Annotated in this window: 37 protein-coding genes and 1 tRNA gene (2 of these 38 cut by a window edge); 3 read left to right on the forward strand and 35 right to left on the reverse strand. The window is 40.2% G+C overall.

Annotated elements, in window-relative coordinates:
* The 6 genes in view from JNG87_RS07245 to JNG87_RS07270 are tightly spaced (at most 32 nt apart) and all read right to left on the reverse strand, a layout consistent with a single transcriptional unit that may run on beyond the window.
* Positions 1–1,833, reverse strand: partial view of an alpha-glucuronidase gene (locus JNG87_RS07245; RefSeq protein WP_202842868.1) — the 5' portion only. 201 nt of this gene lie to the left of the window's left edge; 1,833 of the gene's 2,034 nt are visible here — the first part of the coding sequence; the start codon lies at positions 1,831–1,833; its stop codon lies beyond the left edge, outside the window.
* Between the two features lie 27 nt (positions 1,834–1,860).
* Positions 1,861–2,835 carry a glycoside hydrolase family 43 protein gene (locus JNG87_RS07250; protein WP_202842870.1) on the reverse strand — a complete coding sequence of 325 codons (975 nt, stop codon included), beginning with the start codon at positions 2,833–2,835 and terminating at the stop codon, positions 1,861–1,863.
* Between the two features lie 21 nt (positions 2,836–2,856).
* On the reverse strand, positions 2,857–3,966 hold the full coding sequence (locus JNG87_RS07255) for an endo-1,4-beta-xylanase (protein ID WP_202842872.1): 1,110 nt from the start codon (positions 3,964–3,966) through the stop codon (positions 2,857–2,859).
* Positions 3,967–3,976: 10 nt separating this feature from the next.
* Positions 3,977–5,422, reverse strand: coding sequence for an MFS transporter (locus JNG87_RS07260; protein ID WP_202842874.1), 1,446 nt, complete (start codon positions 5,420–5,422; stop codon positions 3,977–3,979).
* A 27-nt stretch (positions 5,423–5,449) separates the two neighbouring features.
* Positions 5,450–7,354 (reverse strand): sialate O-acetylesterase, encoded by a 1,905-nt coding sequence (locus tag JNG87_RS07265; RefSeq protein ID WP_202842876.1) that lies wholly within the window; start codon positions 7,352–7,354, stop codon positions 5,450–5,452.
* Positions 7,355–7,386: 32 nt separating this feature from the next.
* Positions 7,387–9,762, reverse strand: a complete 2,376-nt coding sequence (locus JNG87_RS07270) for a glycoside hydrolase family 127 protein (RefSeq protein ID WP_202842879.1) — start codon at positions 9,760–9,762, stop codon at positions 7,387–7,389.
* Between the two features lie 514 nt (positions 9,763–10,276).
* Between JNG87_RS07270 and JNG87_RS07275 the strand changes: the two genes are divergently transcribed.
* Positions 10,277–10,963: an NUDIX hydrolase gene (locus tag JNG87_RS07275; protein ID WP_202842881.1), complete on the forward strand. Its 687-nt coding sequence runs from the start codon at positions 10,277–10,279 to the stop codon at positions 10,961–10,963.
* Positions 10,964–11,613: 650 nt separating this feature from the next.
* Entirely contained in the window at positions 11,614–13,335 is a 1,722-nt protein-coding gene (locus tag JNG87_RS07280; protein WP_202842884.1) for an RICIN domain-containing protein, read from the forward strand.
* A gap of 151 nt (positions 13,336–13,486) precedes the next feature.
* Here JNG87_RS07280 and JNG87_RS07285 read toward each other — a convergent pair whose 3' ends face one another.
* The 26 genes from JNG87_RS07285 to JNG87_RS07410 all read right to left on the reverse strand — a co-directional run bounded on the left by JNG87_RS07285 (position 13,487) and on the right by JNG87_RS07410 (position 55,675).
* Positions 13,487–15,214 carry a sodium:solute symporter family transporter gene (locus tag JNG87_RS07285; RefSeq protein WP_202842886.1) on the reverse strand — a complete coding sequence of 576 codons (1,728 nt, stop codon included), beginning with the start codon at positions 15,212–15,214 and terminating at the stop codon, positions 13,487–13,489.
* 3 nt (positions 15,215–15,217) lie between these two features.
* Entirely contained in the window at positions 15,218–16,375 is a 1,158-nt protein-coding gene (locus JNG87_RS07290; protein WP_202842888.1) for an aldose epimerase family protein, read from the reverse strand.
* A 27-nt stretch (positions 16,376–16,402) separates the two neighbouring features.
* On the reverse strand, positions 16,403–17,899 hold the full coding sequence (gene araA / locus JNG87_RS07295) for an L-arabinose isomerase (RefSeq protein WP_202842891.1): 1,497 nt from the start codon (positions 17,897–17,899) through the stop codon (positions 16,403–16,405).
* A 39-nt stretch (positions 17,900–17,938) separates the two neighbouring features.
* Positions 17,939–18,649 carry an L-ribulose-5-phosphate 4-epimerase gene (locus tag JNG87_RS07300; protein ID WP_202842893.1) on the reverse strand — a complete coding sequence of 237 codons (711 nt, stop codon included), beginning with the start codon at positions 18,647–18,649 and terminating at the stop codon, positions 17,939–17,941.
* A 33-nt stretch (positions 18,650–18,682) separates the two neighbouring features.
* Positions 18,683–20,383 carry a ribulokinase gene (locus JNG87_RS07305; protein WP_202842895.1) on the reverse strand — a complete coding sequence of 567 codons (1,701 nt, stop codon included), beginning with the start codon at positions 20,381–20,383 and terminating at the stop codon, positions 18,683–18,685.
* 128 nt (positions 20,384–20,511) lie between these two features.
* Positions 20,512–22,500 carry an alpha-L-arabinofuranosidase C-terminal domain-containing protein gene (locus JNG87_RS07310; RefSeq protein ID WP_202842897.1) on the reverse strand — a complete coding sequence of 663 codons (1,989 nt, stop codon included), beginning with the start codon at positions 22,498–22,500 and terminating at the stop codon, positions 20,512–20,514.
* 52 nt (positions 22,501–22,552) lie between these two features.
* Positions 22,553–25,183 carry a beta-glucosidase gene (locus tag JNG87_RS07315; protein WP_202842899.1) on the reverse strand — a complete coding sequence of 877 codons (2,631 nt, stop codon included), beginning with the start codon at positions 25,181–25,183 and terminating at the stop codon, positions 22,553–22,555.
* A 510-nt stretch (positions 25,184–25,693) separates the two neighbouring features.
* Positions 25,694–28,432: a T9SS type A sorting domain-containing protein gene (locus JNG87_RS07320; RefSeq protein WP_202842906.1), complete on the reverse strand. Its 2,739-nt coding sequence runs from the start codon at positions 28,430–28,432 to the stop codon at positions 25,694–25,696.
* Positions 28,433–28,701: 269 nt separating this feature from the next.
* Entirely contained in the window at positions 28,702–31,224 is a 2,523-nt protein-coding gene (locus tag JNG87_RS07325; RefSeq protein WP_202842908.1) for a glycosyl hydrolase 115 family protein, read from the reverse strand.
* Between the two features lie 17 nt (positions 31,225–31,241).
* Positions 31,242–32,462, reverse strand: coding sequence for an SGNH/GDSL hydrolase family protein (locus JNG87_RS07330; protein WP_202842910.1), 1,221 nt, complete (start codon positions 32,460–32,462; stop codon positions 31,242–31,244).
* A 25-nt stretch (positions 32,463–32,487) separates the two neighbouring features.
* Positions 32,488–34,425, reverse strand: coding sequence for a glycoside hydrolase family 97 protein (locus tag JNG87_RS07335; protein WP_202842917.1), 1,938 nt, complete (start codon positions 34,423–34,425; stop codon positions 32,488–32,490).
* Between the two features lie 2 nt (positions 34,426–34,427).
* The gene (locus tag JNG87_RS07340) at positions 34,428–35,804 is read right to left on the reverse strand and encodes a glycoside hydrolase family 43 protein (RefSeq protein WP_202842924.1); all 1,377 of its coding nucleotides are present in this window, start codon (positions 35,802–35,804) and stop codon (positions 34,428–34,430) included.
* 32 nt (positions 35,805–35,836) lie between these two features.
* On the reverse strand, positions 35,837–36,709 hold the full coding sequence (locus JNG87_RS07345; protein ID WP_202842925.1) for an alpha/beta hydrolase: 873 nt from the start codon (positions 36,707–36,709) through the stop codon (positions 35,837–35,839).
* A gap of 100 nt (positions 36,710–36,809) precedes the next feature.
* The gene (locus JNG87_RS07350) at positions 36,810–38,414 is read right to left on the reverse strand and encodes a glycoside hydrolase 43 family protein (RefSeq protein ID WP_202842927.1); all 1,605 of its coding nucleotides are present in this window, start codon (positions 38,412–38,414) and stop codon (positions 36,810–36,812) included.
* Between the two features lie 86 nt (positions 38,415–38,500).
* Entirely contained in the window at positions 38,501–40,219 is a 1,719-nt protein-coding gene (locus JNG87_RS07355) for a glycoside hydrolase family 43 protein (protein WP_202842929.1), read from the reverse strand.
* A 179-nt stretch (positions 40,220–40,398) separates the two neighbouring features.
* Positions 40,399–41,673, reverse strand: coding sequence for an MFS transporter (locus JNG87_RS07360; RefSeq protein ID WP_202842931.1), 1,275 nt, complete (start codon positions 41,671–41,673; stop codon positions 40,399–40,401).
* 4 nt (positions 41,674–41,677) lie between these two features.
* Entirely contained in the window at positions 41,678–42,310 is a 633-nt protein-coding gene (locus JNG87_RS07365) for a bifunctional 4-hydroxy-2-oxoglutarate aldolase/2-dehydro-3-deoxy-phosphogluconate aldolase (RefSeq protein ID WP_202842933.1), read from the reverse strand.
* A complete protein-coding gene (locus JNG87_RS07370; protein WP_202842935.1) occupies positions 42,307–43,305 on the reverse strand; it encodes a sugar kinase in 999 nt (332 codons plus the stop codon). Before JNG87_RS07370 ends, JNG87_RS07365 begins: the two co-directional genes overlap by 4 nt.
* 4 nt (positions 43,306–43,309) lie before the next feature.
* Positions 43,310–44,728, reverse strand: a complete 1,419-nt coding sequence (gene uxaC / locus JNG87_RS07375; RefSeq protein ID WP_202842941.1) for a glucuronate isomerase — start codon at positions 44,726–44,728, stop codon at positions 43,310–43,312.
* Positions 44,729–44,952: 224 nt separating this feature from the next.
* Positions 44,953–45,768: an SDR family oxidoreductase gene (locus JNG87_RS07380; RefSeq protein WP_202842944.1), complete on the reverse strand. Its 816-nt coding sequence runs from the start codon at positions 45,766–45,768 to the stop codon at positions 44,953–44,955.
* Between the two features lie 31 nt (positions 45,769–45,799).
* Positions 45,800–46,975 (reverse strand): mannonate dehydratase, encoded by a 1,176-nt coding sequence (gene uxuA, locus JNG87_RS07385; protein WP_202842946.1) that lies wholly within the window; start codon positions 46,973–46,975, stop codon positions 45,800–45,802.
* Positions 46,976–47,054: 79 nt separating this feature from the next.
* Positions 47,055–49,013, reverse strand: coding sequence for a RagB/SusD family nutrient uptake outer membrane protein (locus JNG87_RS07390; RefSeq protein WP_202842949.1), 1,959 nt, complete (start codon positions 49,011–49,013; stop codon positions 47,055–47,057).
* A 12-nt stretch (positions 49,014–49,025) separates the two neighbouring features.
* Positions 49,026–51,920, reverse strand: a complete 2,895-nt coding sequence (locus tag JNG87_RS07395) for a SusC/RagA family TonB-linked outer membrane protein (protein ID WP_202842954.1) — start codon at positions 51,918–51,920, stop codon at positions 49,026–49,028.
* 93 nt (positions 51,921–52,013) lie between these two features.
* Positions 52,014–53,342, reverse strand: coding sequence for a xylose isomerase (gene xylA, locus JNG87_RS07400; protein WP_110009770.1), 1,329 nt, complete (start codon positions 53,340–53,342; stop codon positions 52,014–52,016).
* Between the two features lie 107 nt (positions 53,343–53,449).
* Complete coding sequence (locus JNG87_RS07405; protein WP_202842956.1) at positions 53,450–54,934, reverse strand: xylulokinase; 1,485 nt, start codon at positions 54,932–54,934, stop codon at positions 53,450–53,452.
* A gap of 15 nt (positions 54,935–54,949) precedes the next feature.
* Positions 54,950–55,675, reverse strand: coding sequence for an NUDIX hydrolase (locus tag JNG87_RS07410; protein ID WP_047430953.1), 726 nt, complete (start codon positions 55,673–55,675; stop codon positions 54,950–54,952).
* 644 nt (positions 55,676–56,319) lie between these two features.
* Between JNG87_RS07410 and JNG87_RS07415 the strand changes: the two genes are divergently transcribed.
* Positions 56,320–56,463, forward strand: a complete 144-nt coding sequence (locus JNG87_RS07415; RefSeq protein WP_238349688.1) for a helix-turn-helix domain-containing protein — start codon at positions 56,320–56,322, stop codon at positions 56,461–56,463.
* Positions 56,464–56,555: 92 nt separating this feature from the next.
* Here JNG87_RS07415 and JNG87_RS07420 read toward each other — a convergent pair.
* The 3 genes from JNG87_RS07420 to JNG87_RS07430 form a co-directional block, all read right to left on the reverse strand.
* Positions 56,556–56,640 (reverse strand) — tRNA-Ser (locus tag JNG87_RS07420).
* A 197-nt stretch (positions 56,641–56,837) separates the two neighbouring features.
* Positions 56,838–57,332 (reverse strand): hypothetical protein, encoded by a 495-nt coding sequence (locus JNG87_RS07425; RefSeq protein WP_110009767.1) that lies wholly within the window; start codon positions 57,330–57,332, stop codon positions 56,838–56,840.
* A 74-nt stretch (positions 57,333–57,406) separates the two neighbouring features.
* On the reverse strand, positions 57,407–57,671 hold the 3' portion of the coding sequence (locus tag JNG87_RS07430) for a hypothetical protein (RefSeq protein WP_202842960.1). 212 nt of this gene lie beyond the right edge of the window; only the last 265 of its 477 coding nucleotides appear in the window; its start codon lies beyond the right edge, outside the window — the gene reads right to left on this strand; the stop codon is at positions 57,407–57,409.

Raw genomic sequence — 57,671 nt, forward strand, 5'->3', positions numbered from 1 at the left:
TTCCATTCTATTCCAGACTTTCTGATAGTCCCTTACCTTCTTCACCCCGGAATCATAGGTATAACACAGCTCATCCCACAAAGATTTTCCGTCTTTCATTGTATAATCCCATGGAACATGATGAAACCACAGGATAAGATTTTCCGGGCAGGTTGAGATGTTTCCATATCTTTCATTAAGCGGTGGAAAATACTGTGAAACCGCATTGCTTCCTGTTTTTGTTCTGTTAAAACCTACCCCTTTAGCATCAGCCTGATGGTAATAGACAGGGGACCAGTCTGGTCTTCCGCCTTTATAATCTCCCCATGGTTCAGGGCCGTAGTGATGACCTCCCGCAAAGATATGGTGTAATCCTAATGGCATCATATAATCCACGGCAGTTTCTCTGGAAGAAAGCATGATCTCCTTTACCGGATTCAGAAAGTTTTGATCGTCTGTGAAGGTCATTTTAATCCATTCATCTGCAATCTGCTCTGAGGTCACCTGATGGTTCCATGCTAATCTCCCGAATGCATACCAGTTGGCCTGAGCAAAATGATGTCCCGTCCAGTTCGTATCTTCCCCGATATTGGCAACGGCTGAAATGGCTGTCAATTTTGCGGGTCTTAAAGTACCGTCTGTTATTTTAGCAATCGTAGAGCCTTGGCCGTCAGAATAAGTATCGCTGTCCAGAGTTTCCTTGAATAATGGAGCCAGGAAAACGAGATGGTTTGAAAAGCCCAGATATTCCTGGGTGATCTGAAATTCTACCATTTCAGAAGTTTTTCTTAAAGCTCCGAAGAGTGGATTGAACGCTTCGCGAGGCTGGAAATCAATCGGTCCGTTTTTGATCTGAATAATTACATTATCCCTGAATTTACCATCCAGAGGAACAAATTCAAGATAAGCCTGTTTGGCTCTGTCGTCTTTGCTTGGACTGTAAACAAAGGCTCTCCACATCACGATCCCGTTGTAAGGTTTCAGGGCATCAGCCATCATATTGGCTCCATCTGCATGGGTTCTTCCGTAATCCTGAGGGCCCGGCTGCCCTTCGGAATTGGCTTTCACCAAAAATCCGCCAAAATCGGGAATTAACTTGTAAATTTCAGCCGCTTTATCCTTCCACCATTTTTTTACGTCTTTATTCAACGGATCTGAATTTTGTAATCCGCCCAGCACTTTAGGTGAAGAAAAATTCACGGAAAGATATACCTTGATGCCGTAAGGTCTGAAAATATCAGCCAAAACCCTTACTTTTTTAAGATAATCTTCCCTAAGCATATTGGGCGATGCATTCACATTATTCAAAACAACGGAATTGATTCCTACAGAAGCATTGGCTCTTGCATATTCTTCATAACGCGGCGAAACTTTCCCGGGTAAATCTTCCCATTTCCAGAGTGATCTTCCGGCATAGCCTCTTTCAATACTTCCATCCAGATTATCCCAATGATCCAGAACCCTTACATCGTATGAGGGCTTTTCTATCGTATTTAAATGAGACAGGTCGGCTTTTGTCTGCTGTAATCTTAAAATATGATAGACTCCATACAACAGTCCTATTTCTTTACCCGCAGAAATAACAATTTTTTCAGGCGTGGAAACAATCCTGTAACCGTCTTTCAGGTTTTTCTCTTTGTTTTCGGTACGAAGTTCCACCGTCTGTCCCTGCCAGTGGCTGCCCAGCTCTTTTCTGGCAATATTCAGGGTTGGACTGCTGCCTTTGGAAATAATTTGATCTGCCGATATTCCGTTTTTTGCAGGAAACCGAAGCCAGAGCTGACTTCCGTCCTCCGCGAAAACCAGCAAAGGAAATATCAGAAAAAATAGAATGTTGAGTCTCAGATATCGCATTGAAAAATTTTAAATTATTAAAGATGGCTATGACTGATCTTCCAGACCTTCAATCGTTTTGATTTTGCCTTCGTTATCGTATTCCAGTTCAATCACTTTCATACTTCTCAGCCATGTTTTACCACCACTTGGTACAGAATCATGGAAAAACAGATACCATTTTCCTTTGAACTCCACGATGCTGTGATGGGTAGTCCATCCTACCACCGGAGTAAGAATTTCACCCTGAAAAGTAAACGGACCGTAAGGATTATCCCCGGTTGCATAGCAAATCAGGTGGGTGTCCCCTGTAGAATAAGAAAAATAATATTTGCCATTGTACTGATGCATCCATGAAGCTTCAAAAAAGCGGTGCTTATCTCCATGAAGCAGCGGTTTTCCGTTTTCATCGATGATGATAACATCTTTAGGTGCTTCGGCAAACTCAAGCATATTATCGCTCAGCAGAGCCACTTTTGAATGGATTGCGGGTTCATCATTTTCTGGAATTATAGCAGATTCAAGTGCCTTATTATCTCTGTAACGCTGTAATTGTCCGCCCCAGATCCCTCCGAAGTACATATAATATTTACCTTTATCTTCAAAAATGCAGGGATCGATGCTGTAACTTCCCATCATCGGATGTTTTTCAGGAATGAAAGGCCCGTAAGGTTTATCACTCACTGCAACACCGATTCTGAAGATATCATTCTGATCTTTAAGAGGAAAGTACATATAATATTTGCCGTCTTTAAAGGCCACATCGCAATCCCAAAGCTGTCTCCCCGCCCATGGGATATCTTTTACCGAAAGGACTACACCATGATCTTTAATTTCTCCGCTGTCCACATCATCCATTGAGAAAACATGGTAATCATTCATATCGAAGTGATCCCCGTTATCGTTTTCTTCAATTCCGCTTTCGCGGTCGTGAGAAGGATAGATATAGATTTTATCTTCAAAAACATGAACGGAAGGATCTGCCATATAATCTTCCGGGAATAAATATTTTGATTTTTTCATTAAGTAAAAATTCTATTGATTTTAATTTTTCTCTGCCAATTTTATTATTTTTTGTACCACAGGTTTCTCCTGGTCTTTCCTGTTAAACAGCAACGGGTAATCTGTTCTTCCTTTTACCGGAAAATCGTTTTTCCAGGACTGCTTATCGGTAACTCCCCATAAGGTCACCCTTCTTATTTTATCTTTATGTTGCAAGAACAAGCCAAAGAAATCAAGGTAACGTTTTTCCCATTTCATTTCTACTTCTTTGGGAAGTCCTTTGGTGTAGGGATTCATTTCTTTCTGATAGGCAACAGTGTCCGAAACATTGGCAGAGCTTCCCCATGGAGAAGGCAGTGCACTGATTTCAAGTTCTGTAATATTGACTTTAACTCCTGCATTGGAATAGGCCAGAATTGCTTTCCCGTATTCATCTATGGAAGGGTTATCCATCCCGACATGGGCCTGCATTCCTACTCCATCAATACGGATTCCTCTTGATTTAAGTTTCTCAACCATTGCAATGACTGTTTTTACCTTTTCAGGATACCATTCATTATAATCGTTGTAATATAATTCTGCATTGGGATCAGCTTCCTGTGCATACTGAAATGCCAAAGGAATAAAATCTTCACCCAGGATTTCGTAAAACTTACTTTTCCTGTAGGTTCCGTCTTCAAGAATGGCTTCATTCACCACATCCCATCCTTTTACTTTCCCTTTGTAACGGGAAACTACGGTTGTAATGTGGTTTTTCATGCGCTGTTTCAATACTTCAGGAGAAACATCCTTTGCATTTTTATCTGTAAAAAACCATTTTGGAAGCTGGGAATGCCAGATTAACGTATGCCCAATGATGAACATATTGTTTTTTATTCCGAAATCAACAAATTTATCGGCATCATCAAAGAAGAACTTTCCTTCCTGAGGCTGCAGGAACATCGATTTCATACAGTTTTCAGCAACAACAGAGCTGAATTGTTTTTTGATAATCGCTGCAGCTTTCTGATCTGCGCCGTCAATCTGGGGAAGGCTCATGGCAGTTCCGATATAGAATTTGTCCTGAAATGCTTTTTTTAAAGTACCATCGGATTTCTGCGCCGACAGCCCGGAAGCGGTAAGAGCCGCCAAACCAATTAAAATACGTTTCATAGTAATTTTTTTATTTTCTTCTTTCAGCCAGATCTTTTTCAATCTGAACTTCCATTTTTTTGTTGATTTTGTAAAATAAAAGCAGTCCGCAGGCAATGAAGAACGGAATGGACGGGAATATACTCACGAGCATCTTCGCTCCTGCTGCCACTGTTTCAGGCTGAATCACCTGTTCGGTCCCGTGTACTGAAATGTATCCGTATTTTCCAATGATCAAAGCTACCAGAGAGCTTCCGATGCTTAGACCTACTTTCAGTCCTACCATCATGGCAGAGAAAATAATAGCCGTTGCCCTGCGGTTGTTCTTCCATTCCGAATAATCGGCCACATCGGCAATCATCGCCCACAAAAGCGGCGTGCTGATTCCATAAAAGAATCCGTGTAAAATCTGTGACAGGAACATAATTCCAACTGCTTTCGGAGGATAAAATATAAAGAACAGGATAAACAATGTAGAAATGAATAATGAAGCGATAAAAGTATCTCTTTTTCCAAATCTGTCTGCCAGTTTTTTAGAGAAGGTAATGCCGACGATCATCATCACAATTCCTCCTGCATTAAATAGTCCGAACCCAGCAGACTTGGGATCTTCCCCAAAGAAATTCATTCCTGCAGAATTAAAGAATGCTGTAATGGGTGAGATAAAACTTTTGAGAGCATTTTCATCTACATAGTTGTTAAAATAATATACATAAGATCCACCTTTCATAGCCAGTGTGATAAATATAAATGCAGTCACAGTAAGCATAATAATCCAGGGTCTGTTCTGGAATAAATCTTTTAAATCCTCTTTCAGACTTGATTTCTGCTCCGGTTTGGGAATGATTCTTTCTTTGGTGGTAAAAAAGGTAATCAGTAACATGACGGATCCGATCACCGCCAGCCATGTCATAACGGTCTCGATCCCCTGTGCTTTATCTCCGTGTCCTACATATAGAATGATTGGCAACATAAATACCTGTACAAAGAACTGGGCAAACATCACCGCTACAAAACGGTACGAAGAAATACTGTTTCTTTCTCCCATATCCCCTGTAATCACACCGCTCAGAGCAGCATATGGTAAGTTATTGGAAGCATATAATAACAATAATAATGAATAGGTAACCGCAGCATAGATCATTTTACCCTGGTAGGAAAAGTGAGGCGTGCTGAAGGCCAAAAGTGCTGCAATACCAAGCGGTACAGCGGTAAATAAAATCCATGGACGGAATTTCCCCCATCGTGAGCTTGTACGGTCTGCCAGTGCTCCGATAAGCGGATTAAAGCCAAACCCGGCAATTAAACCTACAGTAAGGGTAATGACAGAAGCATCTTCTGCTTTGAGTCCGTAAATATCTGTATAAAAATAGGTCAGGTAGGTGACTAAGGTCTGAAAAACAAGGTTGGCTGCCAGATCTCCCAGGCTATACCCTACTTTTTCTATTACCGATATTTTTTGTGGTTGATGATCCATTGATTCTAATAAGGTTTCTATGTTAAATTAATTTTTTTCTGTTGTAAAAGGTGAAGCCGGAAGCCCGCTTTTATTTTTAAGATTGCCGTCTGGGTTGTCTGCCCAGTCGTAACGTACATTGACAGGACTGGTGACCTGATCATTCCAGACAACGACTTTATTACCTTTTGCTTCTGCTTTTGCCCATTGATAACGGCCGTCTTTCTGCTGTATGGCAAAACCTGTAAGGCTTCCCTGTACCAGATCATCTGTTCCGGTTTTAAAGGATAAAATAATGGTATTGCCTTCTGTTTTCATCGACTGATAAACAGGTCCGTCAGCTATGATTTTTTTGCCTTCCCCTACTTTCAGGGCCTGTAAAGCCAGCCTGTCACCCACTGTTTTTTTATTGAGCGGATGAATATCGTTCCATTCTCCCACATCAATCGTTACCGCAAGTCCTGAATAAGGAACATTCAGAGAAACCTGTCTCTGCTGTTCTCTCAGCTCAGCCCAGTTGCTTTCAATCGGTTCATCCTTTTTCTCCATAAAATTAGCCAGCTGTACAATGAAGAACGGCAAATCAGTCTTGTTCCATTTTGAACGCCAATCTAAAATCATTGTTGAAAGCAAATCTCCGTATTCTTTTGGTTTCCCGGTATTACTTTCACCCTGATACCAGATAAATCCTTTGATTTTATAATTGATCAGCGGATTAATCATGGCATTGTAAAGCCCTACCGGTTTCCAGCGGATAAATGTCTGTCCGGGAGCCATTTTTTCCATTTTTGTACCTATTTTATATTTCCACTCGCCTTTAAGGTCTGTTTTTTGACCGTCGATTTCCAGATAATATGGCTTATCAGCGATAAACTGTCCTTTTCCGCTGCCGTTGATGACTCTTACCGTGATGATGTTCTTTCCTTCTTTTAAAACACCTTTCGGAATGTCATACCATCTCGGCGGATATTCATAGGTTACATTTCCTACTTTGATCCCATTAATGTAAGTAATATCAGCATCTTTTATCCTTCCCAGATTGAGAAATGCTGTTTTCTGATCCACTCCTTTGGGCAGAATAATTTCTTTACGGAACCATACCGAACCGTCAAACGGAGCTTCCTGATCTTCCCATGATCCCGGTACCATCATGGTTTTCCACCCGGAATCATTCCCGTTATCTTTTTCCCAGTGTTGGTTGAAACCAATATCACTCTGATCCAGCTCTGCATACCAGGCTTTGCTTAATGATCTTTCCTGGGATTCTGTAGATTGTATCAGATCATCGTTTTTCCATTTTTCTGCTTCAGCCAGGTATTCCGGGTATTTTTTCAGTGATTTTTCATCCATCCAGGCCTGAACCGGAGAACCTCCCAGACTGGTATGAATGATTCCTACAGGAACTTTGTTTTTGTCATTCAGTTCTTTCGCAAAAAAATAAGCAACGCCTGAAAAATCAAGAATAGTCTGAGGATTGGTACTTTCCCACTTCCCTCCGTCAAGATCATTTTGCGGAGCTTTAAAATTATATTTCTGCGGAACCGTGAAGAATCTTATATTCTGATTATTGGCGTTTTTAATTTCATTTTCATACAAAGGTGTCAGCCTGCGCATCGGAAGTTCCATATTGGATTGTCCTGAGGCTACCCATACATCACCAATAAGAATATCTTTAAGGGTGATCTCATTAATCATCATGGTATATGGACCTCCGGCATTAAGCTTTGGAATCATAAGAGACCAGTTTCCCCTTTGGTCTGCTGTGGCATTATAGGTTTTATTGATAAACTTAATTGTAATTTTTTCTCCTGCATCTGCATATCCCCAGATTTTAAGATCCTGATTTCTCTGAAGGATCATTCCGTCTGAAACCAATGCGGGAAGCCTTACCTTTGCATGAAAACTGCAAATAGCTGCAAGAAAAAATAATAAATATAGAGTTCTGTTCTTCATGGAAAAAATCTGTTTTTAATGTTGGTTCAGCTTTATTTCTTTTCGTAATTTTCTGTCAGTAAACGGACTTCAATGACTTTAGCGGTCATGAGTTTTTCATCTGCAAGGAATTTTACACTAAGATTTTCTTTATTCTTTTCTGAATCCGGAATCGGAACAATCAGATATTGAGGTAAACTTCCGGACTTTCCTTCCAGATTTTGGGTAATGATTTTTTTATCGTTGATCTCAATATTCAGCGTACGGCTGGTATTCGCATCAAAGTACAGCAGGTAAAGGTATGAAGCATTTTTTCCGGTATTTTTAATCCGGTAACTGAACCAGCCTTTGGCATCACGGAAATGGCGGTCTTCCATATATCCTGTACCAGAGTCTTTGCTTTCTATAAAATGGTCTGATTCCGGCTGCTGTTCGCCCAATTGGATCTTATCTGCGGTGATCATATCCAGCTTTCTGGTTTCTGCTTCTTCTTTTGCCCTTTGCTTCAAAATATTTTCTATTCCGTTTTTATCAGCCTGAGGCCAGTATAAAATATATCTTTCTGCCTGAATACTGTAAAACGGCACAAGACTGAGCCCTTTCCCGAATTTTTCAGACGGATAAAGACCTGTAACGGTAAAGTTGAGCGGTTTATTGTTCGAAGGCTCAGCATGACTGACAACTTCTGAAGAATTTCCGAGGATAACAGGAATTTCGTTTAAAGGAATCTGCGGACCATGAGCAATATGGCCTCCTCTGCTATCGTCCGCAAGAAGTCCCTGTTGGTTTTCGGTCCCGTATTTTGCGGCAAGCACCACAGGGCCGTATTTAAATGCATAATAACTGGAGCGGTCAGGCAGCTGTTCTGCGGAAAGATGCATAGGTAAAATCATTTTCACGACATCACCTTTTTTCCATTTTTTAGTCAGCGTAAAATAACCGTCAGAACCTCGCTGTACTTTTTCCTGTTTTCCGTTGATCAGAATTTTTACTTCCGAAGGTGTAGTCCATTCGGGACATCTAAGTTTTACATCAAATTCTGATTTTCCTGCAGCATCAAAGATCAATGTTGTTTCAGGAACTTCCGGGAAGTTATTGACCTGGCGGAGCACTACTTTTTGCTGTTTCCATGTCAATGTGGAAGGGATAAATAAGTTCACATATAAATCCTTATCCGACCGGGCATAAATCATTTCTCCATATTTGGCATGGTTTTCCATTCCGGATCCTACACAGCACCAGAAGCTGGTCTGAGGCTGCGAATACACACGGTAATGTCCGGGACGCATTGGCGTAAAGTACACAAAGCCTCCCTGATCATGATTTTCTGTGGAAAGAATATGATTGTATAAAGCTTTTTCGTAATAATCTATATAATACGATTCGGGCTGCGTTGCATAAAGCTCTTTGGTCAGCTTCAGCATATTATAGGTATTGCAGGTTTCGGGACCTTCAATACTTTTGATCATGCTGCTGAAATCATTGACAGGGTTAAAGTGCTCACTAACACTGTTTCCGCCAATAACTGAAGATCTTTTCTCTGTAACGTTATGCCAGAAAAAATCAGCGGCATTACTCCAGGACGTATTATTCTCAAGATCGGCAATACGTTTATAGCCGATTACTTTTGGAATCTGTGTATTGGCATGCAGTCCTGTAAGTTTATCTTCTCCTGATAAAAGCGGTGTAAGAATAGCCTGATGGGAAAAACGGTGAGCCAGTTTCAGATACTTTTTATCATGAGTGATATCGTAAACATCTGCAAAAACTTCGTTGAGCCCTCCATGTTCACTGCGCAGCATATCCTGTATCTGTTCATCAGAAAGATCCGACACTTCATTCATCATCCAATCTGTAAGCTTTACAAGCATTGCCTTTGCTTTTTCATTTTTGGCATACCAATACGCATCGCGCAGCCCTGAGTAAAGTTTGTGAATATTATATAAAGGTACCCAGCGGTCGTTCAAACCGAAGCCTGAAGTGCGAATATTTCCCTGTTTTATTTCTTTCCAGATTCTTTTCCCGTTAGGAATCCCTGAAATGTATCCGGCCGGAGAGGTTTTCTGGCACCGTTCCAGTTCATTGATCATATAATCAATTCTCTGTTGTATCGCAGTATCTCCTGTAGAAGCATACATCAGGGATAATGCGGAAATATAATGTCCTCCTATGTGACCGTCCAGTCCTGTATTTTCCCAATTGGGATAATTATCTGCCCTGGGTTTCAACCCGGCTTCTTTAAGATAAGGAGCCAGCAGCCTGTCAGGTTCCATTGCCATGAGATATTGACGGTCTGCCATCATAGCTTTATTGAAAACACTCTCTGATAACTTTACAGTTTCCAAAGGGAAATAATGAATTTTCTTATTCATCTGCGCTGAGGCAAATGAAGCAAAACACAATAAAATAACCGAAAGTTTTGGGGTCATGGATAAATGTTAATTCAACATTTCTAAAATAACAGAAAGAATCTATATACGAAACATTTCCTGAGTCTGTTTGACTAATTTTTTCATTTAAAACTTTCAATAAAGCCCTGAAAACAACAAAAAACACACTACCTTATCATAAAAAATAAGATAATTAATTCACAGAAAAACAAAATCTTAAAACCATATGATTCCCTATGAAAATGAATTCAGAACATGTTTTGGCAAAAATTTCAAAGATATAGCAAATACCTTATCGTATTTTTAACGTTAAGTCCCTTTTCTTGACTATTATCAATCTTATTTTTAATTTTAACACAATTTTAACATTCAATTCATGTATTATTAACCTGATTTCTGTGATATTTTCCGGTTTTGATAACGGTTTTACCTCCCAAAATATCCTTTAGGAATAATTTTAATGAAATAAATCATTCAGATTAAAAAGTGTATGAATCACATTTATATAATATCATATTCATAAAAGCTTTACCTTTGTAGTAAAATATAAAAGATGACTGAGGATTACTCCCAATATCCCAAACACCTTGTTGCCGTTGACTGTATCATTTTCGGTTTTGACGGCGAAAATCTTAAAATACTTTTGGTAAAAAGAAATTTTGAACCTCAAATGGGCGAATGGTCGTTGATGGGTGGCTTCGTTGGCAGTGAGGAAACCTCTGATGAGGCGGCCAACAGAGTTCTGTGTACATTGACCGGTCTTGAAAATATTTATCTTGAACAGCTGAAATGTTATACGGAAATTAACCGTGAGCCGACAGCCAGAATCATGTCTATCTCCTATTATGCACTGATCAATATTGAGAAAAACATCCAGATCAATGAGCAGTACAGTGCAAAATGGGTGGAACTGCAGAAAGCTCCTGACCTTATTTTCGATCATAACGAAATGGTAAAGGATGCTGTAGCAAGATTAAGAAGAAGAGCTTCCACAGGACCTATAGGATTTGAGCTTCTTCCTGAAAAGTTCACAATGAAAGATCTTCAGAATCTTTATGAAGCTATTTTTAATGAAAAATTTGACAAGCGGAATTTTACCAGCAAGATCAACAGTATGGATATCCTTGTGAATACGAATAAAAAGGATATGACTTCATCCAGAAAAGGGTCTTTTCTTTACCGGTTCGATGAAAAAAAATACAATAAAAAAATCTCGCGGGGATTTATGTTTAAAATCTGATAGACCAACCTGTTTAATTTTGGAAAAAGTATTCCAGAAAATTAACAATTTAGAATGATAGAAAATTCAGCATACTCTTATTAAAATCTCACTTTTGTGAGATTTTTTTTGTGTTCCTGGCGGAAATTTCAAGCAAGCCAAACAGTTATTTGGTCTTTTTTCAGAATGATCGTAATAAAAATTTATGATAAGGTTTTTTCTTTTCTCCTACCACACAATGTATTATAATTATATGGTTTATAATCTTATTTATGATATGTAATTTTTTGTTAATTTTTAATAAAATATTGATTTATATTTAATATTATATGTATTTTTATACAAAACTAATAACCATATTTAACAACAACTCAAATTTTCACAAGCCCCGAACTTAACTTCGCGGGAACCAGAAAAAAGAGAGAAAAAGAATTTCCAATTGCAAACTGAATAGAAATGATTCCAGTATTCTACCTAAAACCGGTATTTAGGTAAGGAGATATGGAGACAAACAGGTTAAACGGTTTAGTAATCTGAAATCAATCCTTATTCAAATCCACCGTTAATAAAAATTAAGAAGTTTTACTTATCTGCGCAATACTCCTGCGCGGGATGGAGAATCAAAATATTAACGGCTAAAAAATAAGACCAAACTTTAAATATATCAAATTATGAAAACAAACAAAATGTGGCTTTTTCTGGCCTTTCTGTTAATCATTCTTTCCAGCTGTTCTACGATGGATGAAAAAAATTTACTAGAAGACCCTGACACCAACTTAAGTGTCGGCGCTAGCGCAAGAGCGTTGGCAGCAACACCAATGCTGCATGTCGGAGGCAGATACCTTAAAGATCCCTGTGACAATAATGTTGTCTTACATGGTGTCGCCATAACTCCCAGCCCCTGGTTCAATGGCTGTCAGTATGGGGCTAATTCCGGCTACTGTACCTGGGATAATTACAATGTACAGGGCGCACTGAACTATAATAAAGCTGTCATGAACAAGCTCACCAGTGCTGCTGATGGCTGGTATCTCAATTACATCCGCCTCCATATTGATCCGTATTGGACCAATGATCCCGGACCGGCTATCCCAGAGAACGATATCTCAAGATTCAATTATAACCGCCTGGTAACTTATACAGATCAGGTGATAATCCCGCTGATTAACCATGCCCGCAGCCTGGGAATGTATGTCATCCTACGTCCGCCAGGCGTATGTCCAAATCGTATTGCTGTGAACGATGCCTATCATAGCTATCTTAAAACCGTATGGACCTTTTTGTCGCAACATCCGGGGCTAAAGAACGCTGACAATGTGATGTTCGAATTAGCCAACGAACCTGTTGAGATTCTGGGCACAAATGGCACATGGGGATCGACAGGAAACGAGCACTTTGCAGCACTTAAAAACTTCTTCCAGCCATTGGTTAACATTATTCGCAACAATGGAGCCAATAATGTTTGCTGGATACCGGGTACAGGATGGCAATCCCATTATCAAGGCTATGTCAGTAACCAGATTACAGGTGGTAATATTGGTTATGCTGTTCATATCTATCCGGCTTACTGGGGCGGTCTCAGCAACTATCAAGCCTTTCAGAACGCATGGAATATCAATGTTAAACCAATCGCAGACATTGCACCAATTGCCATTACCGAGACCGACTGGGCCCCGCAGGGCTATGGTACCTTCGGCATCGGTACAACAGGTACCGCAGGCGGAAGCGGATTTGGCGCCAATTTAAAATATATCGTGGATCAGTCAGGCAATGTAAGCTGGAATGTTCTTGCCCCGGATAACCTCCTCCACAAAGGCGATCCTAATGCAGGAACAGCCTACAACAACGATTGGGAAGCCTGCGCCGCACCAGTTAAACAGTGGTTCCAGCAATATGCATCCTCCAATTATCCTGTTGGAAACTGTAATACAACCAGCAACCTAGTTAATAATGGTATTTACGAGATCGAGTTTCAGACCGATGCCAATAAAGTAGTTGATCTAAAATCCGGAGAGGATGCCAATGGCGCAGTGTTAAGACCATGGACAAGGAATGGTGCTGCTGCACAACGCTGGGTTGCAATTGACGCCGGCAATGGTTACTGGCGTTTTGTATCCAAAGCGAGTGCAACCAATCGCTGCATTGACTTAGCCAGTAACAGCAATACACTGGGAACCTCGATCAGGCTTTGGCAGAACTATGGTAATGATGCACAAGCCTGGCAGGTAGTTGCTGTCTCCAATGGTTATTATAAAATCCTGTCCAAGGTGGACCCTACACGTGGCTGGGATATTCCCAACTGTACCATGGATGGCAATTCAAACTTACACCTTTGGGATTATTACGGTACTTCATGTCAATTGTTCAAGTTTAAATATATTGGAATGAACTGATATCAATAAAAAAACAGGGTGCTTTTTAAGCATCCTGTTTTTTTATTGTATGTGAAAAGTCAATTTTGCTTCGCAGTCAATGGTGAATTTCTAAAATTGACAAGTGAAACGAATTCACTATTGACTATTCACTTATAACATATTTCTACGTTTACCAAAATCTTACATACAAGGCGGTCAGTAAAAGCAGCGTCATCACAATCAAAACTAATGTCCTGTTGTCTACTTTAAACATTGCTACATCAATGGCAAAGGCTTTAGGGTTTACTTTTGGACCTGCAAGACTGATCAGGATCATGGCAATTATGGTGATAAAAAACGACCATCCCATATTGATCAGGAAAGGAATTTCGGTAATGGTATGAACCACCCCATTTTCCAGCTTTTCATAAGTGAATGCTGTGTACATCCACGTCTCTTTCCCGAAAATTTCAACGGCAAAACTGTTGAAGAAAATAGCCAGGACAAATCCTAAAATCACCCCTACCAAAGCAGCTATGCCAGTCGTTCTTTTCCAGAACATCCCCAGAAGGAACATGGCAAAAACTCCCGGACTGATAAAGCCTGTATATTTCTGGATAAATGTGAAACCTCCTTCACCACCAATTCCTAAAACATCTGTCCAGGTAAAGGCCAGTGCTGCCATCATGGCGATAATAATTACCCAGCGGCCTGTTCTCACCATCTGAATTTCGGTGGCATCTGTTTTAAGGTATTTTTTATAGATATCCAACGTAAAAATGGTTGAAATACTGTTTACTTTTCCTGCCAGTGAAGCTACAATCGCTGCCGTCAAAGCGGCAATAGCCAATCCTTTCAATCCTACTGGTAAGAATCCCAATATTGCAGAATATGCCCCATCTTTCACTCCGTTGAATCCAGGAAGGTGTCCTTTGGAATATAAAACATAAGCAGCAATTCCCGGAAGCATTACGATTACAGGCATGAATAATTTCAGAAAACCTGCAAACAGAATTCCTGTTCTGGCTGTTTTCAGATCTGCTCCCAAAGCTCTTTGGGTGATGTACTGATTACAGCCCCAATAGTTCAGGTTAACAATCCACTGACCGGCAAAATACATGGCCAGACCCGGTAACACCACATATTTCTGTACCTCAAGGTTCTGAGGCATTGCCAAAGTAGTAGTCGTAGTTGTTGGTTTTTGAAGAATCAGCTTAAAGTGCTGCGGAGCCTCATTGATCAGGGTATTGAATCCTGCCAGCGCATTTCCTACAGCGGCTCCGTTGATTCTCTGATCCACGATCTGCAACGCCATATACACCGTTGCAAAACCTCCGATAATAAGGACAGCCACCTGTATAACGTCTGTATATCCAATTACTTTCATTCCTCCGAGACCAATCAGAAGGGCCATAAGCAAAAGAGCGATCATAATACCGTGAAGATGTTCTCCTCCTAATAAAGTATCAATGGCAAGAGCTCCAAGGTAAAGAATGGAAGTAAGATTCACGATAACATACAGAAACAGCCAGAATACTGCCATGATGAGTGAAACAGATTTGTTATACCTTCTTTCCAGAAACTGGGGCATGGTATAAATCTTATTTTTAAGATAGATCGGAATAAACCAGACTGCGATAATGATCAGTGCAACGGCAGCAATCCATTCGTAAGCGGCAACAGCGATTCCGACAAAGAAACCTTCACCGCTCATTCCAATAAACTGCTCAGCGGAAATATTGGAGGCAATTAAGCTGGCTCCGATCGCCCACCATGTCAAAGATCCTTCCGCAAGGAAATAATCCTTACTTCCTGTAGATTCGGATTTTTTCTTTTTATAGATCCATAATCCGTAAGAAGCTACCACTACAAAATAGATCAGGAATATGATGATATCAATAGTTGCTAATTTTCCCATAGTTTACTTTTTTACGGAGAATTTATAGATGGTTTTCGAGTGGTATTTCTGTCCGGGCTTCAATTCTGTAGAAGGAAAAGAAGGCTGGTTCGGTGAATCCGGGAAGTGCTGTGTTTCTAAGCAGAACCCTGTTCTGAATTCATTTTTACCACCGGTTTTGGTATCAAACTTTCCGTCAAGAAAATTTCCGGAATAAAACTGCACACCGGGTTCATCTGTGAAGACTTCCATTAATCTTCCTGTTCCCTGGTGATACACTTTTGCGATACTTCTCAAACCTTTTCCATTCAAAATCCAGTTATGGTCATATCCTTTTCCTTTTTTCAGCTGATCATCATCTGCACTGATATCTTTTCCGATAGACTTTGAAACCGTAAAATCAAAAGGAGTTCCTTTTACTGCTTTCTGTTCACCGGTAGGAATCAAGGTTTCATTCACCGGAAGAAAATGATCTGCATTAATCTGCAGTTCATGATCGGTAATCGTTTTAGTAAAATTTCCTGACAGGTTAAAATAGGAATGCTGGGTAAGATTCACTACAGTAGGCTTATCTGTTTCAGCTTCATACGAAATTTCCAATGCATTGTCGTCTGTAAGCGTGTAAAAAACGGTTGTTGTTAATTTCCCCGGATATCCTTCTTCACCATCTGCACTGGTATAAGATAATTTCAATGTCGGAAATTTTGCATCTTTTACGACTTCAATATTCCAGAATCTGGTGTGAAACCCTTCTTTTCCTCCGTGAAGGCTGTTAGGGCCATCATTTTTGTTGATTTCATAGGTTTTGCCATCGAGTGTAAATTGGGCATTGGCAATTCTGTTGCCGTATCTTCCGATCAAAGCACCGAAATAATAAGGGTTTCCATCGAAATATCCTTCAGGTTTTGTAAAACCCAGAACCACGTCTTCATATTTCCCGTTCTTATCAGGAGCAGTTAAAGAAGTGATAATCCCGCCGAAGTTGATGACTTCAACTTTCATCCCGTTTTTATTGCTTAATGTGTATTTTTTAATAGAATCGCCTTTGGGCGTCACTCCATAGTCTGAAGTTTGAACATTCTCCATTTTTCCTGAAATATCCTGTTTGTTATTTTCTTTTCTGCAGCCGAAAATAATTAAAAATAATAAAATAAAAATGCCGTTATATGTTGTTTTTTTCATAATTATTTACATATTTTTTACAATTAATTAACGATAATACATTTCATTCCAACGAAGTGTATTTTTAAAATCACGCATTCTGGTATCTTCATCAATGACTAATGATTCAATTCCTGCTATTTCAGCAAAATCTTCCAGCTGTTCTGCCGAAATATTTTCACTGTAACATGTATGGTGTGCCCCTCCTGCCAATATCCAGGCTTCTGCGGCTGTGTATAAATCAGGAAGAGGTTTCCATAAGACTCTTGCTACCGGAAGTTCTGGCAGCTCTTCTGTAATTTCCAATGCTCTGGTTTTGTTGATCAGCAGCCTGAAATGGTTTCCAAAGTCCATCAGGGCAGCGTTCAGGGAATCAATATTTCCTCGGGAATTAAAAACAAGACGAACCGGATCTGCTTTTCCTCCGATTCCCAGCGGATGTATCTCACATGAAGGTTTCCCGGCGGCCAGCACAGGATCTACTTCCAGCATATGGGAGCCTAAAATAGAAGGATTGGAAGGGTCTAAATGATAGGTATAATCTTCCATAAAGGCATTCCCACCTTCAAGACCCTGTCCCATTGTTTTCATGGCACGTACGAGCGCTGCGGTTTTCCAGTCTCCTTCGCCTGCAAATCCGTATCCTTTCTGCATCAGGCGCTGTACGGCAATTCCAGGCAGCTGTTCCAGCCCGTGAAGGTCTTCAAAAGTATCAGAGAATCCTTTAAATCCACCGTCTTTTAAAAACTTCTCAAGGCCCAATTCAATTTTTGCAGCGGTGTGCAGCGAACTTCTGTTGGCTCCTCCTTCCAAAAGAGATGCAGCCATGTGATAAGAAGATTCATATTCTTCCATCAGGCTTTTTATTTCTCCTTCGCTTACTGAATTGATAACTCCGACAAGATCACCAATTCCCCAGGTATTGACTGAAAAACCGAACCGGGTTTCAGCTTCCACTTTATCTCCATCTGTAACAGCTACAAATCGCATATTATCTCCGAAACGTGCAAATTTAGCTCCCTGCCAGTCGTCCCAGCCTGCAGCAACGCGGCTCCAGTCACCGATCTGCTTCTGAACTCTTTCTTCTGACCAGTGCCCTACCACTACTTTTCTGTTTTTTCTGAGTCTGCTCACCATAAAACCAAATTCACGGTCTCCGTGAGCAGCCTGGTTAAGATTCATAAAATCCATATCCATGGTAGACCACGGAATATCTCTGTTGAATTGGGTATGCAGATGCAGAAGAGGCTTCTGTAAAATTTTTAGCCCTCTGATCCACATTTTAGCGGGTGAAAAAGTATGCATCCACGTAATTACTCCTATACAGTTTTCTGCATGATTGGCTGCTGCAATGGTTTCAAATATCTCTTCGGTAGTTTTTACCGTTGGCTTTACAATAACTTTTACCGGGATGAAAGAAGATTTTTCAAGTTCTGCCACAATTTTCTGTGAGTGTTCTGCTACCTGTGCCAGTGTTTCTGGTCCGTATAAATGCTGACTTCCTGTGATGAACCAGACTTCTTTGGTATTGAGAGGTGTTAACATAGTTTTGTTGATCGTTAATAGTTGTTTATCTTAAAGTGTTTAGTGTTTAAATTCCTGTCCGTAGTAGGCATTCTTGCCGTGCTTACGTTCATAATGTTTTTTGATAAGTGAGTCTTTCAGACGTTCCGCCTCAGGATTGATCTGTCTGGTGAGATAAGCCATTTCGGCAATGGTCTCCAGCACTTTGCTGTTGTAGACTGCTTTCTCAGCATTTTTTCCCCAGGTAAACGGACCGTGATTGCCGATAAGAACCATTTCCACTTCTTCCGGAGAGAGCTGTTTTTCTTTAAAGCATTCCAGAATCTGTATTCCTGTGTTGTATTCGTAGTTTCCTTCGATCAGCTCATCCCGCATCGGTGGAGCGCAGGGAATATCTGTTGTTAAATGGTCTGCATGGGTGGTCCCGAAAACAGGAATATCCATTTGTGCCTGTGCCCACGCCACGGAATAGATCGCATGAGTGTGGGAAATTCCACCGATGTTTTCCCAGTTTTTGTACAGGTAAGCATGGGTCTTGGTATCGGAAGAAGGTCTGAGCCTGCCTTCAATGACATTGGCATCAAAATCTAAAATCACCATATCTTCCGGCTTTAAAATATCATAAGGTACACCGCTTGGTTTAATGGCAAAAATCCCCTTATCGCGGTCTACAGCGCTTACATTTCCGAAGGTATAGACCACCAGCTTCAGGGCATCCAGCTGCATATTCGCTTCATAACATTCTCTTTGGAGTTCTTTATAGGTATTCATTTTGAGTATTATTCAAAAGGTTAAAATGGAAAATCAGGAGTTCTGAAGTTCTTTCCTGTTGTTTTTCAGTCTGGTATTATATTCTACAAAATCAGCAAGCTTCTGGTATTGCTGCATTAGTTCTCTGTAGTGCTGCACTTCTTCGGCTTTCGGCTGGTATTCCGCTTCAAATCCGGAGCCCATTTTCATACTGGCTTCCTGTACAGTCGGATAAATTCCTGCTGATACAGCTGCATAAACTGCGGCTCCCAAAGCAGGAGTCTGGTCTGAAGCAGCTACTGCAATAGGCATATCCAGAACATTAGCGAGTGTCTGCATAATAAATGGTGATTTCCTTGCCACTCCTCCAATTCCGATCACTTTATTGATTTTCACACCTTCCTCCTCAAAACGGTCAACGATCTTCTTAGCTCCGAAACAAATAGCATTGACTAAAGCTTTGAAAATATGGGGTGCTTTTGTTCCCAGAGAAAGCTGGCTGATCGCTGCCTTAAGTTCCTGATCTGCATCCGGTGTTCTTCTTCCGTTTACCCAGTCCAAGGCAACCGGAACGGCATCGGAAAGAGGAATTTTTTCTGCTTCAAGGGTTAATTTTCTGATAAGTCCGGCCTCCATTTCTTCAGCGAGCTTTGTCTTCTGCTCCTCTGAAATACTTTCGGAATGTATCATCACCTGGTGAACCGGCCACATCAGAATATCTTTATACCATGCCAGAACATCTCCAAAGGCGGACTGCCCTGCTTCAAGTCCTATCAATCCGGGAATTACGGAGCCATCAACCTGACCGCAGATTCCTTTTACGGTTGTATCTCCAATAGCTTCTTGTGAGGCCACCATAATGTCACAGGTGGAAGTTCCCATGATCCTGATCAGTGTATTTTCTTCCACCTTTGCTCCCACTGCGCCTGAATGGGCATCAAAAGTTCCTACCGTAATAATGGTTTTGGTGGTAAGACCGGTTTTTGCGGCCCATTCTTCATTCAGGTAGCCGGCAATTTCATCTGAAGTATAGGTTTCACGGTATAATCTTCCTCTGAGCGCTCCCAGAGAAGGATCTAGCCTGTTGAGAAATTCTTCGGAAGGCAGGCCGTCCCACGACTCATGCCACATGGCTTTGTGACCGGCAGCACAACGGCTTCTTTTGAATGTTGCCAGGTCTTTATGATCTGATAAAAGGAAAGTCAGATAATCACAGTGCTCCATCCAGCTATAAGCAGCATTTTTTACCCCTGCATCCACTCTGCTGATGTGCAGTATTTTGGCCCAGAACCATTCTGAGGAGTAAATACCGCCTTCATATTTTGTATAATCTTCTCCACCCCAGGTTCTTGCAAGGGTATTGATTTCTTCAGCTTCGCGGATAGCGGTATGGTCTTTCCATAAAACCATCATGGCATTCGGATTCTCTTCAAATCCCGGAACCAGTGCTAAGGCTACTCCATCACTTGTTACTGGTAACGGTGAAGAGCCTGTAGTATCAATGCAGATACTAACAATCTGCTCTGCCGGTATCCCGCTTTCTCTTACAACTTCTGAAATAGTTTTCTCCAGACCTTCAATATGATCTGAAGGATGCTGTCTGAAACTATTAGCTGAGGGATTACAGAATTTACCTTCTTTCCATCTTTGATAATAGCTGACTGAAGAAGTTATTTCAGAACCGTTTTCAGTGTCAATAAGAACGGCCCGTACGGAATCTGTACCGTAGTCCAGCCCGATAACATATTTTTTCATGGTGGTGAAACGTTTTTGATTATTGAGATTTTAAATTCTCCTGATGAGATAAAAACAAATATAAGATTCTATTTTAAATAAATGTAAAAAACACACTTATTTTTTATAACATACTATAAAACAGTATATTAAATTATTTTTACCTTTAAAACAACCAAAGAATTGGCCGGAATTTCTGTTGAAATTTCACCTTTTTTAGCTTCTGAATTCTCCTCTTTGGGTTTCACAGGTTCAGCATCGAAGTTATTTTCACTAGAAAGCTGCGGGGCAGACAGAAGGATTTTGGTTATTTTCTTACCTATTTTCAAAGTTCCGGGGTTTATATTTACCGTTTTAGCCTGATTATCAGCATTGACCATTTTTATAATGATCTCATGAGTTTTTGCATCTTTTACTGCCGTAGCGTATAATTTTTCCTGGCCGGATACCGCTTTTCCGTTCCTTTCTATTTTCAGTACATCCGTTCCTTTATTGTTGGAGAATAATTTCTGAACATAATAATTCGGGGTCGCGTAGGATTTCAGATTATTGAACCAGATGAGATCGGGTGTCCACTGCCAGCCGTCAGCATGGGCAAAAAGCGGTGCGTAGGAAGTCATATAAACCACATCTGCATTTCTTTCAAGACCGGTCATAAAAGCGGCTTCTGAAAGGGCCGTCAGCCAATTATTTTTGTTATCAGGTTTTACCACGCCTACAGACTGGGCAGCATATTCTCCGGCAAAAACTTTTGGACCGGAACGGTCATACTGGTCGTATCTGCCTGCATTTTTCATAAACCATTCGGGAGAGTTGTAATAATGTTCATCTACAATCTGTGCGTTAAGCTGCTTCAACTCTTTCCATCCATATTCGAAGAACTCGCCGTCGGGTGACGGTCCACTTCCGGAGATAATCTTAATGTCAGGATATTTTGCATGAATGGCTTTTTCAAATACTTTATAACGTTCGATATAATCTGCTCCCCATTGTTCATTTCCTACTCCGATAAATTTTAAATTAAAAGGCTTCGGATGTCCCATTTCAGTACGGATTCTCCCCCATTTTGTTCCGGAATCTCCGTTGGCAAATTCAATCAGGTCAAGGGCATCCTGAATATAAGGATCAAGGTCTTCCATTTTCACCAGCTCTGCGGTATTGAACTGGCATGCCATTCCGCAGCTCAGAATAGGAACAGGTTCTGCAGCCAGATCTTCGGAAAGCTGGAAATATTCATAAAATCCTAACCCGAAAGACTGCCCGTAATCCGGTGTAAGCCTGTGCGGAAATCCTGTACTCCATTTATTGATAAGGTATTCACGGTCTGCTATATTTCCTATTGTTTTTTTCCACTGATAGCGTTCTGCCAAAGTTCTTCCTTCTACAATACAGCCTCCAGGAAATCTCAAAAACCCGGGCTGCAGATCATATAGTTTCTGAACGAGGTCTTTTCGTAAACCTCCTTTTCTGCCTTTCCAGGTATCCTGCGGGAAGAGGGAGATCATATCCATGTTCACGATGCCATTTCCGGTAAATGTAATCCGCAGTTTTGCTTTTTCTACAGTTTGTGGTGATTTGAAAACGGCTGTATACTTCTGCCATCCCTTTCCTTTTATGAGTGTAGAAACTGAAGAAATTTCCTTTCCATTTTCATCAACAAGACTTGCATTTACCGTAGCAATATTTCCTGAAACATTCTCGAGATCAAAACTGAAATCATAATTTTCACCCTGATGAATACCTATTCCTCTGAATCCTTCATTTTCGAGAATATAATTTTTATCGTTCAGAACAGTAATTCTTGCGTAATTTTTATTGGTTTTGGCAGGGTCAGAATAAATGGTCAGAAACCCGGAATCCAGGTTAGGAGAAAGTGTTTTTGTGTTGGGCTGTTTCCATCCTGTAAATGGTTCGTCAAATTCAAAACTGCGGTTTTTAATCAGTTCAGCATACAATCCGCCATCTGCTGCAAAATTGATGTCTTCAAAAAAAATCCCGTACATGGTGGGCTGTATTTTAATAGGTGTAGAGGTTTCTTTCAGATCCAGGTTAAAGGTACGGACCGTATTATTCTGAGCCGAAAAAAAAGCAGCACTGAGGGAAATCGCGATGGAAAATATTTTATTTTTGGTTGTCATAGATCGTTATTTTGAAAACTAAAGCATGTCTCAATTTGTCTTGAATCAATTTTTATTTTACTGTTAATGGAATGCTTTTCAACACGGCATCATCAGAAGTTCCGCCATAAAAAATGGTATAATCGCCGGGTTTTGAAACCAGATCATCTGCTTTTTCATCATAGAAGGCAAATGAATCTTTGGAGAGGGTCAGCTGAATATTTTTTGTTTCTTTAGATCTGATTAAAGTCCTCTCAAAAGCCCTTAACGTTTTTACCGGTGCCTGGGTATCATTATTTCTTTTGATATAGACCTGAGCGACTTCTTCGCCATCCCTTTCTGAAACATTGGTTACCGGAATTGTGATCGTCACATTTTCGTTGGTATTGATAGTATTTTTGCTGAGTTTTGAATCTCCATAAACAAATTTTGAATAGCTCAGGCCATGCCCGAACGGATAAAGAGGTTTTTCCGTCATATAACGGTAGGTTCTTCCCTGCATATCATAATTCTCAAATCCTTCGTGTTTGCTTGTCTTTGAAAGAGCGTTATCCAGCTGCTCAAGGTTTTTGTAAAAGGTAATGGGTAATTTTCCTGAAGGGTTATAATCCCCTGCCAAAACATCTGCTACGGCCGTTCCTCCTGATTGTCCGCCATACCAGGCATTCAACAGGGCATCATAATTTTTCTCATCCTGTTCCAATCCCAGAGCACTTCCGGTACAAAGAACAAAAACAACAGGTTTTCCGGTTTTTCTAAGCTCCGCTAACAGTTCCCGTTGCACTTTAGGAAGGGCAATCGAAGTTTTGTCACCTCCTCTGAAGCCTTCTGCATTTACCATCATCTCTTCACCTTCCAGACTTGGAGAAAGTCCGCCTGCAAAGACAATAACGTCTGCATTTTTCACCTTTTCCCTCACCGAAACAAAATTAACAGGGTCTTTTCTGTACACTTCAAAAGTGATACTCACATATTTTCCTTTTTGTGTATGACGCAGTTCTATCTTGTATTCTTCTTTTTCCATTTTTACAGGAAACTCTGAAGGATGTCTTGCATCAGGTCCTTTTCTTGTGGCAATTTCTTTTCCGTCCACGAAAAGGGTATAGACATCGGAAGTGGAAGCAGAAAACACAACCTCTCCTGTATAGGTACTTTTAAAAATCCCTGAAATGATGGCTGAGGTATTTTCTCTTCCTACATTGGGTGCAAGCTGGGTTCCTCCAAAACTGTTGTAGCTGATGGCGGTGGGATTTACGGAAACATTGGCCGGCTGCCCTTTGAATTCATTGTTATTAAAAAACGTTACTTTCATTCCTTTCACGCCGTTTTTCTGACTGATGAAATTCTGATAGAGTGACGTTCTGGACGAAGGATCTGTTACTTCGCTTCCTTTTTCGTAGATAATCTCAGTATTTGGAAATTTGGTTTTGATTCCTTCTAAAATCGTTACAATGGAAGAAGGGGTTCCATTATAGTTTCCTAACTGCATCAATCCGTCATCAGCATTTGGTCCTACAACGGCAATTTTTTTAATATTTCTGCTGAGAGGCAGAATATTATTTTCGTTTTTCATCAGCACAATTGACTTTTGTGCCATTTTCAGTGCCTGCTTTTTATGGTCTTCAGAATCGACTACAGAATACGGAATGGTATTCCAGTGAACGGAAGATTTCGGATCAAGCATTCCCAGCTCCAACCAGCCTTTCAGGATTCTGCGCATCGACTCATCAATATCCTTTTCGGTAATCAGTCCGCTGGCCAGAGATTTATTCAGATTGTTATAAGTATCTCCACATTCCAGATCCGTGGAATGTTTCAAGGCATCTGCTGCGGTTGTTTTTTCGTCAGGATGGGTGCCATGGTATTTTTTCTGAAAGAAATCGGCCAGTGCCCAGCAGTCTGAGACTACCATTCCGTCATACTTCCATTTTCCACGGAGAATTTCTGTAAGTAAAGTATTGTTTGCACAACATGGCTGCCCGTCAAAAGCATTGTAAGCGCACATTACTTCTCTTACATTCCCTTCCCGAACCAATGCTTTGAAAGCGGGAAGATAGGTCTCATACAGATCTCTTTTTGAAATTTCTGCATTGTAGGAATGGCGGTTCCATTCCGGTCCGCTATGTACTGCAAAATGTTTGGCGCAGGCGTGGGTTTTAAAAAATTTCGGGTCGTTTCCCTGCAAACCTTTTACTGCAGCAACCCCCAGAACAGAGGTCAGATAAGGATCTTCACCGTAGGTTTCCTGGCCTCTTCCCCATCTTGGGTCACGGAAAATATTGATATTGGGTGTCCAGAAGGTAAGTCCTTCGTACCGCCCTGTTTTCAGAGCTTCATCAAAAGATCTGTTGTATTTTGCCCGTGCTTCATCAGAGATCATTTCAAAGGTTTTAAAATGCTCCGGAACATCCCATGTGGCTGCCATCCCGATCGCCTGAGGGAAAACAGTAGCTGTTCCTGCTCTGGCCACTCCGTGAAGTGCTTCATTCCACCATCCGTAGGCTGGAATTTCCAAACGGGGAACTGCCTGGGAATTATCCATCATCATTCCTATCTTTTCTTCTGTTGTCAGTAAAGTAAGAAGGTTCTCTATTCTTTCATTAACCGGAAGATCCGGGTTTCTGAATGGGTATTTATAATGGCTCTGGGCAAAAAATAAAGGTGCTGCAAGGGTTGCACATAGGATTATTACAATTCTTTTCATAGGTATATGGTTTCAATATAGTCCTAAGACTTTGTGGATTCTGTAATTAATGATTTTCTAACCACAGATTTCACGGATTTTCACAGATGACTGCGCATATTTCTTTATAAGAATTAGGGATCAGTAAAGTCCTAAAACTTTTGTGGATTCTGTAATTAATGATTTTCTAACCACAGATTTCACGGATTTTCACAGATGACTGCGCATATTTCTTTATAAGAATGGGGTTAGCAAAGTCCGAAAAATGGCTGTTGATTTTGTGATTAATCATTTTCAACCCACTGATTTTACAGATTTTTACGGATAATTATATTTTCATTCTTATTTTATACAAATTGCCAGTATTATTCAGCAACAATGCAATGAAAAACAAATATAACGTTCTATTTTAAATAAATGTAAATAATACACTTAAATTAAGAATAAATCCTACTTACTTTTGGTTTTCATCTACCAAATTGTGGAAATAAAGCCACCATAAGCAATGCTCATGATGGCTTAGGATTCAATTTATTCTTTGATTAATTTTTGTTTTACGACTGTATTATTTTTTTGAGCAACCTCAATAAAGTAAATACCCGCGGGGAAATCTCCCACATTAATTTGGTTTTTCCCTGAATTTATTTTTACTCCGGCTCTGATGACACCACCTCTTCCGTCAAAAATGGTTGCCGTAGCTTCTGAGAGATCAGAATCAATGAAAAGATCTACTTTTACCAGATTAGGATATATTTTCACTTCTTGTCTTTTGGATTCAGCAAGAATATTTCTGACGCCTAATGATCCAAAATTTAAAGGAAGAACGTTGGCAGAATAGGCATTTTCTTCTGTAAGATATGCTTTGAAAGATCCTATTACAGGCTCACTTCCGGCTGTTACTTTATAGAAGCCTGTTACTCCGTTTTCAGTTTTCAGCACATAAGCATTCGCCGGAACTTTGATGCTCTGGTAAACTCCGTTCATCTGATTGACCGTGATTGCTTTGGGTGTGGAAACGTTTCCTGTACCGTTGAAAGTAATATTTCCTGTCGCATTGATGATTACCGGAGTGTTTGCTGGAATGATTCCATTTGAAATTGCGGTACAACTGATATTACTGACATTCGGAGACATCAGATAAGCAGTAACCCCGGACGGTATATTAGCCTGGAATGGCAGGATCAGCACATCGTAACCATTAAAAGTACGGCTGTAAGAGGCTGTATTGGCTGTAAAGTTAAATGGCACCTGAAAATCCATACCCTGACCGGAAAGAACAAGATTTGAACAAGCTGTCCCTGAGATCACATTATTGGCAGATGAACTTACGTTTGAATTCACATAATAAATGCTGTTAGAATTAGCGCTCATAGGCTGCCAGTTATTGGAGGAAGTAACTCCCGCAGCATTTCTGAAGTCTACAGAAGTGTAGTAGCCATTTTCCAGTGCATCCATCAGATAGCTGTCGCTTGCGGAATAGGTACTTCCGAATTTTGAAGCAATTTCATTACCTACATTGAAATAAACATCACCCAGATTAAGCGTAAGCACAGAGCTGTAATTGGAATTTCTCAGTCCTAAAATTCCTTTGCATCCGTCTGTAAGCACCTGTCTTGAAATATCTAAGGTGATATCGAAGTTTCCTCCCTGCGGAAAATTAATCTTGCCGTAATTATATGATTTCGTTACGCCCTGACTGTTGATGTAATATAAAGTCGTATTGTCTGAATAGCTTTGTCCCGCTGTTGTATAGCTGTTTACATGCAGGATCAGTTTATTGTACCGGTCATTAAGCTGAAGATATCCGTTAGCCGCAGTCATATTATTACTGATAAGAGGGCTTGGATTAGAGAACGTCACCGTTGTATTGCTGATATTGAATCCTGTCCCAAAAGCTGTACTGGTAGCAGTTTGTGTTTCAATTTTATTATAATGGATATCACCGCCTGTCATGAGAGAAGCAGGCCTGTCGCCACTTTTATTAAAAACAAAAGTCATAACACTGAAAGGGCTGATATCAGCAGTAGGCCGAAATGTTGCCGTACTCATAGTGATAGGTGTGCTGACCATATTGGATTGCGTATTGGTCAGTACTTTTGTTCCTGAAGTCGTGTAAAAAGGAAGATCAACCTTCAGACTATAAGTATTCTGAGAAGGATTAATCACCATAAGAACAACCTGATTTCCATCCTGGGAAATATAGGAAGAGCCTTGCAATACTCCGGTTTTGTCATCCCATTTGGCTTCTATTCTCGTCTTTCCTGTTGTGTACTTGGCATAATGGGAAAGGATATAGCCTCTTTTGGTCATTAGGCCTGCGGTGGTTCCATAAGTTCCGTCACCCATTAACCCGTAATACCTTTTGGCAGAGTAATGAATCCAGGCATTGATATTTCCCAGTAATGCATTGTTGACACTGCTGGCAAAAGTAAAAGCATCTGTATTCCAGCTGAAATCTCGTGCCGGCTGGGTGGATGAAGAGTTCCAGTTGATCAAATACTCTGTCTGCCAGATTTCTTTGTTGTAATTCTGGAATTGTTTGTAGGCAGACTGCATAAGCCCGTATTGATGCCCCCCATAAACTTCAAAATTGGCCATTGCCGCAGGATCCAGCAAAGCACTGGCAAAATTATCCGTAAATCCTACACTTTCTGGGGCAATCACTTTACAATTGATAAGCTGTCCGTAATTTTTGATGAAGGTGGTAATTTGCGCAGGAGTCCAGATACATCCCTGATACTGTGCCATTTCATCCGGTTCATTTTGAATGGAGATATAATCAAGATCTACTCCATTGTTCTGGAGATAGGTAACAAAGCTGTTAAGATAAAGCGCATAATCCTGATAGTTTTCCTGCTTTAAATATCCGATCTGCTGTACTCCGTTCGCATCAGTATACACTGCATTCACATGGTTATTGGTTTTCCAAGCTGCGGGCATGGTCCAAGGCGAAGCAAAAATGGTAAGCCCCATAGATTTGGCGAGTTGCGCTGTAGCCAGTACGGAACTCCAGTTGCTGCTGTTTTCGGGAATATACAATCTCATAATATTATACCCGCCTTCACTGGAAGCCCCCCAAAGGGTCTGAATCTCTGATGTAGACATATGGTTATACGCAAACTGGGGACTGCAGACAAATCCTCCGAATCCTCTTATTTTCTGATAAGCAGTATTCTTATCAATTTTTACCGTAGTAAGCTGCCCATGCAACAGACAGCTGAAAAGCAAACATATAGAATGAATGCTGAGAAGTTTTAAATTTTTTTTCATAATGGTTTAGTTTTAGATAGTCGTGATTTTGATTGAAGACAATTAATGTAAGGGCAATAGATTCCCCATCAAGACGGTTCATTTTCAAAAACCGTCAGGAAAATACCCTGAATGATATCAGGCAGCGATCTGTTAAATAAAGTTGCTTACAAAATCATTCGCTGTTCTTTCTCTTCATTCTCTGTGAGGGAACTGTATTTCAGATTGGAATTTGAATTAAGATTAATGTTTCATAATTAAAGTGTTGTTTGTGATGAGTATCGGGCCACTCAGCGAAGCATTTCGCTTTCGGGAGCGCCCAGGTAAGAGGGTTTTAATCCTCCGGTGTTGATCAGTATCTTTTCAAGGACAATGCCGGGTTCCAGCACTCTGAAACGTAACATGTGCTTTCCAGCCTGCTGAACCGAATGCTTTGTAATAGATTTAATAATATGTTCGGACTGCCATCTTCCCAATTCTCCTTTGTAATAGCCATTGAAGTTGACAATTTGCGGAGTTTCGTTGTCAAAAGAAATTTCGTAACGCAATCCTTTATTATGATTAAAATTTAAAGTCGGAGCTAATAATAACTGGACTTCAAACTCCCCTTTTGATTCAAAATTGATATCATATTCCAGCCAGATATTTTCATCGGCTTTTGGATAGGCATTCTGCGGAAACGTTGTCACTCCCGACTTTGTTATTCCAAAATCAGGAATCACTTCCCAATGGATTCGGTCAGAATTGCTCATTCTTGCAAAATTTTCTGCTTCAATGGAAACATAGCCGTTTTTCTCCTGAAATATTTTTTCTTTGGGAACCTCAGCTTCAGAAATATAGGTGACTTCAGGCATTATATTTTCTTTTCCGTCTGCCCAGCTTTTATATCCTATCCTCATCTGATCCATCATATGCTTCCATTTCCCGCCGGCAATCACATTATTGTATTGATTATCCAGATAAGCGTTTCTTTCAAAACATGCCTTCACTTTATCTGCGTAGAAATTGGCTTCAGGATCTTTTTTTGCTGCCAGTTCCCTGTTTTTTGCCACCGCATAGTACATTTCGTATAAATTACTGCATGCATCAATCGGATACAGAACCAACTGATAATACGCATCCTGATAATCGGCAGGAATCTGTTCTTTTAACCGTAAAGCTTCTACGGCCAATGCTCTGTAATCATTTAAAACCGTTTCAAATTCATGATAATTTTCAAGGCTGTACGTTTTGCTGTCAAGGGTTTCAGGCGTTACTCTTCTGTTGTATTTGGAATATAGGTTAATCATCCGGGCAATTTCCCCGGCATGTTTTTCACCAAACTGCTGAGCGGTCCATTTCTCAGTATATTCAAAAAGATTTTTAGCATTAAACTGCTTTGGATTCCAGGCCATTTCCAGGAAAAAACTGATCGGAAACTCCATCGGTTTTAAATCTCCTACATTCACGACCCAGAGCTTATCTACTTTATGTTCATAGGAAAGATTCATCTGTTCCCAGACTCTTTGGATCGGGCTTATGTTGATCCATTTGGAATTTCTCGGGCCGCCTACATAATCAAAATGGTAATAGATTCCATAGCCTCCTTTATGCAAAGGTTTTGAAAGATCAGGGAGCTTTCTTACATTTCCCCAGTTATCATCACAGAACAGCAGGATCACATCATCCGGAACCCTCATTCCTTTATCATAATAGTCCTGAACTTCTTTATACAATGCCCAAACCTGAGGTGTTTTCTCTGCTTTCTTTCCGGTAACATCAGCGATGATTTTACGCTGGTCTTTTACAATTTTCTCCAGCAGGGAAATATTGGTTCCCTCTCCCATCGCTTCATCACCATCACCGCGCATTCCTACTGTTACGAGTTTTTCCCAGTTTTTGCTTCTCTCCATTCCGGATCTCCAGAATTTCTGTAAAACTTCTGCATTTTTAGCATAATCCCAGACATTCGGGAGGTTATTTTTTTTGATATACCTGTGCCAGTCGGTTTGTGCCAAAGCCATAGGTTCATGGTGGGAAGTTCCCATGACAATACCCATTTCATTTGCTAAAGGGCCACTCAGAGGATCGTCGTCATAGAATGCTTTTCCCCACATTGCCGGCCAGATATAATTTCCTTTAAGACGTAGAATCAGTTCAAAAACTTTTTCGTAAAATTTAGAATTAACTCCGCCAAAAGTTGCTCTTGCCCAGCCTCCCAGTGAAGGTTCTTCATCATTAAGGAAAATACCGCGATACTCTACAGCAGGCTCACCATAAGTATATATTCCTTTTTTAAAGTATATATTATCTTTTTTCTCAACCGGAACATCTGCCCAATAATACCATGGTGAAACACCTATCTGCTGAGACATTTCATAGATTCCATAAATGGTTCCCCTTTTATCACTTCCTGCAATCACGATGGCTTCAGAAACGCCCGGAAAAGGATTGCTGATATTCTGAATGATATATTTTTCTCTTTTCCCTGTTAATGCTTTTCCATCCAGCTTTTTTTGACGAATTAAATTATCAATGGTCTTGCTTTTACTTGCTTCACCAATAATGATGATCATTCCGTTCACACCAGAGTTTTGGGAAACCAGATTAGGCTGAAAACCAGTTACTTTTTGAAAATCAGATTGAAGATTCGCAACGGCACGCAGAATTCCTTTATCCGAATCGCTGTCTGAAAACAGTGTCAAACCTGAATTGCGTTCTTTCAATACCATCGAATTTTCTGTCTTAGCAAAAGAAATAAATGGTTCGGTTGCTTTTACAAAAAATATAAACAACAACGTAAGAAACAGCGAAATGTTTTTTGTAAAATTCATACTATATCTTTTTGATTTTAATTTTTAAATAAGTTCAGATCCACAAATTCTCCCATTCTCCTGTAGCCCGATTCATTGGGGTGAAGGAAATCATGATCGTGCATATCATTTAAGATGACTTCCGGATTTTCACTTTGCATTTGTTTTGCAAAATCGATGACGGCATCAAACTTCCCGCTGTTCCTGATCCAGTCGTTTACTTTTTTCCATGCCTCGATACGGAAAGGTTTGTCGTAGAATGACTTTCCGAAAGGAAGAATCGTTGCTCCGTACACTTTGATTCCGTTAGCATGTGCCTTATTGATCATCACCTGGTAAGCGGCAATCAGTTCTTCTATTCTTTTGGAGGCATCATTAGCATCTCTTGTTCCTCCCAGATCATTCACTCCTTCCAGAATGATCAGCCATTTTACGCCCTGCTGATTGAGGATGTTATAATCGAAACGGTCTAATGCTGTAGGACCCAAACCGCCACGCACCACACAATTCCCACCAATCCCGAAATTAAGGACACTTACATTCCTGGTTGAAGGATTCGCCAGTAACCGCTGCGAAAAAATATCCGGCCAGCGATTCTGTTTATTGGTTCCCGATCCTCTTCCGTCGGTAATGGAATTTCCCATAATAGAGACCGCATACGAGGGTTCACCTGTCTTTACATCGATGTTAAAAAGCGAATACCAATGATCTGTTTTTACAGGATTTTTAAATATAGCAGCACTCGCTTGCACACCTTTAACAATAAAAGAGGTTGTTCGTGAACCCGGATGCCCGGTGACAGATTGGGTTACTTTTGCATAGGAAATCGTAATGGCCAGCAGCGAATTAGCCTTCAGGTTAAAGTTCACTTCATCAGAATAAATATCAGATCCGGGAGCAATTTTAAAACTGTTTTTCTTCTCAAACGTTAATGATCTGATGGTAGCTGCATCCACATTGCTGCTATCGGACGGCACAGCAATGGAAACCGCTTTTACCTCCAGGCTATCCATGGAATATTTGTTGGAGAAACGTAACCGCAGTTTTTTCCCACCCACAGATACACGCACAATCTGACGCAAGGTATTTCCTGAAAGTCCCGGTTCCGGCGGAAGATTCTTGGGTTCCACCAGTTGGGGAGCCGTTGCCCAGGTAGTGAGCCACTGGTCTTTGGAAGACTGTTTTTCCAGACTCTGTGAGGAAGAGCAGGAAACCAAAAATCCCGAAATGATAAAGATATATAAGTTTTTGAAGCGCATTTTTCCTGTTTTATTATATTAATCTCTAATTTCTTATTACAAATCCTCCGTTCGGCTGAATTTCAATTGTAAAGTCGCCTTTTGCATTTACTTTCACTTCTTTCTCTGATGTATTTCCTTTTGCATCATCATTGATAAGTTGCAAGTTTTTCCCGGCGAACATCGGAAGTTTTATTTTCAGTTTTTGGGATTGCTTTTCGGCATTTACCCCTGCCACATACCATCGATCCGCATGTCTTCTCGCAAGTACAGCATATTTCCCGGGATAGCCGTCTATGAAAACTGTTTCATCCCAAAGTGTCGGAACTTCTTTCATGAAGCTGAGCTGAAATTCCGGAGCATCGGTCAGGTTATTCGGCATGATGCCAAACATCTGAACGGGATTCTGAAACAGGACTGCTGTAGCAAGTTGAAAGCCGTCCGTAGTATGTCTTTTATTTTTATCCTTGTTGGATTTCGTTAAATATTTGTTGAGGAAAGTTCCGCCAAACTCCATACTTCCCACTGTATTTCTGATGAAAGGATGAAGTGTGGCAAAAAAAGCTTCCTGTTTCCGTACATCTTCTGAGAAATAGAGCATTTCTGAGGCAAGAACGGCCTCACTTCCTGCATAATTCGGGTACATTACTTCCCAGCCTCTCGGTAAAGTAGCTCCATGGAAAATAATGGTTAATCCAAAATCATTGGCGTCGGAAAGAATATCTTCGTACAGACGCATGGTTTCCTGTTTGTCTCCTCCGAAGAAATCCACTTTCAGTCCTTTTACGCCTGCTTCTTTCAGCCATTTCATTTCCTTTTTCCGTTCAATGGATGAGCTCATTTTATTTCTAGGTCCCATGGGTGCATCATTCGCAGCACCGTTGGAATTATACCAGAGTAATACCCCGACATTTTTAGATTTTGCATATTGAATAAGCTCTTTCATGCGGTCTTTTCCTATGTTTTTATCCCAAAGCGCATCCATAAGAATAAACTGATATTTCAGTGCAGCAGCAAGGTCTATAAATTTCACCTGATCATCATAATTCATACTGTTATCCTGCCACAGAATCCAGCTCCAGGTAGATTTTCCGAACTGATACTCCTGTGACGGCTCATACATCGGATCTACCACATCAAAAGGAATGGTAGTTTCTACGATGGGTTTCAGGGAGCTGCCTACTGTAATTGTTCTCCACGGTGTTTTTCCGGGAAGAGAAACAGCAGCTCCGGTACTTCCGAAGCCGTTATTTTCAGCAATGTTCGGATAAGCGACTTTGTAAAGGCTTTTTTCTGCTGTGGTTTCAAGGTGTGAAGCACAATACGAACTGTTCACTCCAGTCTCGGAAAGTAATACCCAGCCTTCATTTCCGATATGGAAAAGACCCGGGAAAACGTATCCGTAATCAGATGGCATTCCCAGCTCAGCATCAGCTTTATAACCACTTTCATAACTTGGCGCTGTACGGGCAAATCCCGTCATCGGCTTCATCATAGGTGAAAGAAAAGTAGTGGTCTGTGACGGAAATCTGTACCCTGTGGTTTCTGACTGTACCACAACACTCAGCCGTTCTTTCATCGGTAGAATATTGTACCGGAAAGCAATATTGTTATTGCTCACCTGAAATTCAATGCCTATCTGGTGTTGGTCTGCATTGCTGAAGTTAACCAATAAAGTATTGGCCTTATAATCAATCTCAGATTTTTTGATTTTTTCGTTCGTATATTTCTTAGAAATGATATCTTTTTTGCTGTCCAAAAATTTCAGATTCTTTGAAAAGTCGGACTCGTTGGTTACCAGGCCCAGCGGAGATTTTTCAAGCATTGCTTTTCCCTGAAGGATAACATTATACGATGCTTTTCCCTCTTCTGAAAAAACCTGAAGCTTCAGATACCCGTCCGGACTTGAAATTTCTGCTACCTGTGCAAAACCTTTGCTGATCAGAAACAGGCTGAATACGATATATAAAACTTTTTTTCTCATAATTAATTATTTTCAAGAAAGGTCCAGTAATCAAAATACATAATATCTGTTGAGGCTTTTCCATTGAATACAAAATACAGATCATGAATACCGGTAATTTTTTCAGTCAACTGAACTTTTACGGTTTCCCAGCGGTCATCACCGCCCGTCAGCGGAACCTTTACCGTTGCAGCAACTGGTCCGTTCACAGCATCCAGATGAATAGTCATTGTGACGTCACTGTTATGGGTAGTTCCTACTCTTGCAGAGAAAGAACCAGCTCCATTTTTCCGGAAATCAACATTCTTTACACTGGTATAAGCCCCATTTTTCTTTGCTTTGATGAAAACACCAGCCTCTTTATTCTGATATGATTTTACATTTTCCGACCAGGCAATCATTTCTGCCTGATTGAATGAATAAGGATTAACTGTTGCGATAGCTCTTGTAATTCCGTTGGTCATTTTAAATGGCGAAATGGATCCGTCTTTATTGAAGGTAAGCTCTTCCAGACTTACTGATCTTGTAAACCCGCTTCCGCCCGGCAATGCGCCATTGTGATAAAAGAAATAGGTTTTCCCCCGGAAATCAATAACACCGGGATGATTGGTGAATGACTTCCCCTCAGTAGGCATTACAATTCCTCCATATTTCCAGGGTCCCTGTGCTGTTTTACCTGTAGAATATCCTATGAATTCAGGAAGCGGACCTCCCGGCCAGAAAAGATAATACAGGTTTTTCCTTTTGTACAGCCACGGCCCTTCCTCGTATTTTGTGGGTCTTTCCGGGTTAGGCATTCCGTCCCTTTTTCCAAATGATTCTTCGGTCATCGGAACTTCTGTAATATTTCCGGAATAGGAGATCATATCTTCATTCAGCTTTACGTATTTTAATTTAGGATTTCCCCAATACATATGAGCCTGTCCGTCATCATCCACAAAAACGGTGGGATCAATATCTCCCCATTCGCTCTGAACAAGAGGTTTTCCCAGCGGATCATGAAAAGGCCCCAACGGACTGTCGCCAACAGCAACCCCTATAGCGCCTTTATTATTGGTTTTGGACCACATCGGAACGTATAAAAAAAACTTTCCGTTTCTTTCTAAACATTGTGCGGCCCAGGCATCGCGTTTTGCCCAGTCGAAATCTTTATACGAGAGAATTGTTCCGTGATCAGTCCAGTTCACCATATCGTTGGTGGAATACACTTTCCAGTCGTTCATGGTAAACCAGGTAGAATCATCTTCATCGTGAGTGGTATACACATACAGCCTGTCATTGTAGACCATTGGTGCCGGATCTGCAGTGTAATTGGTCTGAATAATAGGGTTCTGCGCAGTTCCCATTGAAAATAAACCTATCAGCGAAATGAAACTTATATGTATTGTACGGATATTCATAGAAATTTGGATTTAAAACTTTAATCCTATATTTATTGTGACTTCAGAATACGATTGACCTCGTCCTGATTGACAGGTTTGAAAAGCAGTTGCGAGAACAGATACAAATCATTTTTCCACACTTTGAAATCGTGACCGCCCGGTTCTATATAAAAAATATGGGGAATTTTATTGTCTGTAAGATAGTCACTCGTTCTTTTACTGAAAGGCATTAGCCTGTCCTGGTCTCCGCATGAGATCCAGAGAAGTTGTAAATCTTTAGCTTTGGATGGATCCGGGAGAAGAACTTGAGGTTCTTTTGTATTTGGAGCTGCGGAAAAGGCTCCCACCCATGCGAACTTATCGATATTTCCCAGTCCGAAATTCAGGGTCTGTCCGCCACCCATGGAAAGTCCGGCAATCGCTCTGTCAATTCTGTTTTTTTTAACCGGATATTTTTTTTCTACAAAGGGAATCAGATCATTCAGCAGGTCTTTTTCAAAGGTTGCAAAAGCTTCTACTTTATCCTTTGCCATGATGTCTCCGGTTGCCCTGTCATCCTTCATCGCCCGGCCGTTGGGAAGTACAACGATCATGGGAGAAAGTTTTCCTTTGGCATAGAGATTATCTAAAATAATTTGCGGAGTTCCATTTTTAAACCACTCTTTTTCATCTCCTCCAATACCGTGTAGCAGATATAGAACGGGATATTGAGCACCTTTTTTATATCCGGGAGGCGTATATACCAAAGCTTTACGTGTAGTTCCAACCGTTGCCGAAGAATACTGTATAGTATCAATTTTTCCGTGTGGAATTTCCTTTTTTTCTGTATCGAAATCCTGTGGTACTTTTTTATCAAAAACCTGTGCAGAAATAAAAACTCCTGACAGCATGAAACCTAATGCTAATACAACTGACTTATTCATGATTTTTATTTGTAGTTTTAACACTTATTATTTCAGTTAAAAAAATAATAGCGTACTATTTCTTTGCTTATTTATCACACATTTTCTGTGCTTCTGCTTATTATTTTCCAGTTTCATTGATCCTAAAAAAATCAACATCTACGAAGCCTCCGGTATTTTTAGTGGCATAATTGAAAACTGCGAATTTTGATCCCATAAAAAATCTACGGTAATCAAAGATCATTTTGTAATCTTTTGCCATTTCCGTCCAGTTCTTCTGATCAGTACTGTAATAAAAGTCTGCAAGATCTTTCCCGAGGTTAAAATCAGCATCAATACGGAGAAAAACCTTATCTGAATTGAGAGGAATCCGTTTTTTTTCTTCTTTTTTAACTCCAGTAATGGCTTTTGTTTTATTGTCCAGGCTCACTTCGTTGGTTGAAAAAACAATGAATTTTTCTCCAGCTTCCTTCACTACTGACAAGATCCCGGAATCCCCGTTGAAGGCACTGAAACCAGCTATATCTCCATCTTTCATTCCTTTAAGGTCAATGGCGACAACCGCTGAAGAAGTCGGACCTTCCATTCTCTGGGTCAAAGTGTTGGGAGCTGCGTACAGATTGTCTACTACTCTGCTGGTTTTCAGTGTCAGAAAGCCTTTTCTATCAGATAAAGACCACGCTTCATTCACCGGATTATGATTCCATTGCCACTGGATTTTCATTGTTTTATCAGAGAATTCATCGCTTTCCACCAGATGATTTTTGGGTTTGAACGGCGGAAGCGGAACTTCTCCTTTCAAAGTAACTTTTCCGTTATCCCCCAATACCGGCCAGTCATTTTCCCATTGTACAGGCAGAAGCAGCGGAACGCGTCCCACTCCGTTTCTGTCCTGGAAAATAAGGGAATACCAGTTTCCGTTTTTATCATCTATCAAAGCACCCTGACCTGCATAGGAAAATCCTAAAAAATTATCTTCCAGAATTACTTTTTTCTCGTAAGGTCCTGTCACTTTATCTGCTCTGTAGACGACCTGGCGGCGTTTTCCGTTTTTGGGCCAGGATATCATCATCATATAATATTTCCCGTTTCTTTTGATGATCTGGTTTCCTTCAAGAAGTCCGGTTTCCGAAGCATCTTTCTGAAATACCTCAGTTCCATCCGGATTTCCGATAACCTCTTTGAAATCGGGACTCAGTTCAAAAACTTTGTTGGAAGTAAAAACGTATATCCTGTCATCATCAAAAAATAAAGACGCATCATGAAAATGCCGTGTTCTGGTGATGAGTTTCCATTTTCCCTTTTCAGGATGATCAGTTACATAGAAATAAGATTTGAAAGGTTCATCATTCGGAGAGAATAAAACGTAATATTTTCCTTTATGATAACGGATTGAAGAAGCCCATTGACCCCTGCCGTAAACGGTTCCGTTCAATAAATCATATTTCGAGTTGTCATTCAAAGTATCGAAAACATAACCAGACATTTCCCAATGTACCAAATCCCTGGAATGCATTACCGGAGCTCCCGGCATCAGATGCATGGTGGTACTGATCAGGTAAAAATCATTTCCGTTTCTGGTAATGGATAAATCCGGTGCATCTGCCCAGATGATGGGATTGGTAAATGCGGTACTCTGTTTTCCGGAAGGATTTACCTGGGCTGAAAGAAGATTCAGCCCGATAAATCCCAATAAAGAAACTATATAAGATTTTTTGATTTTCAAGGTTTTGATATTTTGGTTCGATTTAATTCTTTACAATCTTAAAAGGAACACTTCGACAAGCTCAGTGTGACATTGCTAATACTAACTTAATTCGGTACAATATCATTGGAAGATGTACTGTAAAGCCCGATAAGGCTTCCTGTAAAGCCTCCCGCTATATCAGTAGAAAGAATATCTCCTGAAACCGGTCCTCCCAAATTTTTATAATTCGTGCCATCCAGTGAATAATTAAAGCTATGTTCATCTTTATCGGCAACAACCTGCAGTTTAACCGGTTTGGATAATGAAATCTTCTCGCTGGCGATCAGCTTTGATTGCCCTTTTTCTGTTCTTTCCAATACGATGTAGAAATCTTTATCTTTTTTTGTGATTCCGAAAACATAATTGAATGTTTCACTTTGATAACAGGTAATTCCTGCCAGCTCTTTTCCTGATTTAGGCTTAAAATCCAAGGTTACAGAGGTTTCAAAATCTTCGTGTTGTAATCTGTGGAATAATGCCGAAACCGGGGCCAATGCTTTGATATTGGTTGCAAAAGGGTTTACTTTTACACCATTTTTTGTTGCAGTAATGAAGTTTTCACGAGGACCACGCATGGCAATCCAACGGAAATCGAGGTTTTTATCGGTTAGTTTATCGTTGTATGTAAAGTTGCCGTTCGGGAAAAATCCGGTTTGTCCGGTTTGATTCTGAACACCTTGTGGCATTTTCAATTTTGGTTTCATCGGAACCAGGCCATTTTGGAAAACAGGATACGTTCCGCTCCAGTCTACAGGAAGAATGAACGTTTCACGGCCTTTGTTAACACGGTTGCTGACATTCGGACGAATTGCTAAAAATACGCCATACCATTGTCCGTTCGGACCTTCCACTAAATCTGCATGACCTGCCCAATCCACTTTTTCCTTTCTGTCTCTCGGAAAATATCTTTGCGTAAGAATTGGATTATTTTTAGCGGGAACAAACGGTCCTTTCGGAGAATCTGCCATAAAAATCACTTCGCTATGGTTGCCTCCGGTTCCGCCTTCTGCACACATCAGGTAGTATTTACCGTTCTTTTTGTAAATATGGGGACCTTCAATCCAGATCGGTTTTTGGGAAAGATCCACGCCTCCGTTTACAATAATCTTATCCGAGCCCGCAACTACCTGGTCTTTTTCGAGATCATAGTCCCAAATCTTAATAACACGGTGGCCGTTGTACTGCTCAGTACCTTTCGGCGGAGCATCATTGTGAACGATATATGCTTTTCCATCATCATCAAAGAAAACAGAGGGATCAATACCGTCAAAGTTTAGCTTTTGGACTTCGCTCCATCCTTTTGACGGATCTTTGGTTTTTACGACCATATTTCCGATACCACCTGCAAACTGGGTAGTAATCATATAAAAAGTATCGTTGTGCTTATTGTATTTGATATCCGGTGCATAAATTCCATGCGAAACGCCCGAATTTTCAACTTTAAGCTGGGAAGGTCTGTCTAAAACGTGCCCTACCTGCTTCCAGTTTACCAGATCTTTAGACGTAAAAATCGGAACGCCCGGAAACATTGAGAAAGAAGAGTTTACCAGATAATAATCGTCGCCTTTTTTTGTAATGCTTGGATCGGGATAACAGCCCTGTAAAATCGGAGAATAAAATTCGTCCGGTTTAAGAGGGTTGTCATTATATATTTTATCGTTTCCACGGTAATTAAAGTCTGAGAATGTCTGGGCAGAAATCGAAGTCACCGATAGCAAAGCAGCTGCTGCAAGGATATTCGTTTTATTTCTGAAGAAAGCTAAATTCATTATATTCTGTTTCATTGTTATTCTTTTTTTATAGTTTTTAAAATGTATATTTTTGAATAGGTGTTGTTCTTTTTAACGCTAAGTCCGCAAATTTTTTAACTACATCCTTAATAAGGTTCACAAGGGCGTTACACTCAGCAATGCGTATCATATTTTATTATTATAATCGATTACAGATCATTATTTAATAGTTTTTATAAGGTTTTCTTGCGGTTGATTATTTTAATCAATCCCCAGGCTGTAACATAGGATATTCCGGCTATGAAAAATATAATGTTGTAGCCCCCGTTGATGTTTCCTGATTTTTTAAAAGCGTCGAGAACAATTCCAATAAAAAGCGGAAAAATAATTCCTGCCGCTGAGCCCAGCATTCCGCCAAAACCAATGACAGAACTGACATAATTATTAGGCAACTGATCTCCGACCGTAGTCATAAGATTGGCTCCCCATCCTTGATGCGCAGCTGTTGCCAAGGCAATGATGATCGTGATCATCCACATATTATCTACATATTTTGAGAACATGACCGGAACCACCATTAATGCAAATAATAACATTGTAATACTTCTGGCCCTTCCAATGGCCCAGCCTTTTTTGATCAGAAATGATGAGAGATAACCTCCGCCAATACTTCCGATGGTAGTTCCGCTGTAAATAATAATCAATGGAAGGGATGGTTTTGTTAAATCCATTTTGAATACATCCGAGAAATACGCCGGAAGCCAGAACATGAAGAAATACCAGATAGGATCGGTTAACATTTTACCGATGGCAAATGACCATGTTACTTTATATTTCAGTAATTCCGATAAAGGAATTTTGGTTTTTTCCTCTGCTTTTTCAGCCTGATCGCTTTTTATGTACTGCAATTCTTCCTTGCTGATATTTTTGGCTTTTTCCGGTATGGTATAAAATTTCCACCAAAGAATAATCCAAACCATGCCCAAAGCACCAATCCATACAAAGGTCTGTCTCCAGCCGTAATGCCCAAGAATGAACGGAACCAATAGCGGCGCCAAAATAGCTCCCACCGTCGCTCCTGAGTTAAAAATTCCCGTAGCCAGTGCTCTTTCTTTTTTGGGAAACCATTCAGCCACTGATTTGATGGCAGCAGGGAAATTTCCTGCTTCACTAATACCTAAGGTACTTCTCGCAATGATAAACCCGATGGTACTTTTTACAAAACCATGTCCTATTGAGGCAAGACTCCATACAATAAGGGAAACCGCATACCCGATTTTGGTTCCTACCCTGTCTATAAACCTTCCCATGGCCATATACCCGATGGCATAAGTCGTGGTAAAGGCCATGACGATATAACTGTAATCTTTTTCATCCCAGCTGAATTCTTTTTCCAGCACAGGTTTCAGCAAACCCATTACCTGACGGTCAAGATAATTGATCGTAGTGGCGAGGAAGACAAGAGACAGCATCCACCATCTTATATTGCGGTTTTGAGGAGCCTGCATTGAGTTATTGATTAAGTTGTTGTAATAATTTTTTTGTTTTCAGAGTCAGTTCATCTTCATTATTATCTTTTCCGATGAGAGAGCTTCCCAGCCCTGCTGCTATGGCACCTCCATTGAGCCATTCACTGATATCTTCAGTTTCAGCATGGATTCCTCCGGTGGGCATGAAATTCATTCCCGGAAAAACAGGCTGTACCGATTTGATGTAGTTCTTCCCTAAAGAATCAGCCGGGAATATTTTAACCAGTTTTAAACCCTTCTGATAGGCAATATTGATATCGGAAGGGGTAAAACAGCCCGGAATCAGAAGTATATTTTTTTCAAAGGCATGTTTTACCAATGCTTCACTGATCACTGGTGTAATGATAAAATCTGCTTTTGCATGAGCATAATCATCCATTTCTTTTATGTTTTTCACCGTTCCGATTCCTAACAGAAGACCAGGAAATTCTGTATGGGAAATTTCTTTCAGCTTAGTGAAATTTTCCAATGCCTGATGGCCGCGGTTGGTATATTCTATCACACGGATTCCTGCTTCGTATAAAGCTTTTACGATAATTTTTGAGACCTCAAACGATTCGTTATAGAATAACGGAACTATTTTCTGGTCTTTTATTTTTTGTAGTATTTCACTCATAATGTTTCGATATTAATGCTTTCATCAATGGTATCTCCCTTTACAAAAAGTTTTTTAAAAGCAACTTTTGTCGCATCCTCAAGGATCTGCTCATCAGAATTTCCTTTTAAAATTCCATGAATCAAGGCGGCCATAAAAGAATCACCGCTTCCTACCCTTTCATCGATTTTATCTGAATTATATTTTTCTGAAATCAAAAGCTGTCCATCAGCAAATAAGGTGGCAAAGTAATTCACCTGTTCTCCGTTTGTAAAGCGGAAGGTATTCGCAACTTTTTCCACCTCCGGGAATTGTCTTCTGATTTCCAATGCTGTTTTTTCGGCCTGTTTCAGAAGATTTTCATCATCAAATTTTCCGTTAAGTTCATATTCAACCTGAATATCCAGGAACTGCCCGACAGCCCAGATATTTCCCATGAGAACATTCACAAAAGGCATCAGCTCTTTAATTTTGTGAGGGTTCTGATTTTGCCAAAGCAACGCCCTGTAATTCAGGTCGAGGGAAACCGTAATATTTCTTGCTCTGGCTTCTTTCATGATTTGCAGACATTTGCGGAATGCGTTGTCACTCAATGCCGGTGTGATGGTACTGATATGCAGCCATTTTACCTCTGAAAATAGTTCATCATCACTGAAAGTTTCAAAATCCGATTGGGTAAAAACAGACGGAAAGCGGTCGTACACTACTGAAGCGTTCTGCATATCTCCATCAGAAGAAAGGTAAAATGTTCCTATTCTCCCTTGAGTTTTTTCTGCAAGGACTTCTATTCCTTTATTGTTAAGCTGGGATTCCAGCTGGTTTCCTACGAAATTTTCCGGTAAAGCTGATAATAATTTCACAGGATTCTTCCACTGGGAAAGTGCTGCTGCCACATTATATTCAGCGCCGCCAACATACATCTTCAGAGACTGCTCATTCAACCAGTTTCCTTCGGAATCCGGGGCAAAGTGGAGAAGCAGTTCCCCGAAACATAGTATTTTAGCTGAATTCTGCATGGTATTAGATTTCAAAATAGTTTTTTGTATTATGATAACAGATATCCTGAATGATCTTTCCTACCCATTTTTCATCATCGGGAAGAAGACCTCTTTCCATTTCACTTCCGAACAGATTGCACAAAAGCCTTCTGAAATAATCATGTCTTGAGAATGACAGCAGGCTTCGGGAATCGGTCAGCATGCCGACAAAAGTGCTGATCAGACCGATATTGGAAAGTGTATTCATCTGTTTCGTCATCCCGTCGAGCTGATCGAGAAACCACCAGGCTGCTCCAAACTGTACTTTGGATTTAATGCCTCCTTCATTGAAATTTCCGGCAAGTGCTGCCAGAACTTCATTACATGCCGGATTCAGATTGTATATGATGGTTTTGGCCAGTTTTCCTTCTGAATTCAATGCATCCAGCAAAACGCTCAACCGCTGTGCATAATAGGGTTCTCCAATGGCATCGTATCCTGCATTGGCACCCATTTTTTTGAACATTTCTGAATTGTTGTTTCGGGTTGCCCCTACATGAAACTGCTGTACCCAGCCTTTTTCTGCGTACATTTTGCAAAGCTCTTTCAGCATATAGCCGCATAATGCATCGGGATCGGAAAATGTCGAAATATTCCCTTTCAGGAATTCGGAAAACTCTTTTTCAAGGTTTTGATTCCACTTTGTGGTATCCGGAAAATATTCAAAGCCGTGATCAGCAACTTTTGCCCCTGCTTCCACAAAATAATTGATTCTGCCCTGAAGTGCATTCAACAGATCAGAAGCTGATGTGATTGAAAACCCACAGACTTTTTCAAGCTTTTTAATTCCTGAAATATACTGTTCGGGATTGATTATATTGATATAGGCATCAGGGCGGAAAGCCGGAAGAACAGCTGTTTTAAATCCACTGTTTTTTAATGCTTTATGATGAACCAGATCATCAGCAGGATCATCTGTAGTACATAAGGCTTCTACTTTAAAATTTTCAATAATGGATTGTGGTAAAAAACCAGGTGTCTGCAGACTTTCATTCATCTGATGATACACCGTATCTGCATTTTTGGGTGATAAATACTCGCTGATTCCAAAAGGATTTTTGAGTTCCAGATGAGTCCAGTGAAACAAGGGATTGCGAAGAGTATAAGGCACCACTTCGGCCCATTTCATGAATTTTTCATAATCTGAAGCATTTCCGGAAATATACTGTTCATCAATGCCAAAATTTCTCATGGCTCTCCATTTGTAATGATCACCATCCAGCCAGATAGCGTTTGGAGAACGGAAATTCTGATTAGCAGAAATAACATCCGGTTCCAGGTGATTGTGATAATCGATCACCGGCATGTCTTTGGCATATCCGAAATACAGATTCTCTGCCTTTGCTGATTCAAGCAGAAACAATTCTCCGAAAACGTTTTTATTTTTAATGGAATTACTCATTATTTATTTTTACAATCCTGGATTTTAATTAACTTGTTTACACTCTGCAAAACCACAAAGTCACAAAAGCTTTGTTTTTAGAACACTTCAATTATGATTATGCAGAAAAGTTCACATAAGATGAAAATCAATGATTTTCACAACACTTAGGTGTCTACATTTAAAAACAGAACCCTTAATGAAACCACTAAGGTTCTGTTTGATGATATGAAGAAATTAGCTTTTTATACTCCGCTGAATGCGCTGAAACCTCCATCAACAGGAATCAGTGCTCCTGTGATAAAACTTGCTGCACCGGAACACAGAAACTGTACAACCCCGCTCAGTTCTTCTACTTCTCCAAATCTCTGCATGGGTGTTTTCGCCATTACTTTTTTACTTCTTTCCGTTAAGCTTCCATCCGGATTCAGAAGGATTGCGCGGTTCTGATCTCCAATGAAAAATCCGGGAGCCACGGCATTAACGCGTATTTTATCTCCAAATTTCAATGCCAGGTCAGAAGCCAGCCATTGCGTAAAATTGGTAATTGCTGATTTGGCGGCAGAATATCCGGCCACTCTTGTAATTGCTGAATACGCAGCCATGGAAGAAATATTAATAATGTTTCCGCTCCCCTGCTCAGCCATTACTTTTCCGAAAACATAGCTGGGGTAAACGGTTCCGTTGATATTCAGATCGGTAACCTCTGCCCATCCTTTCATATCCATATCAAAAAATGACTGTTCGGGAGATAAGGTGGCTGCCGGAATATTTCCACCCGCTATATTGAGCAGAATATCAATACGTCCATACTTTTCCTTTATTTTCACTGAAGCGGCTTCAAGGCTTTCAATATCCATCACATTGGCTTCTACAGCAAGTGTATCCCCACCCAAATCTGTCAGTTCTTTTACCCGGGCATCCAATGTTTCCTGGTTTCTTCCCAGTGCAACAACTTTTGCTCCGGCCTCTATAAAACTTTTGGCAAGGCTGCCTCCCAAAACGCCCGAAGCCCCTGTGATGACTGCTACTTTGTTTTCAATACTAAACAGGTCTTTCATTTTACTTTTTATTATTTATTACAAACGCAGATTAATTTTTTTGTAATTCCGACTGTACTGCAGCCATTACTCCTTCGATCTGGCCCAATGCCAGCATTCTTCCTAAAAATGAATAGCCGGGATTATATCCTTTGTCAATATCTTCCGTTAAAAGTCTTCCATGGTCAATTCTCATCGGAAGATCAGGATTTTCTTTTTCGAATACACGGATTACTTCAATGAGCTTTCCTCTTCCTCCCAGATGATGAGCCTCGATAAAATCACCGTTTTCAAAGACATTTGTACTTCTCAGGTGAACGAATTTGGTACGGTGAGCAAATTTTTGCGCAAGCTTTGGAACATCATTCTGAAGGTTGGCGCTTAAAGATCCGGCACAGAATGTTAATCCGTTGTGAGGATTATCAACAGCTTTCAGAAGCCAGTCGATATCTTCTTCATTGGTTACTATTCTGGGTAAGCCCAGTAATGAAAAAGGCGGATCATCAGGATGTACACACATCTGGATATTCCATTTTTCGCATACAGGCATTATTTTTTCAAGGAAATATTTCATGTTCTGACGAAGCTGATGCTTATCTATACCATCGTACAAAGCCAGCAGACTGTTGAACTTTTCTACAGGATTCAATTCGCCTTCTTTGATATTTCCATTCACGAATCCCTGTGTTTTTACAATGACTGAGTCTATCAGGTCATGATTATCTTTTTCTGTTAATGTATTTTTTAATTCTTCTACTTTTTGAAGGATTTCAGGGTCATAATCGTGTTCTGCTCCTTCTCTTTTAAGGATATGAATTTCGAAGTACGCAAACTTGGCTTTGTCAAAATAAAGTGAGGATGACCCATCTTCCCATTCGTGAAAGAGGTCGGTTCTTGCCCAGTCGAGAACGGGCATGAAGTTGTAGCAAACTGTTGTAACACCTGCTTTACCAAGATTTTCAAGGCTTATGATATAATTTTCTATTAAAGAGTCACGGTCTTCACCTCCGTATTTGATGGCTTCGCTCACGGGAAGACTTTCCACAACAGACCAGCGAAGTCCGTGGCTTTCTATATAGTTTTTATAATCATTGATGGCCTCTGAATTCCAGATTTCTCCGTTTGGGATATCGTGCAGGGCAGAAACAATTCCTTCTACTCCTATTTGACGAAGTGTGCTGAGTGCTATTTTGTCTTTTTTGCCAAACCAACGCCAGGTTTTTTCCATAGTTTTAAAATTTAATTCAGATAAACAAAGCAGGTGCTTTTCACACCTACTCTGTTACTGATATGAATGTAGAATGAAATTAATTGTATCCCGGATTCTGATATTTTGCTTTAATATCTGCTGATACTTCCATCGCATCAATCTGATTCTGAGGAATCGGTCTCAGATAATGAAAAGGTTTTATTGTTCTTGTCACCGTCTGTGGATCATGATCTCCATAAGAAGCTCCTCCAATCTGATAACTTGCCGCATAATCTCCCCACTTCTGTGTACGTACCAGATCATACCATCTGTAGAATTCTCCGTAATATTCACGGGATCTTTCTGCAAGGATATAATCAATGGTAATTACAGATGGCGTAGCAGCCGTCATCGCTGCACTGTTATCCGCTACATAAGCGGTATTCTGTGCATTATTGAACTTCCATTTTCCGGCACGGGCACGGATGACGTTGATAAGATCTCTGGCTGTCATAGCTCCTGAAGCTCCTTTTACAGCTGCTTCTGCAGCAATAAAATAGAATTCTGAAAATTTGGCAACACTGAAAGGACGGGTTAATCCTGCATTCGGATATCCTAAACCATTTGGATCATCGGTACGGTAAGTTCCTATTTTCCAAAGACCCGGATATACAATTCTACTGATTCCGTTCGGTGCGATCACCCAGTCTGCTCTTCCCGGAAGGGTTCCTGCTCCTACACCGCTTTGTCCGGATCCTGTAGGATAAGAAGGCGTCTGGCTGTCATCATTCAGGAAGCTTAAGATTGCTCCTCCCGGCTGTACAGGTAAATTATTGGCATTATAAAGTACAGGAACCGTTGTAAGGCCTGTTCCATTCTTGTTCCAGTTTCCTCTGTAGGTGGTTACAAAAGTTCCATCATAACGGGAATCGTTGGTTTTATCTGCAAAAGTATTTTTGATAACACCTAAGGTAGGACACATACGCACCCATGGACGTCCCAATGGCTGTGCTGCTTCTCTCTGTACGGCGCTTACAACGTCCGCTCCTTCCCAAGCTGTGGTTTTACTGCTTTTGATGGCAGTATAGTTCCAGGTCTGCATCCATGCTGCAAAATTGTCCGGTGCCCAGCCTGATCCAAATCCTACAGGATCACTTTCGTTGTAGTATGTACTTGACTGTGTATGGTCTGCATACAGCATAGATTCGGTATTTCTGTCATTGGAACCTACATTCACATCATAGAAGGTAGGCTGAAGCGCATAAGGTCCGGGATTGTTGATTCCTTCCATGGCGATATCATAAGCCTGCTGAAAATACCACTGGGCATTGTGCCCGTCAGGATCAGTTCTTGTCACTTCAGGATAAGTTGGAATGCTGTTGGGATTCTGCAGCCACCATCCATAAGTAAGGTAAGCTTTGGCAAGCATCAGTCTTGCAACATTTTTGGTTACACCTCCCGTTACCCTTGGTGATGCAGGTAAATTTTCTATTGCTTTTTTAAGGTCAGCAAAAACAGTTTTTGTATATACTTCCGGTACGTTATTTCTTACGGAAGAGGTGGAAGGTAAAGTGTTATATTTCAATTCTCCTGCACCTAAATCCAGAGGAACTCCTCCATAGGTCTGTACGAGCATGAAGTAGTAAAATCCGCGGAAGAAACGGGCTTCAGAGATCATAGATTCTGCAATTCCGAATCCAGGTCCTTTTTCAATGATTCCGTTGGCAGTATTGATATACGGAAATACGGAGTTCCAGACCATACTTGTAGGAAAAGTATTGGAATTGATAATACCGTTTCCGGACATATCCAATTCTTTGAAGTTTCCATCCGCACTTTGTGCCCAGGTAGATTCGTCAGTTCCGTTCTGACAATTGCTCATAAAGTAGCCATTGCCATACAGTAATCTCATCTGTCTGTATAAAGCCGTAAATCCCTGATTAACTCCATCCGGTGTATTAAAATAGTCAGCTGTATAGATTGCTCTTGGCTGCTCATCAAGAATTTCACTACAACCTGTAAATGTTAAGGATAAAAAGATTGCTCCTAATAGCAGTTTTTTGTTAAAATTTATCATGACAGTACAGTTTTAAAAGGTTAAGTTAAGTCCCATTAAGTAATTTCTTGTGGAAGGGTTGTTCGTTCCTATGACAAGCTGGCGGTTTGGATATCCGCTTACTGCCTGGTTTTCATTTCCGAAAGAGTTTGGTTCCGGATCCATTCCTGAGAACTTATGATAAGGTGAGAATAGTACAACAGGATTGGTTACCGTAAAGTAAATTCTTAAGCTGGTAATTTTCAGATCCTTTAAAAAATCTTTATTGACATTATAGCCTAATGTAATGGTACGAAGCTTAAGGTAAGAAGCATCAAACATTGCTAAAGTAGAAGAATACTTCGGATTATCGCCGCTCAAATGACGTCCCGGACGCGGAAAATAAGCACCGGTATTATCTTCTGTCCAGTAATCCACATCCACGTTATTCCCTCTACCCGTTAATCTGTTAAGATAACTTGCAGATCCGTAAATCGTACTCACAAGGATTCCTCCGTGCTGGAAAGCTCCTACTGTGCTCAGTTCAAAGTTCTTGTAGGCAAAGCGCATATTAAATCCTCCCTGGAATTTCGGAGCGGTATCAAAAATCTGTCTGTCATCCGGTCCTATTGCTCTTACCGGAGTTCCGTCAGCATTATAGCCTCCGGTGTAAAGAACCTTGATAGATCCTATAACATCCGCAGCAGTTCCCGGCTCCAGAATGCTCTGATACGGGTCGCCAGCCTGCCAAAGACCGATGTACTGATAATCATACAATGAATTGATATTATGCCCTACAAACCATGAGTTATTGATGTCCCGTTGTGTTCCGGATGCAAGAGATAAAATTTTGTTTTTATTGGTGTAAAAATTAACTCCGGCTTCCCATGTAAACCCATCCGGGTTATCAAAAATAACTCCGTTCAAGGAAATTTCCACCCCTTTATTTTCCGTTTCGGCTACATTGGAAACGATGGATGACCAACCGCTTGTTGCCGGAAGACTTTTTTGTGTCAGCAGGTCAAATGTATGGGTTTTGTAATATTCCACACTTCCCGTAAGGCGGTTGTTCAGGATCCCGAAGTCTACCCCGTAGTTTTGTGTTTTTGAATATTCCCATCCAAGGTTTGGATTAGGCGGCTGATTTCCATAGATTCCTGCACTTCCTGCGCTTCCGTAGTTATAAGGAGCCACGTTAAATCTTCCCATCGTAGTGTATGGATCTACTGCCTGATTGGAAGTCTGCCCCCATCCTGCTCTGAATTTCAGAAGATTAATCGCTTTGATATTCTCCATGAAGGATTCGTTGGTAACATTCCATCCTAGTGATAATGCGGGATAGGTATGCCATTTGTTACCCGGTGCCAGTCTGGAAGATCCGTCGGCACGGAGTGTGGCTGTAAGCATGTACCTGTTATCATACGTATACATGATTCTTCCCATCGCTGAAAGCAGGCCTGTTTTCCAGTACGCCTGGTCTTCAGGTCTTACTGTAATATCTGCCTGAGGAGACTGTCCCAGGTTATAATACTGAAAAAAGTCTGCAGGGACATTTTTTGCACTCATGTATGAACTTGTATACTTGTTCTGTTCTGCAGAGTATAATGCTACAGCGTTGATCTTATGTTTTCCGAATGTACGGTCGTACGTCAGGAGGTTTTCCAATACCCAGTGATAAGTCTGGTTATTCCCTTTTCCTGCCGCTGACGGTCCCAGAGGATTTGTATTGAAAACTCCTACACCACTATAGTTTCCACTGTTTGAAGTACGGAAATCCAACCCTACATTTAACCTGTATTTCAATCCTTTGACTGGAAGGCTGACTTCTCCGTAAAGGTTGTTATAGGATGCAAAAGATTTGGTTTCATCAATATATTTCTCTGCCAGGCTCTCCAGGCTTCTTCTGGTATAAATCCATGTCTGATCGATACCGCCTGCGGTGCTCATTACTCTTTTCGGGCTTCCGTCCGCATTGTAAGGATTGGCAATCGGAGAATATCCCAGAACCGCTCCCGGATTTACTCCGTTTCCTTCAGAGACAGAATAGTTTGTATTGGTTGTAAAACCAAACTTAAAGACAGATCCTACCTGCTGGTCAATCGCCATTCTCAGGGCAAATCTTTCGTAACTCTGAATAGGAATTAATGCATTTTGTTTAAAATAGGATAATCCTACATTATAATTTCCACCTTCTGTTCCTCCTGAAACCCCTACATCGTGACTGGTCATCATCGCCGGCTTATAAAACAGGCTTTGCCAGTCAGTATTGACGCTGTTATTTTCATCAGCCCCGTTGGAATACAATGGCGTTTTATTTCCCGCAGGAATGGCATAAGCACGCAGTTTTGCAAACTTAGGACCATCCATCATCGGATATTTTGAAAACAAGGTCTGAACTCCTGTAAAGGTGTTATAGGTAAATTTAGGCCTCTGCCCTTTTGCTCCTCTGTTGGTTGTAACGAGAATAACACCGTTTGCTCCTCTTGACCCGTAGATGGCTGTAGCAGAAGCATCTTTCAGGATGTCAATACTTTTGATATCACTTGAGCTGATGTCTCCCAGTGATCCTACGAAAGGAATACCATCCAATACAATCAATGGGTTATTATCTCCTGTCAGAGATCGTGTTCCCCTGATACGGATCTGCATGGCAGCACCCGGTTTAGTGGAGGTTTGCGAGATATCTACCCCTGCCGTTCTTCCCTGTAATGCCTGGGTAATGTTGGCAGAAGGTACTTCACGCAGGGCATCTCCTTTTACAGTGGCTACAGAACCTGTTACAGCCTCTTTTCTCTGGGTTCCATATCCTATCACAACAACTTCATCTATTTTATTTTCTTTAGCTACTGTATCTTTCTTAACCTGTGAATATGCTATGCCGCAAGGCAATAGAGTCATTGCAAAAAACAGTGCTGCTCTATTGCTTTTATTGAAATAAAATCGGTTCATAATTATTATTTTAGTATTAGTTGTTGAATAAAAGTCTCTTTAATAATTATTGTGTATAAAAATCCTTAGTGTTGATAAGCCTTTTATTTTTAATTATATATACATATTCACGATGGCTTCAAACAATTCCTGTTTTCCGCTTTTTGGCTGTGGTTCGCCGATTTCGTGAGCTATTCTCTGCAGATCTTCCAGTGTAAGTGAACCTTCTTCAAATGCTTTTCCGTTTCCGTTATCAAAAGAAGCATAACGGTCTGTCCTCAGCTTTTTGTAATCTGAATTTTCAAGGATATCAGCCGCTGCAAGAAGACCTTTTGCGAATACATCCATTCCTGAGATGTGGGAAATGAACAGATCTTCAGCATCAATAGAATTTCTTCTGATTTTGGCATCAAAATTCACCCCTCCGGTTCCCAGACCTCCTGCCGGAAGCAGCACCAGCCACGCCTGAACCATGTCGTAATAATCAATTGGGAACTGGTCTGTATCCCATCCGTTCTGATAATCTCCCCTGTTGGCATCAATGCTTCCTAAAAGTCCTGCATCTACTGCAACCTGAAGCTCATGTTCGAATGTGTGACCTGCCAATGTAGCGTGATTCACTTCGATATTCAGTTTAAAATCCTTATCTAATCCGTAATGTCTAAGGAATCCGATTACTGTTTCAGAATCATAATCGTACTGATGCTTGGTAGGCTCCATTGGTTTAGGTTCAATCAGGAAAGTTCCTTTAAAACCTTGCTGGCGTGCATAGTCTCTTGACATGGAAAGGAAACGGGCAAGGTGATCTTTTTCACGCTTCATGTCTGTGTTCAAAAGGCTCATATATCCTTCTCTTCCACCCCAGAAAACATAATTTTCACCACCAAGCGCTATGGTTGCATCTATTGAATTTTTCACCTGAGTTCCTGCACAGGCTACTACATCAAAATTCGGATTGGTAGAAGCACCGTTCATGTATCTTTCATGAGTGAAAACATTGGCTGTTCCCCATAAAAGCTTAATTCCTGTTTCCTGCTGTTTTTGTTTTGCATATTCCACAATAGTCTGCATATTTTTCTCGTAGTCCTTCCAGTTGTTGGCAGGGTCTACCAGATCGATATCATGGAAGCAGTAGTAATTGAATCCCATTTTAGACATGAATTCGAAACCTGCATCCATTTTGTGCATTGCTCTTGTTACCGGATCGTTTCCGATATCCCACGGGTGGTGAATGGTAGGTCCTCCGAACGGATCGCTTCCGTTGGCACATAAGGTGTGCCACCATGCCATCGCAAATCTTGTCCAGTCTTTCATAGGTTTTCCCATCACGATCTTTTCCGCATCATAGTAACGGAACGCCAACGGGTTCTTACTTTCCTTCCCTTCAAACTTAATTTTTTCAATACCTGTAAAAAACTCTTTTGTACCTGTTAAAGTGTTCATATTTATTTGATTATTTTTATTTTTGTTTTTAATTTTTTGCGTAGAAATTCCCTTCTCACTGATTCTGAAAAGTCAGTAAGAGGATGAAAAATGCTGTTGTAATGGTCCTAGATTATTTCGTTAAGATGATGTTTCCATCTGGCATAGGCTTCTAAATATTGTTCCTGTTTTTCGTGTTCGGGCTCTATCACCGCTATTTTTTCGAGTGAAGAGAATGCTTCTCTGGAATCTGAATAAAATCCTATTCCCATTCCTGCAGCTCTTGCTGCTCCTACCGCTCCATCGGTATCATAAAGTTCAATAACCGCGTTGCTGACACTGGATAGCGACTGGCGAAAGATTGAACTTAAAAACATATTGGCATTTCCTGCACGGATCACCTGGATATCCATGCCTATATTTCTCATGATATCCATTCCATATTCATAAGAGAATACAATACCTTCCTGTGCTGCACGAAGAATATCGCCTTTTGAATGGATATTGAAGTTTATTCCGTGAATTGAACAGCTTGTATCCTTATTTTCCAGCACTCTTTCCGCTCCGTTTCCAAAAGGAATGATGCTTAATCCTTTAGATCCGATGGGTGAAAGTGAAGCCATATCATTCATATCACCATAGGAAGAAAGCGAAGTTGCAAAATTGTGCTTCAGCCAGGAATTTAAAATTCCGGTTCCGTTGATACACAGTAAAACCCCAAGCCTGATCTGTTCCGGTGTGTAATTGACATGGGCAAATGTATTGACCCTTGATAATTTATCATATTCCAGCTGGTCCAGCACTCCATAAACCACTCCTGAAGTTCCTGCTGTAGAGGCAATTTCTCCAGGGTTAAAGACATTCAGGGAAAGCGCATTGTTGGGCTGGTCTCCCGCTCTGTAAGAAATAGGTGTACCTTCCTTTAAGCCTAATTCTTCCGCTGCTGCCCTTGAAACTGTTGCCTGAATACCAAATGTAGGTACAATTTCCGGGAAGAAACTTTCAGGAATTCCATAGTGGTTAATGATATCTTCCGAAATGCAGTTGTTTTTAAAATCCCAGAATATTCCTTCTGATAATCCTTCAATGGTCATTCCTATCTGTCCTGAAAGTCTCATGGCAATATAGTCCCCGGGAAGCATTATTTTATCTATCTTTTCAAAGATCTCAGGTTCGTTTTCTTTTACCCAGGCAAGCTTTGATGCTGTAAAGTTTCCCGGTGAATTCAACAGATGTGAAAGACATTTTTCTTCTCCTATGGTTTTGAAAGCCTTTTCACCATGAGGTACAGCACGGCTGTCGCACCAGATAATGGATGGTCTTAAAAGGTTCTGATCTTTGTCTACAAGAATCAACCCATGCATCTGCCAGGTAATTCCGATTCCTTTAATATCTTCTGCATGTACTCCGGATTCATGCATGACAGCTTCGTGTGCCAACTTCAGATTGATCCACCAGTCTACCGGATTTTGCTCTGCCCATCCGGGATTTATAGCAGTGATTTTCATCTCTTTTTTGGGAGAAAATTCAGAAGCAATCACTTTTCCGCTGGACGCCTCAATGAGACACACTTTCACAGAAGAACTGCCAATGTCATAGCCTAGTAAGTACATAATTTTTTAAAAGGGTTATTTTATAAGTTTTGTATTGTTTTTCTTGTAGATCTTAGCATCAAATCGGTAATATCTTGCTGCGCGGTGTGATACATCTTTTTGAATTTCATCCAATGGAACGATATAGGGGAATGAGGATATTTTTTTATGAAAATTCTTAATATCAATATTCTTTTCATTTAGAGCACTGTACAGCTGATAAAGCTGTCTTATGGTGAATCTTTTAGGCAGCAGCTCAAAAATAATGGAGAAATCAGATTCAATCCATTTTCTGATCTCCATTAAAGATTCAGTGATAATTTTGTTATGATCAAAAGGCAGTACCGGAACCTCATCAATAGGATACCAGTCTACGGTATCATATTTTGTACTGTTGATTTTATGATCTATTTTACAAAGAGAAAGATAGGCCACCGTAATAATCCTGTCTATATGATGTTTGTATTCCTGATCCATCCATTTGATATCATGGGCATTGCTCGCTCTCATGGGATCGGCAAAGCATTTGAACTGTTTGAGAACCATTTTTTTAATCCCTGTCAGTTCATGAAGTACCCTTTGTGCTGCATCATCTACATCCTCATCGCTGAAAATCAGACTTCCAGGAAGTTTGATCTGCTTTTCCAACGGAACGTCATCAACATGGCGTTGTACTAGTAATATATTCAACCTGTTTTCATGGTCAAATCCAAAGACAACACAATCTACAGAGACATAGGTATGAATAAAGTTCTGATTCATTAGTTTGTTAACATTTTGGTAACATTACAAATATAAAAATTCATCTGAATAAAAAAAATAAATCCGCTATTATCTACTGCTTATCAATGATTTACATATCGAATTTTTATGATATCAATTGTATAAAAAATATGATAAGGTTATCATTAATTTTACACTTACTTATTTCATAAGACATGAATTCACAATCAATTGCAATTTCACAATACCCTTAAAAAGATTATTTTTTTTTGAATAAATATTATGATAAGAACAATTATTTTTTTTTTCATTTTGCACGAAAAAAAAATGTAAAAAGCACACTTTTCATTATTAAAAAAGAGGCAAATCATCATTTTCGATTACCATTTTTTACGCTCTAACTACAAATAATTACGAAACAGTCAGCCTAAACAATAATATGATATAAGAATGTAAACATGAAAACACTCCACAAAACAGCACCTGGAAACACCTGAAAATTTCGGAAATCAGAGAACAAAAAAACCTGCAAAAATGGGATTCTGCAGGATTAGATGAAAGTTACGTTTTCCCAATCTTGAACTTAAAAATATCTGAAAGATTTACATTAACGAATCACCTGCTTTCTAATAATGTATATTTTCTTTTCTTGATCCTAAAAAATGCTTAAGATTTTCCGGCCTATGGAATTAATTAAAGATACCGATCTGAATATGACTGAAATTACCTATGAAATTGGGTACTCCCATATTGCCGCTTTCAGCAATAATTTTTATCAACTTACCAATATGAGACCTACCGAATTCAGGACAATGTCCAGAATATGAAAAATCATTTATCAGATGTGATTCTAAGGAATTGCTCTTTAGAATGATGAGCAATAAAAAAATCCTTGAATCATTTGATTCAAGGATTTTTGCGGAGAGTGAGGGATTCGAACCCCCGGACCTGTTACAGTCAACAGTTTTCAAGACTGCCGCAATCGACCACTCTGCCAACTCTCCTTAAACTCTGGTAGCACCGTTGTTTTCAGTGGTGCAAATATAGAAAGTTTTTTATTACTGACAAAATATTTTTTCAATAAAATTCGTATTTCTGCAACTTTGCAGAAAACTTTATTTTCTCAAGTTTGTCAAACATAAACATTAAGAACTCACCATCAGCTATTTATCCTTACACAGAAAGTATTAAGCTTTAAATACTATCCGTAGTAATATTCAGTGGTGATATCTCCACTAAAAGCAGGATGCATGTCCTGTTTCTGCATATTCAGTTCAAATAATCTTTCACCATTTTTATTTCCGCCCCTTATTTTTAAGGAGTACCACCCGTTTTCAAGAGAAAGGGTAACACTGTTTTCTTCACTGATGGCAGCGATATCCTTCAGATATCCAATGCCGACAATTTTTACTTCATTATTCGCCGTCTGAAATATCCAGCCTTTTGATTCCACCTCTACTTCTTCATCACTCAGAATCTTTTCATCATTCACAGAAACACGGAATGCATAATAATCTTCTTCTACCCCTATTATCGGAATAGCAATTCCCGACTTTGTTATTTCATCGCCATGTTCATTTTCTACGAAATATTTTAAAATATTAGTACCTGAAAGCTGATGATCCTGCAGATACTGCGCTAAAAGCTGTGGACTGAATATCACGAAACCTTTAAGTTCAGAGAATATTTTTTTCATAATATATTTGAATTGGATTTGGATTACATATTATTTTTTATTCTAATGATTTAATAAACTTTACAATACTTGCCTCAAAAACTAAGAACTGTCCGAGCAGATTTCTGAAAATCCGTATCATTAAGTAACTTCTTTAGTATTTCATTTCTTTCATCTATGTCAGAAGTTTTTTTGATAACGTCAAAAGCATTATAACGTATATCAATATCTTCATCTATGTTTAAAACCAGATTTTTTGCGACAGTTCTTATTTGAGAATATTCTACAAAATTTACCATCGCACTTGTTGCATAGTTTTTAACATCGTAATCTTCTGTATTTTCGATAACTCCAATGAGG

The sequence above is a fragment of the Chryseobacterium cucumeris genome (assembly GCF_016775705.1).
In the GTDB taxonomy this organism is placed as follows: Bacteria; Bacteroidota; Bacteroidia; order Flavobacteriales; family Weeksellaceae; genus Chryseobacterium; species Chryseobacterium cupriresistens.

What these genes read in the sequence shown, in the direction of transcription:
- JNG87_RS07250 (WP_202842870.1), bottom strand. Translation starts at nt 2,835, where the DNA reads ATGAAAAAATCAAAATATTTATTCCCGGAAGATTATATGGCAGATCCT.
- JNG87_RS07255 (WP_202842872.1), bottom strand. Translation starts at nt 3,966, where the DNA reads ATGAAACGTATTTTAATTGGTTTGGCGGCTCTTACCGCTTCCGGGCTG.
- JNG87_RS07260 (WP_202842874.1), bottom strand. Translation starts at nt 5,422, where the DNA reads ATGGATCATCAACCACAAAAAATATCGGTAATAGAAAAAGTAGGGTAT.
- JNG87_RS07265 (WP_202842876.1), bottom strand. Translation starts at nt 7,354, where the DNA reads ATGAAGAACAGAACTCTATATTTATTATTTTTTCTTGCAGCTATTTGC.
- JNG87_RS07270 (WP_202842879.1), bottom strand. Translation starts at nt 9,762, where the DNA reads ATGACCCCAAAACTTTCGGTTATTTTATTGTGTTTTGCTTCATTTGCC.
- JNG87_RS07275 (WP_202842881.1), top strand. Translation starts at nt 10,277, where the DNA reads ATGACTGAGGATTACTCCCAATATCCCAAACACCTTGTTGCCGTTGAC.
- JNG87_RS07280 (WP_202842884.1), top strand. Translation starts at nt 11,614, where the DNA reads ATGAAAACAAACAAAATGTGGCTTTTTCTGGCCTTTCTGTTAATCATT.
- JNG87_RS07285 (WP_202842886.1), bottom strand. Translation starts at nt 15,214, where the DNA reads ATGGGAAAATTAGCAACTATTGATATCATCATATTCCTGATCTATTTT.
- JNG87_RS07290 (WP_202842888.1), bottom strand. Translation starts at nt 16,375, where the DNA reads ATGAAAAAAACAACATATAACGGCATTTTTATTTTATTATTTTTAATT.
- araA (WP_202842891.1), bottom strand. Translation starts at nt 17,899, where the DNA reads ATGTTAACACCTCTCAATACCAAAGAAGTCTGGTTCATCACAGGAAGT.
- JNG87_RS07300 (WP_202842893.1), bottom strand. Translation starts at nt 18,649, where the DNA reads ATGAATACCTATAAAGAACTCCAAAGAGAATGTTATGAAGCGAATATG.
- JNG87_RS07305 (WP_202842895.1), bottom strand. Translation starts at nt 20,383, where the DNA reads ATGAAAAAATATGTTATCGGGCTGGACTACGGTACAGATTCCGTACGG.
- JNG87_RS07310 (WP_202842897.1), bottom strand. Translation starts at nt 22,500, where the DNA reads ATGACAACCAAAAATAAAATATTTTCCATCGCGATTTCCCTCAGTGCT.
- JNG87_RS07315 (WP_202842899.1), bottom strand. Translation starts at nt 25,183, where the DNA reads ATGAAAAGAATTGTAATAATCCTATGTGCAACCCTTGCAGCACCTTTA.
- JNG87_RS07320 (WP_202842906.1), bottom strand. Translation starts at nt 28,432, where the DNA reads ATGAAAAAAAATTTAAAACTTCTCAGCATTCATTCTATATGTTTGCTT.
- JNG87_RS07325 (WP_202842908.1), bottom strand. Translation starts at nt 31,224, where the DNA reads ATGAATTTTACAAAAAACATTTCGCTGTTTCTTACGTTGTTGTTTATA.
- JNG87_RS07330 (WP_202842910.1), bottom strand. Translation starts at nt 32,462, where the DNA reads ATGCGCTTCAAAAACTTATATATCTTTATCATTTCGGGATTTTTGGTT.
- JNG87_RS07335 (WP_202842917.1), bottom strand. Translation starts at nt 34,425, where the DNA reads ATGAGAAAAAAAGTTTTATATATCGTATTCAGCCTGTTTCTGATCAGC.
- JNG87_RS07340 (WP_202842924.1), bottom strand. Translation starts at nt 35,804, where the DNA reads ATGAATATCCGTACAATACATATAAGTTTCATTTCGCTGATAGGTTTA.
- JNG87_RS07345 (WP_202842925.1), bottom strand. Translation starts at nt 36,709, where the DNA reads ATGAATAAGTCAGTTGTATTAGCATTAGGTTTCATGCTGTCAGGAGTT.
- JNG87_RS07355 (WP_202842929.1), bottom strand. Translation starts at nt 40,219, where the DNA reads ATGAAACAGAATATAATGAATTTAGCTTTCTTCAGAAATAAAACGAAT.
- JNG87_RS07360 (WP_202842931.1), bottom strand. Translation starts at nt 41,673, where the DNA reads ATGCAGGCTCCTCAAAACCGCAATATAAGATGGTGGATGCTGTCTCTT.
- JNG87_RS07365 (WP_202842933.1), bottom strand. Translation starts at nt 42,310, where the DNA reads ATGAGTGAAATACTACAAAAAATAAAAGACCAGAAAATAGTTCCGTTA.
- JNG87_RS07370 (WP_202842935.1), bottom strand. Translation starts at nt 43,305, where the DNA reads ATGCAGAATTCAGCTAAAATACTATGTTTCGGGGAACTGCTTCTCCAC.
- uxaC (WP_202842941.1), bottom strand. Translation starts at nt 44,728, where the DNA reads ATGAGTAATTCCATTAAAAATAAAAACGTTTTCGGAGAATTGTTTCTG.
- JNG87_RS07380 (WP_202842944.1), bottom strand. Translation starts at nt 45,768, where the DNA reads ATGAAAGACCTGTTTAGTATTGAAAACAAAGTAGCAGTCATCACAGGG.
- uxuA (WP_202842946.1), bottom strand. Translation starts at nt 46,975, where the DNA reads ATGGAAAAAACCTGGCGTTGGTTTGGCAAAAAAGACAAAATAGCACTC.
- JNG87_RS07390 (WP_202842949.1), bottom strand. Translation starts at nt 49,013, where the DNA reads ATGATAAATTTTAACAAAAAACTGCTATTAGGAGCAATCTTTTTATCC.
- JNG87_RS07395 (WP_202842954.1), bottom strand. Translation starts at nt 51,920, where the DNA reads ATGAACCGATTTTATTTCAATAAAAGCAATAGAGCAGCACTGTTTTTT.
- xylA (WP_110009770.1), bottom strand. Translation starts at nt 53,342, where the DNA reads ATGAACACTTTAACAGGTACAAAAGAGTTTTTTACAGGTATTGAAAAA.
- JNG87_RS07405 (WP_202842956.1), bottom strand. Translation starts at nt 54,934, where the DNA reads ATGTACTTACTAGGCTATGACATTGGCAGTTCTTCTGTGAAAGTGTGT.
- JNG87_RS07410 (WP_047430953.1), bottom strand. Translation starts at nt 55,675, where the DNA reads ATGAATCAGAACTTTATTCATACCTATGTCTCTGTAGATTGTGTTGTC.
- JNG87_RS07415 (WP_238349688.1), top strand. Translation starts at nt 56,320, where the DNA reads ATGGAATTAATTAAAGATACCGATCTGAATATGACTGAAATTACCTAT.
- JNG87_RS07425 (WP_110009767.1), bottom strand. Translation starts at nt 57,332, where the DNA reads ATGAAAAAAATATTCTCTGAACTTAAAGGTTTCGTGATATTCAGTCCA.